This window comes from Alkalinema sp. FACHB-956, from assembly GCF_014697025.1.
In the GTDB taxonomy this organism is placed as follows: Bacteria; Cyanobacteriota; Cyanobacteriia; order Leptolyngbyales; family Leptolyngbyaceae; genus Alkalinema.
The window spans coordinates 1-56249 of sequence record NZ_JACJRC010000011.1 but is presented as its reverse complement, the minus strand read 5'-3'; the positions used below and the strand labels follow the sequence as shown (position 1 = coordinate 56249).

The following is a 56249-nucleotide window of genomic DNA, read 5'->3' as shown; positions in this document are numbered from 1 at the left end:
TTTTCCATTCTTCTGATCCATCTTAGCGGAAGTATATTCCCATTCTCCTAACTGTTTTTCTTTTGTATGGTTAAGTGTTTCTTGATGAATGTTCGATCGTATCTTAGGTAATGTGATCGTATTGACATAGCTATGGTTTTGAAGGTGATTTTTATTAGACCTTTCAGGATGCTGATTCTTATCTTGCTTCTCCTGTTGCTTCTCCTGTTGCTTCTCCCCGGAGTGTGGCTGCAAGCTAGGCGTCTCCCGGCCACTATAGGCCAAAATGCCCGTTTCTAGTGAGGCAATATTCAGTCTGATGGGCAGCGCAGCGCGGGTTGCTGTTGTTCCGGCTCCCGCATAGGCAATCTGGGCGGCATCCAAAGACTGCATGGTGTTTCCAAGCCGCTGGTGAGTCCAATCGAGTGTGTGATTATTCGCTAGACTGACGAATTGAATATTGGCTGCTTGTAACAGTTGGGTAGCGGGTGCGCTGAAATCGGTCTCTGATGGAAAGGAGTTTCCCGTTGCCAACGTCACTTCAGAGACAGTCGGCACCGTTGCCTCAATCTCCCCTTCTAAGTTGGCAAAGACCGCTTGCGCTTGTTGGAAAATGGGTAATGCACCGTCCCAAAACGAAACACTCGATCGCCAGCATAAATCTTGCTGAATACCTGCCCCGAGGCGAATATCCCCCACAAATGCCAATGTTACACAGCGATTCATCTGTTCCCTCTCCCCTCTGACAGCTGACGGTTCTTGGGATTTGCCAGCTCTTCCTGTGGCTTGTTAAGCCATAGCATAATGGGAAAGTTTGAGAAACTTGTGAGTGAAAAACGATCGGCTCGCTAGAATGAAGCTGAAAAATCAATCTAAAAGTAGACTTAATATTACATTAGAGCTAAGGATCACTGGGGGACGTAAATAGCATGAAAATTCTCATTGTTGAGGACGATCCGCTAGTATCCGAAACACTGACTTCCATCCTTAGCCAACAGAACTATGTCATGGAGGTTGCCCAGGATGGCCGACAGGGGTTAGAACTGGCAACGGCATTCACCTATGACTTGATTGTGCTAGACATTATGCTGCCCAAAATGGATGGCATTACCCTATGTCGCCAGTTGCGATCGCAGAACATTCAAACCCCCCTCATGCTTTTGACGGCGCGGGATAGTAGTCATGACAAAGCCGTGGGGCTCGATGCCGGGGCCGATGACTACATGGTGAAGCCCTTTGATAACGAAGAATTGGTCGCGCGGGTGCGGGCTTTGATGCGGCGATCGGGGGAGGCGAGTCAACCCATTCTCTGTTGGGGTGATTTACATTTGGATCCGGGTAGTTGTGAAGTGCGCTATGCCGATCGGCTAATTCCTGTAACGCCCAAGGAATATGCGTTATTAGAATTATTTTTACGCAATCCCAAACGGGTCTTTAGTTGCAGCTCCATTCTGGATCACCTGTGGTCCTATGAAGAAGCACCGGGTGAAGAAGCGGTGAGAACCCACATTAAAGGACTGCGCCAAAAGCTGAAAAAGAGCCAAATTCCCAGCGAGGTGATTGAAACCGTCTATGGCATTGGCTATCGGCTCAAGCCCTGGGAAGCAACCAATTTAACGAGTGCCGAGCCAACCCCGCCGTCTCCCTCGATGCTGCAAACCCAAGCGGCAGTCCAGAAAATTTGGGAACAATCGCAACCCCGCATTCGGGAACAAATGACCACGATTAAGCAGGCGATCGCGGCCCTAGAGAAAAACAAACTCACTGAAGAAGTTCTGAATCAAGCGATTCAGAATGCGCACACCTTGGCGGGATCCTTGGGAATGTTTGGCTTTTCTCAGGGATCGACCCTCGCCCAGCAACTGGAACGCTTGTTGAAACAATACCAGAGCGATCCCCACATGGTTTTGGCGAAATCCCTGCGTCCATTGTTCAAAGCCTTGCAACAGATTCTCCAGGGGCCGGTCGATCGCCCGCTTGCTTCCCCGACGGTAATGCCCGCCTGCCCAGATGCGGCGGACAAACTTGAGGAAGATGAATCCATGGTGATTTTGGTGATCAGTCAGGATACACAGTTACCCGAGGCCCTGGCTGCGGAAGCTACGCATTTACCTTCCCGCATCAAAATCCAGCGCTCCGGTCGGTTACAGACGGCTCGCAAGCACCTTTACCAACATGCGCCCCAGGCGATCGTCCTAGATTTGGAGCATGCTGCGGAATATGCCACCTGTCTGACCTTTTTAACGGAATTACACGAACAAGCCCCTTCCATTCCCGTTGTCGTCTTAGCTGCACACCATGATCTCCAGGAGCGGCTAGAAGTGATGCGATCGGGGGCACGGGCCTTTCTGCCCAAACCAACCTCGGCCCAGGATGTGATGAAAGCCATCACCCAGGTCTTGAATCATGTCGAAAAATTAAAGTCTCACGTTCTGGTGGTGGATGATGACCCCAGTGTTTTATCTGTTGTGCAAAATTTGTTGCAGCCCTGGGGATTTCGGGTGACTACGTTACAAAATCCTCAACAATTCTGGCAGATTCTGGAATCGGATACGCCGGATATTCTGATTCTGGATGTGATGATGCCGGGGGTTAATGGTATTGAATTGTGTCAAACCGTGCGCAATGACCCCCATTGGAGCGATTTACCGATCCTGTTTTTGACCGCTCACAAAGATGCGGAGACCATTAATCAGGTCTATAGTTCCGGTGGAGATGACTTTGTCAGCAAACCGATTATTGGCCCCGAGTTAGTCACGCGGGTGGTCAATCGCCTAGAACGCATTAAACTGCTGCAACGACGATATCCCAAAGGATCGCCAAATTAGTTCCCCATTCGTTCTACACGAGTTCCCCCTTCGTTCCCCACAAGTTCCCCACAAGTTCCCTAGGCGTTACCTGTTCGCTCCCCGCCATAGTATCCACAATTTTTTAGGCTGAGAGAATCAGAATTCTTTTCGGTGAGAGTGCTCCGCTGATCGCTTGCCTCCGCTAGACTCTTCACAAGTTTCTCAAAGTTACGCTCTAATCTGGAAAACGAGACTTCCTACACCTACACCCATCTTTCTAGGATAGTCACGGAGACTTCTATGATGGTGAATTACCGTGAAAAAATTACTGCTCTTTGGGTCGTTTTCCTGTTGGGATTACTGTTTCATACACAACTAGCTCTGATGCCACTCTTCCATGGGCTGGATGTTGCCCATTCCCATGCAGGTAGCGAGAGTGATGTTTCGATCGTATTCTGGCTCATGCTGGTATTTTTTCTGATTCCGATGGCTGCAATTGTTGCAATTGCCTTTACAGAATCCTATCGATATCGTGTGATTCATTTTGGTGTGACTGTGCTCTATAGCATCCTTAATTTTTTCCATGTTGTTGCAGATCTCATGGTTCAGCCCATTGTGTGGTCTCAGATTCTTCTCATGGTTGTGCTCTTTCTGGTGGGACTCTTATTAAATCTTGTGGCCTACCAATGGCTGCGATCGTCTCCGGCGGGCAAACTGCGGAAAGCCCGAGACGTCCTGCATCACTCCTAGGCTGCTTGAAACCATTGCCATGGAATCCAACGCTTGATTATGGCTCCCAAACCTTACCATAAACCGAAACTAGCTGTCTGGAAGTTTGCTTCCTGCGATGGCTGCCAACTGAGCCTATTGGATTGCGAAGATGAATTGCTGGCGTTGACCGACGAGGTGGAAGTTGCCTATTTTCCAGAAGCCTCGAGTGCAGAAATGAAAGGCCCCTACGATTTGTCCTTGGTGGAAGGTTCGATTACCACGTCCCACGATGCGGAACGCATTCACCAAGTACGGCGGGTATCAAAGCACCTGGTCACGATCGGAGCCTGTGCCACATCCGGCGGCATCCAAGCGCTGCGCAATTTTAAAGATGTGAAAGAATTTACCTCGATCGTCTATGCCCAACCGGAGTACATTAATACCCTGAGTAAATCCACTGCCATTGCCGATCACGTTTTTGTGGATTTTGAATTACGGGGTTGTCCCATTAATAAATACCAGTTATTAGAAGTGATTAACGCCTTTCTCCACGATCGTAAACCCAATATTCCCACCTATAGCGTGTGCGTGGAATGTAAGCGGCGGGGGAATCTGTGCGTCATGGTCGCCCACGGAACGCCTTGCCTTGGCCCGGTCACCCAGGCTGGATGTCAAGCCCTGTGTCCCACCTATCACCGGGGCTGCTACGGCTGCTATGGCCCCATGGAAAGTCCCAATACCCCATCCCTGAGCCAAGAATGGCAAAAATTGGGGGTCAGTGCTGTGGATTTGGTGCGAGCCTACCGCAGTTTCAATGCCTATGCTGAAGCCTTCCGCAAAGAGAGCGATCGCCATGAGCCGTAAAACCATCAAAGTGAATTATCTGGCCAGAGTGGAAGGGGAGGGGGCACTCTACGTCAAGGTACGGGACAATAAGGTTAAGGAAGTTCAATTCAAAATCTTTGAACCGCCCCGCTTTTTTGAAGCCTTTTTGCGGGGGCGCAAGTATAGCGAAGCTCCGGATATTACGGCTCGGATTTGTGGCATTTGCCCGATCGCCTATATGTTAGGGGCCATTCAGGCAATGGAAAATGCCTTTGGCCTGCAAGTTCCGTCCAGCATTCGTCTGCTCCGTCGCTTAATCTATTGTGGGGAGTGGATGGAGAGCCATAGTTTGCATATTTTTATGCTCCATGCGCCGGATTTTCTGGGCTATGATAGCGCGATCGCGATGGCTAAGGACTATCCTGAATTGGTGCAACGGGGATTGCGGTTGAAGAAAATTGGTAATCACATTCTGTCATTGATTGGGGGGCGGGAAGTTCATCCGATTAATTTGCGGGTGGGTGGATTTTATAAATTACCCACGGCATCGGAATTACGATCGCTGGTGGATGACTTGAATTGGGCCTGTGAGGCAGCGGAGGCAACGGTACAATGGTTAGCTACCTTGCCTTTCCCGGATTTTGAGCAGGACTATGAATTTGTGGCCCTACACCACCCAACGGACTATGCCATTACTGAAGGACAACTGGTGTCCAATCGGGGTTTAGAGATTCCAATTTCAGCCTTTTTGGATCATTTTGAAGAGCGTCAGGTGCCCCATTCCACGGCCCTTCAGGCGGTGCTTAAAGCAGGGGGGCATTATTTAGTGGGGCCTCTGGCTCGGTTTAATCTGAATTTTGAGCAACTGACGCCACGGGCCAAGGCGGCGGCTCAGGCTGCTGGATTACCGGGAACCTGTCGTAATCCCTTTAAAAGCATTATTGTCCGATCGATCGAGGTTCTCTTTGCAGCGGAGGAAGCCCTACGATTAATTGAAACCTATGATCAGCAGGGCGAGGGGCCGATCGCGCAACCTGTGGTGGATTACACTGTGCAGGCGGGGACGGGGCACGGCTGTACGGAAGCCCCGCGCGGCATTTGTTACCATCGCTATTGTGTTGATGCCCAAGGGGATATTTTAGACGCGCGGATTACGCCACCCACTTCCCAAAATCAGTCTATGATTGAAGCGGATCTGTGGCAGTTTGTCGATCGCTATTTAGATTTACCTGATGATCAATTGCGGCTACAGTGCGAACAGGTTATTCGCAATTACGATCCTTGCATTTCCTGTTCAACCCACTTTTTGAAATTAGAGGTCGATCGAGAAAATTAGAATATCCTCAGATGGATCAATCTTCACATAATCCTCATCTTTTTTGATTAGATTACAAACTAGATTGATTGAAGAATTTGATGGAATTAAAAAACAGAATGAACTGAATAATTCAGTATGTTAAGTCAGGGAGAGTCTACGTATGGAAGCTAGAAAGCTACCGTGGGTACCAGTTCTGAGTGCCTTAGGAGCAGCCGTTTTAACTGCAGTAGGAATTACCTATGGGGTCGGAATGTGGCAACTGGATTCAACTCTGTTGCATCGGTCAGAAGTCAAACTTTCTACTGAGGAAAGTACTAGACCTGACAAGCAATTTATCGAGATGATTTTGCCCTATGAAGAACAGTTATATCGGATTGCATCTCAAGCAAAAAATAATGCGACACAATCTGATGTTCAAACTTTAGCAACTCAAATTCTGGATCAAAGTCCTCAATTGTCACCTCACAAAAAAGGTAGTTTAGAGGAGGTCATCAAAAACATCAAAGCGAAATATCGTGAATGGTATAAAATCGAATATAAAGCTGAACGTCTTGGCCTAATCGATCAATTGCCTGAGAGTAAGTCTAATTTTACGGACGATCGAGCTTACCTCTTACAAATGCGTCATAATTTGCAAGTTTCAGTTAAATTAGCTTATCTTGCTCGGGATAATGCACGTAATCTAGAGATTAGACATTGGGCCAAGGGTGTGATTGATGAGCAGGCACCCAAGATTTCTGAAATCCAGGAACTGCTCAGCAACATGTCACCTGCAAGTTCTACAACCCCTACTGTGATCCATAAAGCAACTCCTGTTACATCTGCACCAAAACCGACTCCACAACCTTCACCTTCTTCAAGCTAGGATGTTAGAGCAATTTCTGGATACAGTTCTTTTAATCGGTGTGGGGAATGAGTTTCGGCAAGATGATGGGGTGGGATTGGCCATTGTACGATCGCTGCGATCACGGTTGCCGGTTCAGATTGCAGCGATGACCACGATGATCGAAGCCTCTGGGGAAGGGGCTGCACTGCTGGAGGCTTGGCAGGGGTTCGATCGGGTCTATCTGTTTGATGCGGTGGCTTCGGGGGCAACCGTAGGCACCATCCATCGCATTGCAGCCCATCAAGAAACCGTCCCCACGGCCTTTTTCCATTACTCCACCCATGCCTTTAGTGTGGCGGAGGCGGTGGAACTGGCCCGATCGCTCCAGCAACTCCCGCCGGAACTGATTCTCTGGGGAGTTGAAGGAAAACACTTTGCGATGGGCCTGGGCTTATCTCCGGACGTGGAACAAGCGGTTGAAACGATCGTCCAAGCCATGCTCATCGAATTAGAACAGTTCTCTTTAGAACCTTGCCATCCCGAGCCATCCCAGCAGGCATCCAATCATGCATGAAGCCAGTTTGCTCAAAAATTTGCTTGAAACCATTCAGACCATTGTTATGGAACAACAGGGCATTCGGGCCACCCGCATCACAGTTCAGATCGGTGCACTTTCCCATTTGACTCCGGAACATTTCCGATCGCACTTTCAACAAGCGGCCCAGGGCACAGTTGCAGAAAATGCACAGCTAGAAATTACTGTCCTCGATAACATTCAGGATCCCCTGGCCCAGGAGATCCTCTTAGAAAGTGTAGAAGTGGAGATGGCAACCGAACTCCAGGAGCGTTAGTCAGTTTTTGAAAAGCCAGCGAGGAATGCAAGCTGGGAAAACTGGCTATGTGCAGAAATGGGCTGAAAAGTTACCGGGCTAGCGTTTGGAGAATTTCAATGTAGGCTCCGATCGCGTGATCCTTAAAGCGTTGGCTGATAAATTTCCAACTCCATCGTTGACCAATTCTCACTTCTTGATCGACCGATCGATAGTTCTGCCACCAACGGGGCACTTCTGGCACAATATCCATGCCATGTACGATCCGATAGCTGTTGGGCACGCGGCGCTTAAAGGATTCGCAAAACTTATCATTCCCGACCTTCGGAGCCCCAAAGGTATAGGTTTCGATCGTCAAATACTTGAAATTGTATTGCAAATCTACTGCACAGAGGGTTGCCAATGCGCCACCTAGGCTATGGCCTGTTGTTGTGACAGCGTCTACATCGTGGGTTTTGAGATAGTCATGGATTTGATCGCGCACAGACAGGTAAGCTTCTGCAAATCCACAGTGCATCAATGCCCCAGAGTCCCCTCCACTTTCGTAGGGATAGATTTGTTTGCGTTCCCCAGCAATTTGTTCCCGAATCACGACTTGATCAAACTCAATGCGTTCTTGCTTGGTCTCAAAGTTGGTTTCCCAATCTATATCCGACTCACTGCCCCGGAACACGATCGTTAAACTGGATTGCTCGAGCAGTAGAGCGCACTGGGTATCGGTATCCGATTGGTTAATCAGAAAGGGATGCGTTGCGGTGCCGCTCAACTGAATACCGTTAAAGTTTTGATAAACTTCTTGGCTCCAAGTCGCGTATTTTACAGCTTTAGAATAATCGATCGCCATGATTTAAGCATTCCTGAAAATTCTTCAAATAGAGCACAGTCAGATGAGAATCCTTTACCCGCTGATGCAGGCAACCTAACCCGATTAAAAAATGGGATGAGATGCCTGCTTACAACAGGGTTCAGTACATTTGATCGAACTTAGATCTGGAGTAAATCTAGATCTGGAGTACTAGATCTGGAATATTGGTATATTAATGGGGAGTCAACGTATTTGAATTATATCGTCTGTCTCGAAGGGCGATAAATAAAAAGTAGGGGGCTGCTATTTTGGGTGTGCATTGGTGTGCATTGCCCCGCATTTACTCGTCAGTGCTGAGGATTTCAGCCAAGGAATCACTCACTCATGGGCCATGCTCAGCGCCCATGCTCAGCGTCCATGCTCAGCAGCGTCCATAGCAACAGTTCACCCGCCTGTCCCCCTGCGGCTAATCGTTCCCCAGTGGGTTGCCATGCAAGCTGGGTAAAGCCTTGGGGTGCGCCAGTCAAGGGCTCGATCGCGGGACTGAAGAGGTGCCAAATCTGTACGGTTCCATCCTGCCCTGTCGAGGCCAGCATCGGTTGATGGGGATGGAAAGCAAGATCGATCGCTGTCCCGTCATGTAAGCTCACCACTTGCCCAGCCCAACCCATTTCTTCCTCTTCTTCCTTCGCCCAAATCACGACACCCTCTGCGCTAATGGAGGCGAGGACGGGTGACTCTCCAGTGATTGGTGGCATTGACCAAGCCAGTTTACGGATTTTTCCTGGAAAGCCCCGCATGAGCCAAGGATCGCTTTCTCCCCAGGGCAGTACCGTAATTGTGCGATCGAAGTTGCCTGCGGCTAAGTACTGGCCATCGGGTGACCAGCGGACGCTGAGAGTAGCGGATGGAATGTCCAGCGTTTGCGGCTCCTGCGGCCAATCTTGGGCTGACCAAATTCTGGCTCCCCGATAGCCTGCAATGGCTAAATAATCCCCTGTCGGATGCCAATGCAAATCTAGAACGGAGGAGCGATCGAAGGCTAGGGTTGCGGCTAAAACTGCACGATCGCTATCCCAAACCTGAACGGATTTCCCTACACTAAAGGCAAATAAATTTGCAGTGGGACTCCAAGCCAGGTGCTCGATCCATTGGCCGGGGTGGTCTAGGGTGAGGATGGGTTGGGTGATATGGCTTACATTGGGGAGATGCCATAAATAGACGGTTCCTGCCTGTCCAGCAGCGGCCAAGTATTGCCCATCGGGGGAAAAGGCTAACCCCTCGATCGAGCGTCCTTGGGGGGATAATAGTACAATCGGTGTCGGATCTTGGCAATCCGGCCAAAATACCAGGTCTCCTGCGGCTGAAGCGGCTGCTAAGCTAGGCTGGAGGGGCGACCAAGCGATCGCCGTAATGTAGTCCGTTAGTGTTGTCTGCCATTGCAGGTTAAACTCAGTCATTGGATTCGTCTTGCACTTGCAATGGTGTTGCTTGAATCGTTGTCTATTACGACATGCAGGTAGGATATGTCGGTAGGATCGAAGCTATAACACTAAGCAAGCTTGAAAGCTTTGACGGAGTTGTTTCTCATCTAGGTTGCGCCCGATAAATACCAGTTCATTTTTGCGCACTTCTTTAGACTTCCATGGCCGATCGGGTCTGCCGTCAAATAACATATGGACGCCTTGAAAGACAAAACGCCGATCGGCTCCGGCAATGTTCAAAATCCCTTTCATCCGGAAAATGTCAGTTCCTTGGGTTTGCAGCAAGTGACCGAGCCAGGTATTTAATCGTTCTGCATCGACGGCTCCCGGTTCGACTAAGGCTACAGAACCGACGGATTCATCGTGTTCGTGCTCATGTTCCTCAGTGAGAAATCCCGGTTCAATTTCCAGGGTTCGATCGAGATCAAAGGCTCCAACCCCCAAAATGGCATCCATGTCTACAGCTGCATCCTGGGTGCGATAGACTTTCGCGATCGCGTTCATGGCCTTAATCCGCTGCTCTAAATCTGCCAATGCTTCCGGTGAGACCAAATCGGTTTTATTAATCAAGACCACATCGGCAAAGGCGATTTGTTCCTGGGCTTCGTCGGCATCCCAATGTTGGTGAATGTGCTTGGCGTCCACCACCGTCACCACTGCATCCAAAGTGGTTTGCGCCTGCACATCTTCATCGACAAAAAAGGTTTGAATCACGGGGCCGGGATCGGCTAACCCTGTTGTTTCAATCACCAAGTGGTCAAATTTATCCCGCCGCTTCATCAAATTGCCGATAATCCGAATCAGATCCCCCCGGACCGTGCAGCAGATGCAACCGTTGTTCATTTCAAAAATTTCTTCGTCAGCATCGATCACCAGTTGGTTGTCAATTCCAACTTCACCAAATTCATTGACAATCACCGCCACTTTTTTACCGTGCTCATGGGTCAAAATGCGGTTCAGCAAAGTAGTTTTACCTGCTCCAAGATAGCCCGTGAGAACCGTGACTGGAACCGAAGGGAGCGTTGCGCCAAAGGCCGTTGTACCAGATACCATAGGACACCACCGGGAAAATTTGAGTCAAGAGTTGCAGAATGATTATCATTCCCATATTATCAGGATGGTTTCATTCCAGCCACTATTTTGCCGATTTTTGAGTGATTTGGGGGATGGATTAACAAATGATAAGAAAAGCAACAAGGGACGATCGAAGAATTCATTCTATGAATTTGCGTTCTGATTGCTTCTGATTATCCAGTAAGTTATCAGTTGAATTGCCAATCTTGTTTTAAGGGGTGTATAGCGTATGGATTGTCAAACTGCCAGACAGGTGTATTTAACCCAGAGTCACCTTGAAAACATTCGCCAGCGTTTTCCATTGGCCTATGAATTTCTGGCGCAGCAGGCTCAAGCATTTCTCGATCGCCGACCCGATGACTTTGACCAAGCCGTGAAGCAGATTGTGGGCGAGACACCCTTTCCCTACCGAGTCACCCACCAAGATGAAAAAACACCTCTGTCTAAGGATATTTCAGAGTTACTGGGTGATATCACTTCACGTCTACTCTTAGAGCGGCATTTTTCTGATCAGTTAGGCCAGCCCATTTTCTTTAGCACGGTTTGCTGTGACGGGCATATTACGACCGATCGGGCTTTGACGCTGGAGGAAGTCCTACCTATCCAATGTGCAGCGGTAACGTTGCAGTAGGAGAAATTGCAGTAGGAGGCATTGCAGTAGGAGACATTGCAGTAAGGAACATCCAATTGCGCCTTGCTCGTCGTCATCTGGGGATCTGGTAAAGCTGGGGGCTTGGTAAAGCTGGGGATCTGGCCATTTGGGTGCCTGAATCAAGGATCACGCTTTACGGGCGACTGGGAGGTTCGACGGGACGCACGATCGTGGGTTGGGATGGCTTCTGGGTTTGGAACAGGGCTGCGAGGGCTTGATCCAGCGTTGGAGCCATCACAATCTGGTTTTCGTAGGCAACAATGACCCGCACGAGGGTCGGCAAACTATTTTGGGTTGCTTCTAAATATAAGGGTTCGACGTAGAGTAGGGACTGCTCGATCGGAATCACGAGCAAATTCCCTTGAATGGCGCGGGAGCCTTGGCGGTTCCAGAGGGAAATTTGTTGAGAAATCACGGGATCTTGGTTAATCCGTGCTTCAATTTGTTCGGGGCCATAGATGAGTCGCTCCTTCGGGAAAATGTAGAGCAGCAATTTACCATAGTGGGTTCCATCCGATCGCGCGGCTAACCAAGCCACTAAATTGGTTCGTTGGCGGGGAGTAAAAGGGCGCAGTAGGAGAAATTCCTCAAAGGGCTCTGTGGGCAAGCTGGTAATTAGATAGTAGGGTTTGACGGGCTGGAGTTGATCGCCGTAGATTTCCGTGGGAATTTGCCATTCATCCTCGCGATTGTAAAAGACCTGGGGATCGGTCATGTGATAGGTCATTAAGCGTTGAGATTGAATGTTAAAGAAGTCGATCGGGTAACGGAGATGCTGTTGTAATGGTTGAGGCATCGCAGTTAGCGGTTTCAGTAAAGTTGGAAAAATCTTGGCCCAGGTTTGAATGACTGGATCAGTGGAATCAGCAATGTAAAAATTAACCGATCCGTTATAGGCATCGATGACAACTTTAACGGAATTGCGAATGTAATTAATCTGATCTTCACCGGGATCAGAGTAAGGTGCATGATCGCTAATCGTATAGGCATCAATCACCCAATAGAGATAGTTCGGTGATGGTGCAGATTTCCCGCCTGGATTGATAGCATTGGTCTTGCCAGCGTTAACATCAGTAACGACTAGGTAGGGATCGCGGTCATAGCGCAGAAAGGGCGCGATCGCTTGGATGCGATCGTAAATATTCCGGCGCATCAATAATCGGGTTTGGGGTAAGAACTCTGGTGTAATGGCCATCCGCCAATCATTCAGGTATTTGGCAAACAGCCAGCGTTTCCAGCCGGTGCCAATTTGAATGCCCCCTTGACCATCGTAGGTGTTGTAAACGTTGTCACTACCGCTGGGATAATCCAATTCCTGCACCCGTGTTCCGGTCATGACATAGCTATTGGTCAGTTCACCGTAGTAAATCCGGGGTTGACCGATCGGGATACTGTTCCGAATCGCTTCGCTGGATGTGGAAAGGGACCCACCGGGGCCAACGCCGAGATCTTTGACGAAGTATTCTGGCAGCCCACCCACCCCAACGGTATTAACCGGGCTGAGGGTGAATCCATAGCCATGGGTGTAAATTAAATGGCGATTGACCCAAGTTTGTGCCTGTTTGGGGACTCCTGCATAGTCCAGTTCCCGCGCTGCGATTAGAATTTGCCGTTGTTCGCGACTGCTGGCAGCATTGCTGGGGGCTGGAGTGGGTTGGCGCGATTGGGCTGAAGGTTGGGTTCCGGTTTCTGGGAGCACGTAGCGATCGATATCAGCACCCGGAAAACGGTAGTACGATCGAATTTGCTGAAGTTGGCGATTGGTTTCTAATAAAGGTCGCTCATCCCACAGGCGAATATTGCGAATCGTCAAATCATTGGTTTGTAGATCGGCTTCTGTCAGCTTACCTTGGGGATTAAAGGGCTGTACATCAATGTTGTCTAAGTTAAATGCTTTGCGCGTCAGGGCGATCGTTCGTTCAATATAGGGACGTTCCCGCGCGAGCTCGTTGGGTTGCACAATGGCCGATTGTACTAGAGTCGGCAGTCCCGCGCCTAACAAGCCTGCTAACGCGAGATAAATTCCCACCAAGTACACCACCCGTCGCCGACTGGAAGGTTCCTGGGGCCAGAAGCGGTTGCGCCAGAGGAAATAAAGCCCGATCGCGCCTGCTAGTAAACTGAGCAAAGTATCCGCAGGCAGTTGGACAGTCAAGTCAGTATAGCTCGCGCCAAAGGTGACGCCCCGTGAGGAATACAGCAACTCATAGCGACTGAGCCAATAGCCCAAGGCCACAACGCCCATGAGAACGCTACCGAGGCCGTATAAATGTCGTTTTTGTGACCAGGAAAACCCCGGAAATTTACCTTCACTCAAACTATTGGCGGAGAGCAGATAAACCAAAGCAACGGAGACAAAACCAAAGAAAGCTAAGCCGGTTAACCAAAATTCAAATAACTGCGCAATAGGCAACTGTAAAATATAAAATGAAAAATCAGATTGGAAAACGGGATCTTTAACGTTAAAGGAATTCGCATACAAAGCTTGCAGAAATTTATCCCAATGCTGGGAGAGGATGGCTGAAACAATCGCGGAAAACCCGATCGCCAATCCATTTAGAATGCGTTGAGGTTTCCATAGCACGGCCAAGACACTCACAAGCCCGAGCCAAATAGCCCAGTCGTGGGCAAGCATCTGGGACAGAAGGGTTCCTAAAATTTCTGGTTGAAAGCGAATAGGAACAGCTAGAAATTGTTGGGAGGCAGACAGTTGCAAACTCTGGACTGCAATACTGCCGTAATACCACAGGAGCGCAATCGTGCCTAAACTGGCTCCTCCTGCGAGGGGAAAGAGGATCGGCCATCCTAGGGGGGTGGGACGGGGCGATCGATCGGGGGTGGCCGGTGGGAGATTAGCAGCCGTTGAGAAGCGAGGCGGGGTGGGTGTCGGTGCTGGATATTTCCAGCGGCGGGCTAGGCGCAGGTTGGCCAGAAGGTAGCTAGCGGTCACACCAAAGACCATCAAGCCAATGCCGCCCTGGGTCAGGGTACGCTGCAACCAGAGGGTGGAATAGCCCACTTCTTGGAACCAGAGAAATTCACCGCCAATGCGGGTCAAAAGTTCAAGGCTGGCTCCGATCAGTAGAAGCACTCCGAAGGACTGAACTGCTTTGGGATGGGGTTTCCAGTTCATCATGGTTGAGCGGGGGCGAGGCATAGAAGCACGTACTGCAACAGCAAGATACTGCAAAACGTTCTTCTACGATACTCGCCACACTGAGGATTGAAAATTCTCTTTGCAGCGCTTAGCGAGCTGAACCCTGGACTGGGTCACAGTCGATCGATCGTGAAGTTGCTGTAACGCTTATAGCACAGGACTTTTCAGCGATCGCGCTACAAAATCCGGTTTATCGATCGGAAAATCGGATTTTAATAGTTGACGCCATCTATTGCCTCGCGTAGTATGGGAAACATCAAGTACGGTATTCCGATCGATTTACTGTAGATTAAATCCTTCCTCTCGGCAAGGCTGGCAAACCCTGCTTTTGATTTAGGTATTTGATTTGGGCAGATGATTCGGTTAACTGACTTAAGGACTTCTCTGGAGGCAACAATTATGAAGCACAGAATTCGGATGCAAATTCCCCAAGCACTTCATCAGGTGCCTATCATTTACCAGCTCATTACGGACTATCACTTGGTGGTGAATATTAAGGCGGCTATTTTAGATCAAAAAGCTAGTGGGGGTGGGTGGTTTGATTTGACATTGGATGGGGAGCAGTCCCAAATTCGTTCGGCGTTGGAATATCTCGATCGTGTTGGTGTGGAGATTTGGAATGGTAGCTTATCTCAGTAGGTTAGATCGTTCAGCTAACGTGCGTTCCCAGAACCCCTCCCCATTGCTGAATGTTTCTTCTCTCATGCCTATTTCATCGCTGGGTCGTTCTGGACGGGTTTCCCAGAAGTTTTCCCTACGATCGACGCTGCCAACAGATGCGAATACGCTGTGGCAAATTGATCAAGGGGTCGTGCGATCGCTGACGTTTGGTGAAGATGGTACATTGGTTGTCTTGGGGTTGTGGGGGCCGGGAGATTGCGTAGGACAGCCTATTTCCTGCAGAACGCCCTATGAGTTAGAGTGCATTCCCCTGTACAGGCTACGGCGCTGCGATCGCCCGATTGGCAGGGGGAAGCTGATCTGCTGCGGTATCACCTTCAGCAGTTGGAAGAATTAACCATGATTCGGAGTTACCGTCGGATGGAGGAACGGTTAGTTCGGTTACTGGTTTGGTTGAGTGATCGATTTGGAGAGGAATCTTCTCTGGGTGCGGTGATTAATTTCCGCCTGACTCATCAAGATATTGCAGATTTATTGGGAACGACTCGGGTAACGGTTACACGATTACTGAATCAGTTGGAAAAACAAGGTACGATCGAACGACCCTCGATTCGGAAAATTATTCTCAAAGAAATTGATTGTTGGTACTATCAGATTTGATTGGGAACCCTTGCAGTCAAACTCTGTCGATCGCTAGTAGAATTGGATGGGTTAGCATCCGAGCTGCAATGTTCCCACTTCGAACCGATGCTAAAATAATGGCATTGCAGCCTAGGAGCCGTTCAACCATGAACCAACCGATGACCTCTGGTCCGTCGGAGACCATCGCCACCACGCCGCTGCCCAGCATGGATGCTTTACCGACCATGCATGACCTCCCTAGCGATGACCCTCTGGAGCCCGGTTTGCCCGACGAATTTCATGGAATTCAACCCCAATTACTGGCTGAGACATTGCGTCTCACGGACTATGCGGCTAGCGAAATCTTCTGCGCCTTTGACCTCAATCTCTACTACGATCCCAACAACACAAGCTGGTATAAGCGGCCCGATTGGTTTTTAGTTGTCGGTGTCCCCCGTCTGTATCGAGGCAAAACCACCCGATCGAGCTACGTCACCTGGGATGAGAAAGTGAACCCTGTGATGGTGATTGAATTCCTGTCTCCAGGGACTGAAGCGGAAGATTTAGGGCCCTTTGCCAACAAGCCTTTACCGGCTTCTCCACCCGGCAAGCCCCCCAATAAGTTCACCGTCTACGAACAAATTCTGCAAATTCCCAATTATTTGGTGTTTAATGAAGCCGATCGCCGCCTACGGTATTTCCGATTAGTTGATGGACAGTACGAAGAACAAGCGATCGCGCCCAATCATCCATTGATCTGGATTCCTGAAATCAAGCTGGCACTAGGATTGTGGAATGGTACTTTTCGCGGGATTCCCCAGCATTGGCTGCGCTGGTGTGATGCGGAGGGAAACTGGTTGCTGACGGACACCGAAGTGGAACGACAGGCCAAAGAGCGGGAACGCTTAGCCAAAGAACGGGAACGCTTAGCCAAAGAGCGGGAACGATTTGCAAAGGAACGGGAACGTCTCGCTAAGGAACAAGCGGAACTGCGTGAACAGCAGGAACGACTGGCCAAAGAGCAGGCACAGCAAGCACGAGCACGCCTCGAAGCCTATCTACGATCGCAGGGCATTGACCCCGATAATCTACCGTAATGGTCAACGCTTGCAAGGGGAAAGGGGAGAGATTTGGATGCTGGTGGTTTATGCGTTACGATCGCAGATGGGAATTCATCATCCAAATGAAGGCCAGTCCTGTAATCCCGCCAACAACGGCTCCCATGGCGGCACCAATTTTATGTGGATGGTGTGGCGATTGTGGTTGCAGGGCTAGATTTGGTTTTTGCTTGGGTGGCTGGGGCGTCTGGTGGAATTGGGGTGAAACAATGCTGTATGGTGAGTACGGAGCAAGGGGCATGGTGCAACACATAATTACTCGTACTGCCTAAAAAGAGTTCATTGAGTCCAGAGTAGCCTCGACGCCCAAGGACAATTAAGTCCACTTGGAGTTCTTGGGCCGTTGCACAAATGGTTCGCCCTGCATTACCAGGAATTTGCAAAAACTCTGCTTCAATGCCTGCGTGTTTTGCTTCTTCCACTAACTGGGTTAAAAATTCTTCGCCTTTTTTGGTATAAATTTCCCATAGTTCTTCGTAGACTTCCGTTACCGTTCGATCGAAGCCCAGGGGATAGAGATTGGTATTTAACGTGGGTAAATGGGGACAAGCTGGATCGTCGGATGATGGAACCGCTAGCAGAATCAGCTTCCCAGATAGCGCTTTTGCCAACGTTAGAGCAGCTTCAAAGACGGAATGATGGGATGGAGATCGATCGATCGCGACTAATATCTTTTCAAACATACTGTGAGCCTCCTCTCTCAGCCTAGGTTACGGCGATGGGTCTACGAGTGGATAGGTTTAGATATAACCCAACACCATGAGGAACTTGTGAGGGATTGATCCCCAAGATTGGAGTTTGGGTTGTCCTGGATATCACGATCGATCAAGCTGTGAAGGCTCAGGATAGGGACAGTCGAGTCAGGGCTGGTGATGATTGCTTGCAGGATAAATGACAAAGCGATATTGGGGTAAGCGTTGAATTTGCTGAGTTTGCTCTAACTGGTTAATCAATCGGGTCGCAGTTACTCGCGTTGTACCTGCCAGATCGGCGAGATGTTGATGGGTCAGCCGAAGGTTAATGATTCTGGCTCCATTGCTCCAGTCCTGTCCAAAGCGATCGGCTAGCCACAAAAAGACTTTGACAAGACGCTGCTGGATTTGTCGCGTGAGGATGATGTTGAGTAATGCTTCGGTCTGTTGCTGTTGCTGGATCAAAACTTCTGCAAAATCATGCAAGTGGCGGATGGGTTCTACCTTGACGGTGGACAAACATTCCATCTGATAGGGTTCCAAGACACTTAAGCCTGGGCCAATAATGTTACCCGCTCCCCAAATGCCAACGGTTTTGAAGATGCCTTCGGAATCCCAGGTATTGGTTCGCACGATCCCGCTATGGATTTTCCAATACAGTTGTAGCTGTCCTGGAAGGATATTTCCCCGCTGAAAGTATTCATAACTCAGATCGGATGGGGGCGATGGAGGGGGGGAAACGGATGGATAGGCCGATACGATCGTGGATGCAGAAACTCGGTTTGTGGCGCTGAATTGCTGGGATTGAAGGGTGGGTGGCAAAATCAGGGTTGCAACACGCATGGTAATACCCTAGCTAATGTGGATGAGCGGCGAATGAAATGGATTAATGTTTAAAAAATAGATTAATGAGTTCTCAAACAGAGATTTTTCAATTTTCTAGGCACAGACAAGATGGTGATGACGTGTTTCACGCTGGTGTACCTGGTTCCAAAATTTGTGTAGTTGCTGATTGACTAATTCGGGTGCACTGTAATGGAAAAAATGATGTCCGGTTGGACAAGTCCAGAACGTATCTCCCGGTTTAAACCATTTAAGCCAGCGCTGCATGAGGGGCTGGGAAATGACGCTATCGGTTTGGCTATGGCAAATCATGAGAGGAACGTCTACGCCGCCTTCGGGTAAGGTTGTTACTTTGTAGAGGGAGTGGGGCGAGGGCGCGCAGTCTATATCTTTGGCGAGGGCGTGGATGAGGGGTGTGATGGGATAGGGCGCAGCAGGGCCGAAGAGAGTGCGGGCAACTTGCGCTAGAACTTGAACTTGGCTACAGGGCAGTAAGTGTCGTTGGACGTAATAATGGCTGTGCCAAGTAATGGCGGGTTGGGGAGCCACGGCCAAGAGACTCAGCGATCGCACCCGATCGGGAAATTGACGGGCATAGGTCAAAGCAACTACACCTCCTAAACCATGGCCAATCAAGTGAATCGGTTTAGAACAGTGTTTTAAATAATCCTGGAGTAAGACGATCGCAGTCTCGATGGAAGAAGCTGCGTCATACTGCACTTGATATTCCCAATAGGCAATTTTGGAATGCTGGGCTAAATGCTGAATGAGTGGTCGATCGAATCGTTTTAAGCTAGGGCTAACGTTTACCCAAAGAACTTCTGGATACTCTTTAGACATCACTGTGTTAGCGGTTATGCACTGATTGATCAGCATGGTATTTACTCAAAAAGTCGGAATGATTTAGGAAAATGGAAAACTGGTGAATCAGTCTGGTGAATCAGTCTGGTCGTATCACGTAAGAAAGAAATCTACTAAGAAAGAAATCTACTAAGAAAGAAATCTACTAAGAAAGAAAGTCTACGGCGAACAGCTGCCGACTTGCCGTAGACCCCGTCCATCTAGAGAGAAGAGCGTTCTCTAAAGATTGAGTAACGACTCTCGACTGTAGTTGAGCTTAATTGAAAATTTATTGAGAGTCAATATCAATAAAAAGAAGTTGTTGCTACCCAGTTCTTTGTCTGGGGTTGCATAGATTATCTTTCTAAGTGCCGATAATTGCCTATTCAAGCCACTTTTAAAGGGTTTTGCTGGGGGATCTTTCTCGATCGTTTACGAAACTTAACTTGATCTTTTTGAGAATTACTGTAATTTAGGAATCACGGTCTTATTGAATAAGACTTGCAATAGATAGATTTTGCTTTTGAATGATTATTTCGATCGCCCAAAGAAGGAGGGCTGGATGCAAAGTTATGGAAACGCCACAGTCAAGTATGACTGGTGGGCAGGTAACGCACGATTCGCGGAGAAATCGGGATTATTTGTGGCGGCCCATGTGGGGCAGGCTGCATTGACGACTCTGTGGGCTGGGGCGTTTACTCTGTATGAGCTGTCTTGGTTCGATCCCAAGCTTCCCCTTGGCGAACAGGGATTCATTCTGCTGCCCCACTTGGCTAGCTTGGGCTTGGGGGTTGGCGATGGCGGAAAAATTGTGGATCTCTATCCCTACTTTGTGGTGGGGGTGGTTCACTTAATTGCTTCGGCGGTGCTGGGTGCGGGTGCGCTGTTCCACACGTTTAAAGCTCCGGCTAGTTTGAAAGATGCGGAAGGGCGTGCGAAAAAGTTCCACTTCGATTGGGAAGATCCCAAACAGTTGGGCTTAATTTTGGGCCACCATTTGTTGTTCCTGGGAGCTGGGGCGTTGCTGTTTGCCTGGTATGCCATGAATGGGGGGCTGTATGATGCTGCAACCCAAACGGTGCGGGCTGTGACGGCTCCTACGCTAGATCCCCTGACTATTTTTGGCTATCAAACCCACTTTGCGACGGTGGATAACTTGGAAGATATCGTCGGTGGCCATATTTTTGTGGGCTTGATGCTGGTCGGTGGCGGGATTTGGCATATTCTGGTGCCACCGCTGGCTTGGGCGAAAAAAGTGCTGCTCTTTTCTGGTGAGGCGATTTTGTCCTATTCCCTAGGGGGGATTGCCCTGGCTGGATTTGTCGCTGCTTATTTCTGTGCAGTCAATACCACGGCCTATCCGGTGGAATTTTATGGCCCAGTCCTGAATGTGAAATTTGGGGTTGCTCCCTATTTTGCGGATTCGATCGTGCTGCCGATGGGTCAACATACTGCCCGGGCTTGGTTGGCGAATACTCATTTCTTCTTGGCGTTCTTCTTCCTGCAAGGTCATCTGTGGCACGCATTGCGCGCGATGGGGTTTGACTTCCGTCGGGTGGAGCGGGCTCTCAGTGCGGTAGAAGGTTAAGGGGTTGCTGTCAGTTGATAGGAGCCATATTAGGGTTCGATCGCGGGAAGATTTCGATTAATTACCATTGCTTGTGAGCAGGCAAAGTTTCTGAAAAGCTAGGTTCAGGGCGGGAGATAGCATTCGATCGTGTATGACCTCAGAATTCATCGATAGAATCTATCTTCTGCTCTGTTTTGTATTTTTCTGTAGATTGACTGTATGAGACCTGTTTGGAGTGACGTTTGGGAAATAGGGTGTCTTTGGACTGACCGATTTCCCTTTTTCTTGTATTGAAAGGAGCGCATACATAGAAATCGATGCCTTGGAAAAGAGGAAGGCTTTGGAGTTGAGTCATGGAAAAATTCTTTTGCGCAGAGGCTTCGCGCTGTGCCCAGGAAGACCCGATCGGAACGGTATCGCCAGTACAGACCTATGTTTTAGTAGAATGTCCCCAACCTTGGGCTGCCAATGCGATCGATAGTCGGGTGGTACCTGAAGGATTGCGTCAGGTGATGCAAGATATTCAAACTCGGAATTCTACGGGGCAATCGATTTCCCAATGGGAGAGTCAGCCTTTTGGAAAATTTAACCATCAACTTAACCAGCAACGGTTTGGTCAACAGCACGATTTTGCATCGGTTAGATTTTTACTGATCCATCGCAATACCACTCAAGCAACGGGATGCCAAACGGTTTTAATCTATCGCCAAAAGACTGAGGGGTTTTGTCAGGGTTACGATCGTTATGAATTTTCAGTTCAAGGGCTGGAGCAAGCGGCACAGGTGATCCGGCAGTTTTTTTCCCAACCGCCATTGCCTGCCAGAATGTGCGATCGGGGGCAGGATCTGTTAATTTGTACCCATGGCAGCCATGACCAATGCTGTGCTCGCTATGGCAATCCTTTTTATGCCCAGGCGTGTAAAGTCGTCAGTTCTCTGGTTGAATCCGATCGGACAATTCAAGTTTGGCGTAGTAGTCATTTTGGGGGGCATCGGTTTGCGCCGACGGCGATTACTTTTCCGGATGGTCGTTACTATGCACGTCTTAATCCCTTTTCGCTGAAGTCGGTTTTGACGCGATCGGGGAATCTTCAACTGCTGTCGCAGATCTATCGGGGGTGGGGGATTTTGCCGCCGGAGTTGCAGGTGATGGAACGGAGTCTGTGGATGCAGCTAGGTTGGGGTTGGGCTGGGGTTGCGATCGCCCACCAGGTTTTGGAGCGCCAACCAGAGCAGCAACGTTTGAAGGCGGTTCTGCACTATCTGGAAGGGGGGAGCCTGCGCCATTGCTATGGTCAATTAGTGGTGGATCCCGATCGTAGTCTTGATCTCAAACCGTCCTGTCATGGAGCTCAGGTGTCTTCCTTCCTCAAATACAAATTGGAAAAACTTCATTTCCAGTCTGATCCTTGTGTGTCTGTTAGCAAAGTTGTGAACCATTGGCTTTAGTGCATTTTTTCGACTCATTTTTTATTGATTCAGGTGTGTATCTATGCAGTTTCAATTTGGAATTGAACATGAAGTTGCTTTCGTTCGATCGAATGGTGAGTTTGCTGACTTTACCAATACAACCTATGGTGAGTTTGCAACCATCATTGAACGGCTTCCGGAATATCAATCGGATGCTGAACAGTTGCGGATGGGAGATGCGGGGATTCGCCGTAAGCGCTGGTATATTGAGGGGATTGAACGATTTGATCCGCTGGGCAATTTGGTGAACTGTGTACCCAAGGGCATTGAAATTCGGACAACAATTCATGCTTCGATCGCGGATACGATCGCGGAATTAACGATGAGTTTCCAGCATTTGCAACGGGTGGCTCAGACGTTTGGCTTTATGCCGACTTTAACGAGCTTTAATCCTAACCAAACGCAGTTTATTCCTGACCCGCCGCTGAATGAGTATGAACAACAACGTTTGAACAGTTCACCGGAGGATCGCACGGAGCATTTACCGATGGTGACCTACGGGCCGGATTTGAATCTGTCGGTGGTGGGTGCGAGTATGGCGGATCTGGTGGATTGGGGGCGGAAGTTAACCTACTACAGTCCTTATATTTTGCCGTTTAGCTATGGTCGATCGATCTACCAAGGCCAACCCTGGTCGGGGCAGTCTGTGCGTACGTTCTACCGTACGGGGGCGAGACCAGCGGCGTTGGTGTTTGTGGCAACTCCGCAGGATGTGATTCTATCCGATCCGTCGCTGACGAAGCTGGCTCAAATTCCGGCGGAGGTGGGACGGATTGAGTTTAAGGCGTTTGACAGTTGTGAGTTGCCTCGCTATGGGAGTTTGTTGGCGTTGTTAAAGGGGCTGATTCTCGATCGGACGTTACCGGGACGGGCCACGGTTCCCGATCGAACGCTCCATCAGCGATCGGCCCAGTATGGATTTGATGATCCTGACATTGCAACGATGGCCCAAACGGTTTTAACAACGGTGAATCAAGTGTTGGAAAAAGATGGCGATCGGGCTTATTTAGAACCTCTGTCAGTCGATCGTCATTCCCCTGAGCCGATCGGATAATCAAGGCTGTATCCACAGACTGTCTAGGTTTTTTGTTGCAATCACTACAGTTCTCTTGGAGCGTGACTCTATTTAATGGTTGATTTAATGATGAAATGAGTGAACTCTGACATACTTTGTATTGCTGATTGGGAGGTTCCATTGCTGATTCCAGTGATTCTCTGTATGCTGGAGCTGGTGTAACTGACCAATTTCTGCAAACGACTGTGACTCAATTGCCACCTTTGCCGATCGATTCTCTGACCATCGATGCCGATCGCTTAATTCAACGATTAAATGAACTGGCGACGATCGGTCAATTGGAGACAGGCGGTGTCTGCCGCATTGCCTTTAGTGATACTGACGTTCAAGCCCGACAATGGGTTTGGCAACGGATGGTGGATGCGGGCATGACTGTGCGGGTGGATGCAGCGGGTAACCTGATTGGACGGTATGCAGGCACCCAGAACGAGTTACCCGCTTTAGCGACGGGGTCCCACATTGATACGGTGCCTGTGGCGGGGAAGTTCGATGGCTGTCTAGGGGTGCTGGCGGGCCTTGAAGTGGTGCAAACGTTGTGTGATAACCAATTGCGCCTCCGCCACCCGATCGAGGTGATTGTGTTCACGGATGAGGAGAGATCGGTGATTGGCTCCAAGGCGATGGCGGGGGAACTGGTGGATGATCCGACGCTCTATGCAAGGCTGGATGGGACGTCGATCGAAAGCTGTTTGGAAAAAATCGGGGGGAATTGGGCTGAAATTGCCACGGCAAAGCGATTTCAACTGACGGGCGCTGGGGCAAAACGGTCAGACATTGCAGCGTTTGTGGAGTTGCATGTGGAGCAAGGCGGTGTTCTAGAAGCGGCTGGGGTGGAAATTGGCGTTGTCACAGGTGTCGTGGGGCAGTATCGCTTTGCGGTCACCGTGATGGGACGGGCCAACCATGCGGGAACCACACCGATGAATGCTCGCCAGGATGCTTTGCTGGCGGCGGCTCAGTTAGTAGTCGCTGTGAATCAGCTTGCGACGGCTACTCCCGGCGATCAGGTGGCGACGGTGGGCTATCTGACGGTTTCTCCCAATGCGACGAATACGATCGCGGGACAGGTGGATTTACGCATTGATCTGCGGGATTTGTCCCAGGCTCATTTAGATGGTTTGGTTGCGCAAATTCGATCGACTTGTGAGCACATCGCTCGGTCTACCGGAACGGAAATTACGATCCAACCAACGCTCCAGATTCGGCCTACGTTAGCGGCACCACAAATTATGGCGGTGATTGCAACCGTGGCTCAGCAATTACAGCTCCCAACGCTGGAGTTGCCGAGTCGGGCTGGACATGATGCGCAGGAAATGGGTCGAATCACAGATATGGGAATGATTTTTGTCCCTAGTCGATCGGGGATTAGCCATTCTGTAGATGAATACACGGCGGATCAGCAATGTGTTCAGGGCACCATGGTACTTCTGAACACGCTAATTCAGTTAGATGATTGCTATGACTAAACTTGCAGCAATGCTTGGAACCTAAATTAGTTAATCTTGACCGAAATGGGAAAGGTAACTGGAGAGATGCTGGAAAAAGGGTTTGATTTGACTATAATCGCTAGGCTCTAGGTAAGGACGGGACGCTTCCGCGAGGGCGTCAATTCCAGCGGTCATGGCATCTAAGGGCACTGCCAGTTCTAAATACAGGGCTTCCATAAAATGGAGTCCCTGCTGGCTGAGGTAGTCGGGAACATTGCCGGCGATCGCGTAGGAAATGGAGCGCAGAAAGTGCTGAAAATCTCGCCAACAGGCTTCTGCCCGCATCTCTGGGTATAAGCCGCCGCCGGGTTCCGTAATCCCTGGAAACTTTTGTAGGACGGAGGCTCGGGCTTGATCGACGATGTCTGCTGCATGATCCCGAAATATTTTTGCAACGGGAATGAATTGGGCTTTCTTAGGGGCGGCGGTGGCAATGGATTCTAGTTCTTCGTCGGATAGCCAACGATCGTTTTGATCGGCTGTCTGGAATAGGGCAATGGAGGCTGCGGGATGGGCTGGAAACCAAGCCTGAAAGTTCATAATTTTGGCTTTTAAGATCAGTTCTTTGACGATCGGGCTTAGGGTTTCAGCCATGTGAGTGTGCCTCTAACTTGAAAATTTGGGTGGGGGAGGATGGTTAAGGACGATCGGACTGTTCTATGGTTCAAGGGCGGCGATTGATTGAATTGCCCATTGGGCTCTGGCTCGGACGGTGAGTGAAGGGTCGTTATGAACGAGGGTCTGGAGTTGTTCGAGGAGTCCAGGATTGTGCTGAAGGGTGGCGAGGTTGTGCAGTGCAGTGGTTGCAGCAAACCGAACAACCCATTCGGGGTCTTGCAGTACTTGCAGAAGAACTTGGATGGTCTCTTGAATATCGTTCTGTGAGGCGGATAGGCTGGGCCAATCAATGAATCCTAGGCCGCGAGCTGCGGCCCGACGAACACTGAGGGCAAAGTCATTTAGGGCTGCTTCCTGCAAGACTGGGAGGGCGCGTGGGTCTCCAATGAGGGAGAGGGCGCGAATCGCCCAAGCGCGCGCACCGTAGTTGTAATCATCGAGTAGGTTCAATAAGGGCTCAACGGCGGGTTGTCCAATTTTGACGAGCCCGTCAATGGCTGCCAGGGCTGCTCCCGGATTATTGTACCCCAGTGCTTTGATTAAGTGGGGCACGGTTTCCGGCATGGCCGCATCCGCTAGAAGCTGAACGGCGTCCGCTAACTTGGACGCAGAATCAGCCTGTTCAATGTTGTGGAGTAACGTTAAAGCAATTGCAGAAGACATGCGACCCAATCCCAACTACAGCAAAGAATCCATTAACTCTAAGACCTGCCCCACTTGTGGTGAAAGGTAATCCAGATGAGTGGGGTCAATCTGTGCTTCTAGGATGCCTTTTAGGGCGACTAACTTTAAACTATTTTCGGCTAAAGTCTGGGTGATGGGTTCAGCGGCTGGGAGAAATCCGATCGCGCCGAGGTCGGAGAGGGCAGTGCGTCGGAGTTGTAAGTTGTCACCTTCGAGGGCTTCAACGAGTAGGAAGCCAAACCGATCTTCTCCTGTCAAGAGATAGAGGGCGCGGGCGGCGGCATACTGAACACGTTCCAGCGGATGCTCTAAAAACGGCAGAATGAACGGGACTGCATGGGTGGCCCGAAGGGTCCCAAGGGCCTCAATCAATGCATCAAAGGGCTGGGAATTGGCCATCAGTGGTGAGACTTGTCCATTCTCTAACCCGGATTGCACTAATGTCAGTAGCGGCGGTATGGCGGCTGGATCACCCAATAGCTCTAAGGAATTGGCTGCGGCTTCACGGACATACCCATCAGAACAATCCAACGATCGAATTAAAGGCTGAACGGCTCGCTGGTCTCCGAGTTTTCCGAGGGCGCGCGCTGCATTCCGTCGCAGGGGAAACCCACCTTCAGGGGTCTGGTCGTCAGTATCCTCTAGGGCGAGAATGAGGAGATCGATCGCCTCGGGATGATTCACCTGAAACTTGCCAAACCACCAAGCGGCATAAAAGCGTAACCCTAGGTCATCGCCCTTCAGATTGGCTAATGCCTGGTCTAGGGTCAGGGGCTCAGCAAATTGAAAATCGGAGTCGTCTAGCATAGCTTAAGGAGCAGGAACATCAAAACCCGAAGGTTTTGTACCTTCGGGTTTAAATAATCAAGAAAGATTAATTAGGAGAGAGCATTGATAGCGTAATCGAGGTAGGAATTAGCTTCCACAGCGGAGTCACCGGAGAGGCCATGATTCGCCTTAATGTACTTCAGGGCTTCAACGTACCAGCTAGGGGAGAGGTCAAAGGTCTTATTAATTTCAGCGATACCAGCAACGAGGTAATCATCCATGGGGCCAGTGCCACCGACGACCAAGCAATAGGTGACCATGCGGAGGTAGTAACCGATATCGCGGACACACTTAGCCTTACCGGTAGCGGTAGAAGCGAAGTTGTTGCCGGACATGGTGGTGGTGTAAGGGAACTTCTGGTAGACAGCATTGGCAGCGCCTTCAGCGAGAGAGGATGCCTTTTCGCTCAGAGCCTTAGCGGCAGCGAGCCCAGAAGCAGCTTGACGGTAGCGACCGAAGGCGACTTGCAGTTCAGTGCTGCTCAGAAAACGACCTTGAGAATCAGCAGCTGCAACTGCTTCAGTGATAGGGGTCTTCATTAGTATCTCCCAGAAATTACAAAAGCCATTGGTTGAAAAACAAAGAGATTAGAGGGAAAACCATCCAGCCCAGAAGGGAAGGGTAAGAGGGAACCCTCCGAGAAAAAACTAGGCAACAGCAGCAGCAGCCTTATCAAAATAAGCAGCAACTTCAGCCATGAGTGCCGAGCAATCACCTTGAGTGATGCCATTGCGGTCGCCAGCGATAGCGAGAGCAGCATCCTTCATTTTGCCAACGCCAACAGCCACGGAAGCACCGGGGGTACCGAGGGCCAGGTAGGTTTCGCGCAGACCATTGAGGCAACGGTCATCGAGGACAGAAGCATCACCTGCGAAGATTGCATAGGTGACATAGCGGAGAATGATTTCCATATCGCGCAAGCAAGCAGCCATGCGACGGCTGGTGTAAGCATTGCCACCAGGAGCGATCAATTGAGGCTGTTCAGCAAACAGAGAGCGAGCAGCATCCGCAACGATGGAAGAGGCATTACCGGTGATGCGGTTAACCACATCCATGCGCTTGCTACCATCAGCAACCATCGCGCTAAGAGCATCGATCTGAGCAGCGCTCAGGTACTCGCCCCGCGCATCGGCTTGGGAAACAACCTTTGCAAATGCGTCTAGCATTTTTGAAATCTCCTAAATTTACTTGGATGAGTAAATGTTTTTTTTGCTTAACAACAGGCGCGAGCCCATTGAATGTCAGCCTGCTCGAGCAGCCTGGAAGGCGAGCAGCCTTAGCCCGTGACGCCCGACTCCAGCATCAAACCAGAGCCCCTTACCTCAACGCAAAACCAGAACTTCATCGGTACCGCAACAACGCTTCAAAATGAGAAAGCATGGCAGTGAAATGAGAAAAGGCGCATCTTCGGTCAAGGAAGAATGAGCTAGTCAACAAATGCTTGCTGCAAATCCCCTTCAGGATCTCTTTATACACCGCCATTGGAGCCACATTTGTTACAAGTTCTCAGAACTTGGCATTTCTTAACAAAAGTTCAACTTAGGAAGGAAATTCTCCTAGAGATGAAGATAGTCAGCCAAAGGACTCCCCCTAGATCGTAGAGTGCCGAGGAGCGCAAAAAAACTACAAAATGTTAAGTCCCCAACCGTTGAAGCCCCCGTCCTGAAAACGACTCCCCCCATCCCCCCGCCCAGGAGCCACCTCCGCCCAGGAGTCACCTCCGCCCGGATAGTCTGTTCTGTCCCTTGTTCTGCCCCTGCATAGGGATTGGCCCTAGAACCACCCTCAAGGCATCAAAAAACGCCCTCCCAGGCCCAGAGAGCCCGCACTTCATCCCGCATCCCGCAAAGGAAGCACCAGACTGAAAAAGCCGTAGAGAGAGCCCGCAATGATTTGTCAGGGTTCCTGTCATGTAGACAGACCTGAGCAGACTCTATAGAGCCTTCCAATTTTTTTTCAATAAAGAAACGAACGTGGGATAGCCCTCAGAGAAATTGGGAGAATCGGGCTGAGCAAATTCCGGACAGTCCTTGTAATGCCGCCAGGGTTCAGAGGGACTAGTGCGCAAATGGAGCGCAATTTCATCGGAACCCGGCAGTCTCCAAATCATTTCCCCAGGAATTTGATGGTTTTCCATAGATGACCTTTCCGCAACAATTGAACAGTGGTCGTCAGAACAGTGGTCGTCAACCAGACACCGAAGCAAGGCATGCCATCGCCCCAGATCCTTCTACCCCAAACCGGACTAAAATTGGGTTCTATAGTAACAAATTTTTTAGAAACTGACTTTTGAGCACCCATTTATGATAGATGGAGTGTCCACAATGGGCGATCGACCCCTGTCCCCTGGATTGCCTCAGCCGGATGCCAAGGCAACAAAAACGGTTGGCTGAATCCAGCCAACCGTGGTCATCAAACTCGTTATTCAGCCCAATCCTTGGGACAGATCCGGTGACCCAATCGAAGTCTTGGGATTAACGGCGGGGAACGCCATTAATAAAGTCAACATTCATGGCCGAGACAACCGGCTGACCGATCGGGGGCGTGGACAAGCCGCGAGCCATATCCAAGAAATTGGCGGGATTGCCAGCCTTGGCCTGCTGTTCTTGGGGCGTAAAGCGCTTGACAGTAGACTGCCAAACAATTTGAGGGAAGCCCAACTTGGCGCGATAGTACTCGTCGTAGCGAGGATTTTGGATATTGAAGGGAACCTCAGCGGCACCAGAGGGCAAGGTGCGACGACGCTGATAGGGCACCGTATTATCGCCAAAATTGGTGAGGTACTCTTCGCTATCGAGCAACGCATTAATGAAACCCGCCCGACCCTTCGTTGCTACCACGATCGACCAAGCGATCTTTTCCTGTTCGTTGTAGGGAGCGCGACCGAGAACGCGGTTAATGCAATGCTCAACGAAGCGATAATTGCTGTTGAGGTTGTAGAAGCTTTTCGTGAAGGTACTGGCTAAGCAGAGCCCCCGAATGAATTCACGAACAGTAATTTGGCCATTGCGCAATTGGGACTCTAAGAAACGCTCCCGATCGACGGCAAAGGCGTGGAAGAAAATTTGACGATAGGCCGCTTCAATCAGCGTATCCATGTCGCTGGAAGAGAGCAAATTGTCAGTGGAAAACAGACGGGGTTGGTCACTACTCCCGACCTCATAGCCAGCGACCCGCTGGTTCTGAGTGGTAGGAGCGTAGGACAGCAGGGGAAGAGCCACGCTAGAGCCTCCGTGATCTTAATCAAAGTTCATCAAGCTTTAAGGTACATCTTACGGGAACAGGGAAACGGCGATCGCAGATTCTTTGAGACAATTCATGAAACTTAATGAGTTCGTTAATGTCTGTAGGGAATCTTGCTTTAAGAGACTAGCAGCGCACTTTCGAATTTCCGGTGTAGGGCGTCAACTTTGATCAACTTTCGTTTTAGTCAACAATCGTGTCAACGATCGAGGGCACCGGAGCCGGTCGCTAGATGTGGCTGAGTGTGGCTGGGTGTGACTGAGTGTGGCTGAGTGTGGCTGAGTGTGGCTGAGTGTGTCCGATCGCCCTTACTGTCCTGGGAGTCTAGATGCAGGGGTTCCTCGCCAAAAGGCTAAGGCATCAACGACTGGGAGGCCACCGGGATAGCATTTGAGTTGGGCCTCGGTGTTGCCGGGACAGGGTAACCCTAACCCGAGACAGAGGTGATTCAGGACCTCCGCAAAGGCCCGATCGTGACCTGGTTTCCCCACTTGAGCATGGGCATACTCATGGGCCACCAACCCGAGCCAATAGTGAGGCTCCACCCGTCCGACATCGATCAAAATCGTCATGGGTTGACTCGAGAAATTGCAAAACGCATCTACCCCAAAGTAGGGACTTAAAGGGACGGCAAAAATTTGTAAGGGGGGTTGTTCGGTGGGTGGAAAGCAGGCGTGACAGTCTTGGAGATATTGCTGTAGTAAGTGGTTAATTTTGGGGATGTGGTGCTGTATCCAATCGAAGATGAGGGGTCGATCGGGATCTAGCTCGAATAAATTAACCATGCCTGGGGCTAAAGCGTACCCTTGCATTTGTTGTAGATAATCAATCGTGACCATGCGGGTCGCTATTGAGCGGTATGTGGGCTAATCCAGTGGTGATTGAGCAGTGTGTTGGGGAATCCAGGTGTGTTGGTGAATCCAATCGTGGGGTTGGGATGCAATTGGATAAGAATAAGCTCAATATTGTGTGTGGATGGCTTTGATGGTTTTTTAGGTTGTTTTTTAGGGACGGGTGAGAGGCCCCCCGGCGATCGCTGGGGGGCTGGGCGTTGACTTTTACCAACCGAAGCAGGAGGGAATCACATCAGGCTTAAAGGCTTCGGGGGTTGGATCAGGATCCCCTGCGGCCATCCGAGTTTCGGTACAGAAGGTGGCTGTACTAAAGCCACCGAAGCGCTTGACGGTGCTAGTGCGGACACGGGTGTTGTCGTCTGCGAACCAGAACCGTTCGGAGGAGCTCATCGTTTCATATTCTGTGAGGAGCGTTAACCCATTTTCCGCATCCATTTCATAGCGACCGACAACGGGCACAATTTCGGCATAGCCGCGTTCTCGGAGGAGTCGGCCTTGGCGACCTGTGGCATCATCGGGCACAAGTGCGAACACGGTTTCCCCTTCGTGTTGTTCGCCATCTTCGCGGTCCCATTGCATCGTGCCCTGCCAATTGACGTAGGCCCCACCGATCGCGAGGGCTGGGTCAATATCATGCATTTTGCAGACTTCAATGATGCGGGGATGGGTCGGGTCTAGGGCGTCCACGCGGATTTGGGAGCCGCCCCGTTCTGCCCGTTTAAAGGCGAGATGATGGGTGGTGCGCTGCGATCGCCAGAGGCCAGCACTTTTCTGAAAAAACTCTAGTGCGTTCATCAAAGCCCTCAAACAAGTCTAAGAAACATCGAAGGGTTGAAAAGAAGGGTTGAAAATCCTGTCTATCTTTTCAGGGAGTTTCCCCTAGGTCAATCATAGGACGAACGACCCCGCCTATCTTTCTGATTGGGGTGTTACTGGGGAGGGCAAATTTGGGTTTTCTGAGGTATGCAGTGTTCCCGACCCTGGGCCATGCCTGAATCGAGTCCATTGTCGGGGTTATCTGTCTTCAGATTTTAGGTCTTTTTCGCACGTTGTTAACTGCTTTTGCCTGCTTTCGCCCACCGTTGCCTGCTTTTGCCCAATTTTGCCCAATAATGGCCTGTTCCCCATTTCCGTCTGATTTGGTAACTAAAGCTACGGAAATGTATAGACTGGACATTTTGTCAATCAGGTGTTACCATAATTTACAAATCAACGATTCGCTGATTGAATGAAATCCATAAAAGCCTGCTGATCAAGTCTGCTGCTGGAACCTGTGTTCTGCTTTCGGGGCTGCCCGGTTTCCCAACGGCTTGGTTTCTGAGTATCAAAATCCGTATATTGCCCCAGCAAACTGTTGCGTGTGAGGAGTATAGCGATGGATCTGCCTCTCGATCTAAGTCTTGAACAACAATTCAACCTGACGGTCTATCAAGATCAGGTGAAAGCGCTTTCCCAGGAGCAAGCCCAGGAAGTGTTATTAGAAGTGATGCGGCAATTGATGATTAAGGACAATGTCATCCGCCACTTAATTAAGCAAACTATCTAAATTAAGCAAACCATCTAAATTGCGCAACCTCTCTCCGATCGGTGAACCCTCTGGGTGTTGGCATGGGGTATGGAGTTATCGAATTCGCGGAATACCCCATCCGCCATGCGGTGGAGAGTGTCAAGCTGCCTGTACCAGTTCACGATCGTCACGGGCCTAGGTTGACGAGGTCTGCAATGGTGCCTAGGTTGGGGTGTCGTCGGTTGTGCCTAGAGCCAATACGATGCTGGTGGTGATGGTGGTCTAATTCGTCTTGTAGTTCTGCGAATACGGCTGCTACATTTTTTTGGTTGGCTGGGAACCCGTGGGCTCGGAGTAGGGTTTGGACGACGGGAAAAGAGATATACCACTTGTCGTTAAAGGTGCGCCCCTCCTGGTTATTGAGCGCCATGATCGCTTGCACGGCTTGTCTAATCTGTTCTAGCGCATCGTCTGTGGTGATCCTGCGAGTAGTCGAGGCGGCTGGGCTCTCTGGGGGCTCTGGTGACGAGGCCGGTTCTAGCGTGGGAGAGTGCGCTGCGATCGGGGTGGCTTCTTGGTCTATCCCGGATCCCAAGAGGAGCTGCCTAAAGGCTTGGAGTTTGTGGTGGGCTTCATCCCGTTCTTGCTGGAGTCTGTGATTTTCGGCTTGGAGTTGCTCCCATTGGGGGGGATTTCCGGCCTGTTGGACTTGCGCGAGGGCTGCATCCCGTTCTTGCTGAAGTGTCGTCACCTGTTGCTCTAGGGCTTCTATACGACGGGTCAGCCAAGCCAGGGTTTTGGCTTGATCTTGAATGGCGGAGATGGCGGAGATAGCGGAGATAGTCCCTGCATCGGGGGCGGGTGGAGTGGGTGCAGTGGGTGCGGCGGTCGGCGGCGATTGGCAGACGTGCTCTAGGACTTGGGTGAGGGCTGCCTCATCGCTAAGGCCATCGGTTGTTTCCGGGCTACGAATGGGAATTCCGTAGGTAGCAGCAGCGGTTTTGAGCAGAGTGGAGTCTACGGATAACTGGGTGGATGTGGACATGGTCGTTGGGGCGGCGGGTTGGGGCGGCGAGGGCTCGGTGTCGGCGGCGATCGTGGGGGGCTGGTGAGTCTGAGCGGTTTCTTGTAGCAAGGCTGTCAGTTCCGGCATGGGAGATTGCCTGAGTTTCACGCCGCGATCGCGCCTGATGGTTTCAAACCCTGCGGGATCCCTGGCTCCGATGGTCTGTAGGAAGCGGGTTTCATCAACGGTGGGTGGACAGAACCAGTGGAGGGCGATGGCGGTGTAAATGGCTTGGAGATCTGGGAGCGATCGCAGGCGAACTAAATCTCCAAAGTTGAGCTGGCAGATGGTCTGGATGGCTGGGTCAATTTGAACTGCGGGTAAAGGGTCTAAGGCTCGCCACTGGGTCCAAGCGGAGAGAATTTGTTGTGCGCTGGTGAGGGTGGGAACTGCTTGTCCGGCGATGATGAGGGAGAAGTCCGATTGGGGGTGGAGGGTGGCTTCCAGGAGGGTGGGGAGGCTGCGACCTGTCAGCAAAACCAGTCCTGTGGCTGCTTCGGCCCAGGTTTTCGAGAACAACAGCCGATCGACGGTGCGATAAATTAGGGCGTTGAGGGTGCCGGTTTCGAGTTTGCGTTTGCTGACTGCGGGGGCGTTGACGCTGGGGTCTGCTTGAAACACTTCGAGGATTTCGACGCCGGGGGTTCCGAGTTTGATACCGGGTTGTCCTGGGACGCGATCGCGGATGAGGTAGTCATCGTAGTTTTGCCGTGCGGAGTAGTTGGGGATTTTTTCTCCGGTATCTGTGAGTTTGAAATGTCCCTGAATTTCTGCTTTAAAGCGATGATCGGGGATCCAGGCTGGTTTGTAGTAGTAGGTGGCAATTTCGGCATATACGGCTCGAAACAGATGGGTGTAGAGGCGTTCGCCGTCATCATTTTCGGCTTCGCGTCCGGGGATGAGGTCTGCAAAGTGTTGACGACAGGTTGGGGAGACGCCAGCGTAGCGGTTATTAATGCGTCGCTTGAGGTGGTTGTCGGATAGGTTCAGGGCCTGGAGGTCGGCAATATTCCATCGGTCTTTTAACTGTTCGATCGCGTGGAGTATTCGGTGGGCGGGGGCTAGGGTGGGGATTTCGAATTCCATGCCAACTTTGCCACGGCGTTTGACGGCCTGGGAAAAGAGCAAGCTGTAGGAGGTTTTGGGCTGGAATTCTGAGATGAGGATTTCGCTAATGCGCCGACCGACTAGGACGGCGAGTCCTGCGGCGATTTCGTTGGGGTTTTCACGATCCAAGAGTGTGATCGATCGCTGGACAAGTTCGTCCGCTTGTTGGGCGGAGAAGAATTTATTGGTTCGGGTGTTGAGGCGGTGTGCTTGTTCGTTGTTTAACTGGGTATAGATTTCGGAGGACAGTAATACAAAGGGGATGACGGGATGATTGGGGGCGATGATTCTGAGGGCATTGGCGATGTCGGTGCGTCGATTTTTCTGTTGGTTGGGGGTCCAGAGTTGCTTGTGTTTTAACAGGTGATCAATTTGTGCGGCCCATGCTGTTGCGGTGTCTTGCCAGTTGGGTTGGTCTGTTGTCAGATCCCAAATTTGGGGCAACAGGTCAGCGAGGGCTTGTTCGAGCCACTGGGTTTTGGCTTGGGCGGTGGCTTTGTGAAGGAGGGCGGTATCCATATACCTGGGTGGGTGTTAGTTGATGGGGGTTGGGTTGTTTTGGGGATGTTTTTATTATATTGATATTCTGATAAGAATTTAATAAGAATAAGTTTTTGAGTGTGCGAATAAGGTGTTGTGTTTGATTGGGCTAGTCGATCGGGTGTGTTCGATCGGGCTATTCGACTCTGTTGTGTTCGATCGGGGGATTCGATCGGGGGTTGGTTGGGGGTGTTCGGCGTTGAGTTTGAGGGTGTGTGTTTGGTGCTGGGGGGCGTTGCATAGGGATTTGTCTCTTTCTGTGTTGGTTGTAACGGTTTGTTACTTTGTCTCTCATCCTGGGGACTAGTGCTGAGGTTGGCGTCTATGGTTTTAATGGCTCCTCAAGGCTTGGGGAATCCATCCAAAAAAGTGATGTTCTAGAAAGGGTTAGCAGATCAGCGTGTAACATCCTCTGCTGCAAGGCTTGTCATTGATAAGGCTATTTCTAGAGCATTCCTAAAAACAATGATCTGAACGTCTCTATAAAAATCTAAGGAGAGCTCAATGCTTGACGCATTTTCCAGAGCCGTTGTTACGGCTGATGCCAGCACTTCTTGTGTTTCTGACCTCTCTAGCCTGAAGGCATATATTGCTTCTGGTAACCGTCGGTTGGATGCAGTGAATGCGATCGCATCGAATGCAAGCTGCATGGTATCTGATGCGGTTGCTGGGATGATCTGCGAAAACCAAGGTCTGATCCAAGCTGGTGGAAACTGCTACCCTAACCGTCGCATGGCTGCTTGCTTGCGTGATGCCGAAATCGTTCTGCGCTACGTCACCTATGCATTGCTGGCTGGAGATGCCTCTGTATTGGATGATCGTTGCTTGAATGGTTTGAAGGAAACCTACGCTGCGTTGGGCGTGCCCACGACTTCTACGGTGCGTGCTGTGCAAATCATGAAGGCTCAAGCAGCTGCTCACATTGCTGATAACCCCAGCGAAGCTCGTGCTGGTGCTAGATTGCGCAAAATGGGAACTCCCGTGGTTGAAGATCGTTGCGCTAGCTTGGTGGCTGAAGCCAGCAGCTACTTCGATCGCGTGATTGCTGCTCTCAGCTAATTGCTGAAGGATTCGCAATCTCTTCGATTTTTCCCAAAAAGAGGGGTTCTGAGTCCCATTTAATTGCAATTCATTGTGATCTGAACGGTACAAGTTAGGTGTTGCAATTGAGGGGGTGTGGCTTTGCAGTTGAGTGATTGCAATGTGCGGAATCACCTCGTTTGTTGAAATCTACATCTAATCAAGTCAAATCTGGAGATAGTAAGAAATGAAATCAGTTGTGACAACGGTGATTGCATCGGCTGATGCAGCAGGTCGTTTTCCTAGCACCTCTGACCTGGAATCTGTACAGGGTTCGATTCAGCGGGCTGCTGCTCGGTTGGAAGCGGCTGAAAAGCTGGCTAACAACATTGATGCAGTGGCGCGGGAAGCCTATGATGCTTGCATCAAGAAGTACCCTTACTTGAACAATGCAGGTGAAGCAAACTCCACCGATACGTTCAAGGCTAAGTGCCACCGTGACATCAAGCACTACATGCGCCTGATCCAATACTGCCTAGTTGTGGGTGGTACCGGGCCTCTGGATGAGTGGGGGATTGCAGGGGGACGTGAAGTGTATCGTGCCCTGAACCTGCCGACGGCTCCCTATGTTGAAGCGCTGAGCTTTGCTCGGAACCGGGGTTGTGCCCCTCGCGATATGTCGCCTCAAGCGCTGACTGAGTACAATGCACTGCTAGACTACGTCATCAATTCTCTGTCCTAATTGGGTCAGGGTTGCAGTTGATTAGAATTTGCGGAAACTTGTGATTCAGCTCTAACTTATTATTCGAAGTCTTTGTAAAGCTCTTAGTGATTTCTAAGGATATGGGGAAATCAATCGATTTTTCTGTTCCCTTAGAAGTTACTAAGACTTTTGCGTTTCATTTTTTATGAATGGAATGTTGGATTAATGCGGTGTTTGTTGTATTAATCTAGATTAAGGACGAGTTACTCTAATCCGATCGTTTGCTGGCGTTCCGGTTTCTGCCTGCTATGGATAAGCGTTTTTTAAATTTATTTAATCTGTCTGAAGAGGCTGCGATCGCGTTGTTGGATACGCCGCCGGATCAGGTGAGTGAAGAGGATTCTCGCTATATTGCGGCGTCCCATTTGGTGAATTTTCCGAGTGATCGATCGATTGCGGCGCTGATGCGTGCGATTCAGACTACGGATGATCGGTTGGAGAATCGTATTGTCCGTCGCAAGTCGGTTGAGACTCTGGGCAAACTGAAAGCAAAACAAGCGTTGCCGGTCATTCGTCAATGTCTGGATGCTGCTGATTGTTACACGGTTGAAAATGCGGTTTGGTCGATCGGTGAAATCGGGACGGATGACTGCGAGATTTTGGAAGCGATGGCGCAGTTGTTGGCTAAGCCGAATCAACTCTACCGGGTCATTATTCATACGCTGGCGAAGTTGAACTATGTTCCGGCACTGGATCGGATTCGTCCCTTCATGACGGCGGCGGATGAAACGGTTGCCAGTGCTGCGATCGCGACGGTCTGCCGCTTTACGGGGGACTATGGGCCGATGGCTGCGGTGGTTGCGTTTCTGCAAAGTGGGAATGTCTATACGCGGCGGTTGGCGATTCAAGATTTAATTGATGCACGACACTATGGGGCGATTCCGGCGATCGCTCGTTGTCCGGTGTCGTTGGTATTTCGGTTGCGGGGAATTCGGCTGCTGGCGGAAGCAGGATGCCAAGCGGTGGGTGCGCAACCTGGGGCCAGTCAACCGTTCAGTTTTGCGGAGATTCAACCCTATTTGGATCAAGTCCTGTGGGATCGTCCCCAGGATTTGGAACTGGTTCATGTCTACGATCGCTTGCCGACGCTGGATTTTGCGATTCGGGAGTTGTATGAAACGGATTTCGGACGGTGTTATTTAGCGACGCAGACGCTGTTGGAGCATTATGCGGCGGAAGCACCTGCGGCGTTGCGGAAAACCTATGAAGATGAGGCCTATACGGACTATGGTGCCCACTACCATGTGGTCAAGCTGTGGGGCTGGCTGAAGGATGCGTCGGTCTATGACCGCTTAATTCAGGCGTTGCATAACCGTGAACCGCAGTTCCAAAAGTCTCGGGCGGCGGCGGCGCTGGCGTTGGCGGAATTGGGGGATGCCCGTGCGATTCCTGAACTGAAGGGGTGTTTAGAGACACCGATTTGGGATTTGAAATATGCGGTGCTGATGGCGCTGGAACAATTGGGCGATCGCAGTGCCCATGGCCTCGCCGCAAATGATGCGGACTGGATGGTGCGTGCCCGTGCGACCTGTGTACCGGCGGCGGTGGCGCTGGTGTAGCGATCTCAGTCTCTAACCTGATCATCCTGCTTCCAACCTGATAATCCTTTGAGAGAACGTTATGGCTGCTAATGCGTTATTTGAACAACTGAAGCACCCGAATCCTCATTTGCGGAATCGGGCGATGGTGGAAATTGCGGAGACGCGCAATGAAACGACGATCGCGGAGTTGATGGCGGTTTTGGATGAGGAGGATGTGGTCTATCGTCGGGCGGCGGTGAAGACGCTGGGGGTGATTGGGGTGGATGCGGTGCCCTTGTTGGTGGATGGGTTGCTAAATAGTCCGAATGTGACGGTGCGGGGCAGTTGTGCGAAGGCGTTGGCCCAGGTCGCAGTCAATTATCCGGATGAACCGTTCCCTGAACGGGGTTTGCAGGGCCTCAAAATCGCGATCGGGGATGCGAATCCGGTGGTTCACATTGCTTCGGTGATGGCGTTGGGTGAAATTGGGGTGCCAGCGTTTGATATTTTGGTGCATGCTCTGAAAACGACGGACAATATTGCGGTTCAGGTGGCGATCGTCAATGCGCTGGCGTCGATCGATGATGCCCGTGGGGAGGACATTCTGACGCAGTTTGCCCAGGATGAAGCGGTGGATACCTATGTGCGGGAATCGGCGACGAGTTCTCTGGCGCGGTTGGATTTAGTTCGCAAATATAAGCGATCGGATGGTTAATACCCCATCAACTTGTAATTGCAACCCATAGAGATCCCTAAATCCCCCTTAATAAGGGGGACTTTGAAAGAATTTGGCTGAATTCCCCCCTGATTAAGGGGGGCTAGGGGAGATCGAATCTATCGCATCCACGAATCAATTTGATATCACGATCCTCAGCTTGCTGGCTAGCGCCATACGTCTTTTTAAGGTGGGGCGGGGGAAATCGTCGGCTGCCCACAAAACACCTCAATCCCAGTCGTCTTCCGGCTGCTGCATCCGGTTGGCAATTTGCGAGATGGCAAGTTTCAGTACGGTCTGCACGGCTGCTTCGGTTTCCTCGGGTAGGGCGGCTTCTAGGGGCTCTAGGGCCTGGTGGCGATCGGCGGTGGTATGAACCCCCATGCCAATTTTCATAAGGGCCAGAGCGGCGGATTTGCGGCTTTCCCAGGATGCATGGTGCAGGAGGTCAACCATCGGCGGGATGGCGGGTGGGTAGCTGAGATTGCCGAGGGCGGAGGCGGCTTCGGAACGCACAATTTCTGACTCGTCCTCCAACGCGGCCAGCAAGACCTGAAAGGCTTTATCTTCCTGGGGCTGCTCCTGGGCGACTTTGGCGATCGCGCCGACAATGGCATAACGAATATCGACAGACTCTGAATCAATGTGGCGATACAGCAATTCCTTGGCCTCTGCGCCAATAAAAGCCAGTGCCCAAGCCGCATGACCTTTGGTGCTTTCTGGCAGATCGGGGGAGGCCAGAATGTCTAGCAAGACCGGGACGGCGGCTTCTCCCATGCGGGCTAAGGCTCCGACGGATGATCCTTTAACGACGGTGTCATCGTCGTGGAGGAGGGCCTGCACCAAGGGGGGAATGGAAGTGGGATCGGCAATAATCGTTAGGGTTTTGGCGGCGGCACGGCGCACGACGACGTTGCTGTGATGGGCCAGGGCTTCGATCAAAAAGGGAGTGGCTGGTTCGCCAATTTCGCCTAAACTTTCTGCAAACCCGAGCCGCACGACGCCCCTGGTGTCTCCCAGGCATTCCACCATGCGTTTTAACATGTCGCGATCGGTGGTATCGAAGGTTTCGAGGGTGATTTGTTGCCGAACGACGTGCAGCAGTGCATCGCTTTCTGCTGGATCGATGACGGGAATGGTCTGGGTCATGGCTGAGCTAAGGCGATAGGTTGGGGCGAGTCAGGATCGGTGCACCCTAGGCGGTGAGGTTGGCTTGTTGTTGGCGGAGTTGGGCCAGGGTGGCGTCGATGTGGGCCAATTCCGGCTCTAATTGGGCCATGACGGCGGCTTTCATCAATTTGGCTCGTTTGGCGGTTTCGATCGTGTCGTTTAATAACCGTTCCCGATATTGTTCTAATTCGGTAATGACTTCTGAAAGTTCTTCGGCGGTGGCTTGTAGGGTGGGGTTTTCTGATGCTTGAGTCATTGTCCAGGATTTCCGTTAATGTTTTTAAAATTTTTCAAAGACAGGGGGTCTCTTCCAAAACGGGGGCTCGATCGCGGTTACCAAGCGTCTTCTTTGGCTAATGGGTCATTCACCGCAGCTTGAAGAGATTGTCTGTTTGGATCTTCTCAGATTCTGGTGTCCCTTGGCTAGCCTGCGGCGATCGAAGCGGTGAAATCTGCGGTGAAATCTTTAAGACAATAGGTCCCCTAATTCCTGGGCAAAGCATTGTTTTTTTTCAAAGCGGAGTGGCCCGGATTCTGATCCCCACACCTGTTGATGGGTGTTGACATCTAAGCCCCGATCGAGGCTGGCCCAGGTGGTGGCGGTGACTTCGACTTCGCTGACCAGATAGGTCTGACAGCCGGTGCGTTCAATTAAGCAGCGGTTGCCGGGTTCGACTTGCCCCAGAAACCGATCGCCGTCGCGCCGAAAGACCATGGAACAGTGGTAGCGCCGCTCTAAACAGTCGGGGGTGATGGTATGCAGGATGGATAATTCGCGGGCGGCCCCTGCATAGCGAATGGAATCCTTGAGGCCGTAGTTTTCAATGTAAATCTGATCGCCTTGGGGGATGACTCGATGGACGCCTTGACGATAGGGGGTCCAGAGGTCGTGGTCGTAAACTTGTTCGGAATAAAATCCAATGCCTGAAAAAAAGTCGAAGGGGAGGGGCCGAAAAAAGATATGAATGTGGGCAAATTGCACTGGATTTTCTGCGGCCTGTTTTTGGTTGCTGAAATCTCCTGCCATCCACTGCGATAGGGTGATTAAATCCTGCATAGACTAAGGGGCTGATAGGTCTCGAATTTCGGAGGAAAAGGAGGCGGTGACAATGCCGGAGCCATCACTGGTTTTAATAAAAGAGACGCGGCAACGGACGTTAGGATTGGCAAACCAAATTTTTTCTTCGGCGGCGGCGCGATCGTATTCAGTTAACAAGACAAAGGTGCCGTCTTCGGTCAGGTGATAGTGACCTACGGCGGGAATGGTTTCTGCGTAACCCTGTTCTCGCAGGAGTTGCCCATGGTTGCTGCGATCGGGGTCTGGTACGGGCACGAGGACTGTGCTGCCTTCGAGGGGATCTCCGTCTTCATCCCAGTCGGATTCGCCCTGCCAACTCATGCGAAAGGGTTGGGCGATCTGGGCTGGGTCAACGTTGTAGGCTTTACATAAGCCAATGACTGCTGGATCATCAACGGCTAATTTTTCAATCGAAATTTCCGATCGCACTGCCTCAAAATGAGCAAAAATCAAATGATGAGCGCTCCGTTGGGATTTCCAACGACCAATGGATTGCTCGACAAACTGGATAATGTCCATTTAAATCGTTTCTTGCAAAGAGAGTTGAGAAATTCTGTAGATGTGAGGCAATGGGGCTGGAATAATGTAGCTGGAATTAAGATACCAAACGATCGGCCCCCAAATTGCTTGTGGTGGAGATGCGATTTACAAAACGACATCTTAGAACTGAATTTTACTGAAATTTAAGATTTGAAATTTTTGAGTTTTTCTATGAACTGAGTTTTTCTATGAACATTGATGAAATTCAAACTGCTTTGCAACAAGAAGATTTTCAATATCGCCTCAAGGCAATTTCTGCCCTAAAAACCTATGCCTCTGAGGTGGCGGTGCCGATTTTGCTGCGATCGGTGGAGGATCGAGAATTTCTGGTGCGCACGTTTGTGGCGATGGGTCTGGGCCAAAAAAATACGGCGGAATCGTTTGCGGCGCTGTTGCAAATGATGAAGCTGGATGATACGCCGAGTGTGCGGGCGGAGGCGGCGAATTCGTTATCGCTGTTTGGCCGGGTGGCGGTGTCCCATTTGGTGCAGGCGTTTGTCCAGGATGATCACTGGTTGGTTCGTCGCAGTATTTTGGCGGCGATCGCGGAGTTGGATTGTCCGGAGGATTTTTATGAGGTGTGTCTCCAGGGCTTGGCGGGGCAGGATGCGACGGTCTATGAGTCGTCGATCGATGGTTTGGGGCTGTTAGCCCAAACGTCTAAGCGCTCTGAGGCTCTGGAGCAGTTGCTGGGGCTGGGTCGATCGCAGGCTGTTCGCACCAGGCAACGGGTGGCCTATGCGTTGAAACGCTTTGATGACTGCCAAGCGAAAAGGGCTCTCATCGAGTTACGCCAAGATCCAGATTATCGGGTGGTGGCAGCGGCTCTGGAGGAGTTGCTAGACGTGTCTGTGCCTGGGGTGGAAGGGATGGACTAACGATCGTTCCTAGGGCAGAAGCGATCGTTCCTAGGGCAGAACGAGGCTGTTGCGGGTGGTGGTGCGGGTGTAGGCGTTCCAAACATCCAGTTCGCGACTGGGGCGGCTGAGTAATTGCGATCGGGCTTGCTCCGATAGGTTTTGCACTTGGGAAAAGTCTGCTCCGGCGATGCTTTGCAGGTTTTCGAGTTCGACTTCGCCGAGGTCGGCTCCTCGACAGTCACAGTCTTGGAGGTCGGCTCCATTGAGTCGTGCGCCGCGCAGGTAGGCTCCGGTCAAGAAGGCACGGCGGAGGTCGGCTCCACTGAGGCGGGCGTTGTGTAAGTTGGCTCCGGTGAAGTCGGTGCCGCTGAGGTATGCGCCTAGGAAGTTGACGTGGCTCAGATCGAGGCCGCGCAGGTTGGCGGTGTTGAGAAAGGCTCCGTTGAGTTGGGCGTGGGGGCCGATCGCGCCGCTGGTTTTGTAGGCAAAGCCTTCGGGCCATTGGGTGTGGGCACTATAGCGTGCTCCTTTTAAGTTGGCTCCGGCTAGATTGGCTTCTCGTAGATCGGTATCCCGGAGATCGGCTCGGCTGAGGCAGGCGTTTTGTAAGTTGGCGTTTTGTAAGTTGGCGGCTGAAAAGTTGCTGCCGCGCAGGTCGGCTCCTTGAAGATTAACGGCTTGTAAATGGGTGTGACCTAGGTTGCTACCTAGCATGCGGATGCCGCTCCAGTTCTGGTTGGCAAAGTCTTTTTCCGCTAGGTCAAGGTATGAAAAATCTTGGCGATCGCAGGATTCCCCCGATCGCAGTTGTTTCCAAATGTCTGAAGAGGGTGTTAATAAAACCATGGTGCTGATTGTGGGGATGCTGTGGGGATGATTGTTGGGATGATTGTGTGGATGGCGGAATTCTTTTTTGTTATTTTACGGTGCGATTGGGTTTCGAATAAGCTGGATGAGAAAATCTAAATACGTGAAATTTGACAAGGATGTTTAATCGATGAGTTTTATACCTCCGATGACGTTGATGGCGTTTTTCCGAAAGAGTGAAGGGATGTGGTTTACGAATCGTGCGGTGCATCACTTCGATCGTGGGGCGGATGAATCGGGGGAATCGAATTTGCATATTCAGGTGCTGGATGCGAGTGATTCTCGGGTTCACAAAATTTGTTTGGCTCAGGGGATTGATCCCAGTTTTGCGATGGGGGGCGCTAGTTTTGCATGGCAGCAAAATCTAGATGATGAGGCTCCGAATCCCAACTATGCTGCGATTTTGGTCGATATTCCGGACGATGCGACGGGCCGATCGGGCCGAATTTTACGCAATGAAGGCTATGTGGAAAAAATTCCGGTAATTAGCCGATATTGGTTTGGGCAGGATGGGCTGTTGACGATCGAAACTGAGTACGAAAATAATCAGGGCCAAGAACGGTGCTGGTTCATTACGGATGATTTTCGGGTACGGGTCAGTACGGTGCGGATGATGGGTGGAATTAACCTGATGGCCTATTGCTCGGAACGGCGCTGTGTGGCTCCTGGCCAGTTGCAGGAACTCATTGCGCAGCATCCCTCTCGCACATCTCCATAGTAATAGTCGTCCTCTAAAAACACTGTCCGTGATAGCATCATCGCCTATAGCACAGATAGTGTTGATTAAAGTAATCGTTACAGATTATTGCTTTGTTGTGCATATCGAGGATTTTGCGAGAGGGACTCCTCTATTCTCAGGGGAGTTTATGAGATGCTGGGTTCTATGTATAAGCCGTTTGTCGAGCATTTAGAACAGGAGCTTTTTCAACGGTTTGATCTTAAGCAGCGCCCCATTCCTTCTGGTTTAGAGTTCAACGTGAGTCAACGTGGCAAAAATCCAGCGACGATTCAAAGCTGGTGCTATGAATGCTCGGAACTGCGGAAGATTCGCTATACCTATATTGATGCTGGGGCGAGTGCGCAGATTTTTAATTGTGTAATCTATCCTAGCCATCATTACGAATTGCCGCTTCTTGGGGTAGATTTTCTCTCTTTTGGTCAGGTGAAAAATCTGATTGTGATGGATTTTCAGCCGCTCTTTCAGGATGAAGTCTATCTCGATCGCTACATCCGTCCGTTACAACTGTTGCACGATCGCTATCCGGATCTGGAACAGGATTTGGAAATGAAGTTCTACGATGCAAATCAGTACTTCTCGAAGTATCTGCTGTTTGCTAAGACGAATCCGGAAACTGTTGCAACGCGAGTCTTTGCGGCTTTTAAGGATTATTTAAGCCTCTACTGGAAGCTATTGGATCAGGCGGTTCCATCGGTGTATTTTGAATCGGTGCAACGGGTGGTGAAGGCGCAAAAGGACTATGATCAGTACAGTGCCGATCGCGATCCGGCTTCTGGTTTATTTAGTAGCTATTTTGGCCACGAATGGTCTGAGCGCTTTTTGTACGAATTTTTGTTTGAAGATGCCGTTCCGTTGGCTGTAGCAGCATGACTCTTTACGAACCGTTTCTCCATTACGCGATCGATGGTCTAAAATCCCGCTGGGATTTGGAGGATTATCCGATTCCTGCGGGGTTTGAGTCGAAGTTGGCGATCGTGGGTAAGGGGAAACACCAAGATGAGGTGTTGACGACGAGTTATGGTTTTCACACGCCAAAACTGCGGCAAATTCGAGCGGCTCATGTGCAAGGTGGCCAGTCTCTACAGGTTTTAAATTTTGTAATTTTCCCGCAATTAAATTATGATCTGCCGTTTTTTGGGGCGGATTTGGTGACGCTGCCGGGTGGCCATTTAATTGCGTTGGATATGCAACCCTTGTTCCATGATGAATGCTATCGATCGCGCTATAGTGATCCGATTTTGCCGATTTTCCGCCAACACCAGCAGCATCTGCCTTGGGGGGGCGATTTTCCCGATGAAGCAAAGCCGTTTTTCTCCCCGGTTTTTCTCTGGACGCGCCCCCAATTGACTGAGGTTGTCGAAAACCAGGTATTTCAGGCCTTTCAAGATTATCTGAATGCCTATTTGGATTTTGTGGATCGGGCGGAACCGGTGACTGATCCGCAGGCATTACAGGCGATCGAACAATCCCACCGGCGCTATTTACGCTACCGTGCTGAAAAAGATCCCGCGCGCGGGATGTTCCGTCGCTTCTATGGTGAAGCTTGGACTGAAGAATATATCCATGGTTTTTTGTTTGATCTGGAACGTAAGTTGGCGATCGCTTAGTTGATGAGTCTGGGCCGATCAGTCTGTCTTGTTGAATGGTTTTGCTGGATGGTCTCGTTTCTCTCCTACATTGCTTTTGAAACCCCTCCCAAACGCCCCATGTCTATGAGGCGTTTTTTGTTGGGTGGGTGATCTGGAATGGGGGTTAAGTTTGTAATTCAAATCGGGTTCGAAAGCTGCCGTATTTGATCCAATACTGTTTTAAGCTATGGCAGGGGGTGTGCAAACTGGCTTTGGCTTGATATAAAACGACTTGACGGTGATCGCCCATCCAAATTTTGTCGATCGGGTCTACGGAAATAATGGTGCCGCCGAGGGTGGTGACACAGGTGGAGAAGCGATCGAGGGCGGCATAATCGACGGTTTGAAAGATAAAAAAGTTACCTGAGCAAATTAAGTGACGGCTACGAATCCAACATTTCAGCTTTTTTTCGGCTTCTGGCGGCAGCATTGTTACGGCCACCTCGGTTTCAAGACAATCGCGTAATCCCTTCATTACGATCGCGGTACAACTAAATGGTCAAAATCCCAAGGGTAAGGGGTGGGAAATCGTGGATGCGATAGCAGTCTATGGTTGAGGGCGTGGAAAAAGGGTGATGCAAACAAGGTCGCACGACTCTAGAAGCAGGAGGAGAGGTCTCCTCCAAAGCTGCTTCAAAGGGGTCTGAAATGGCGGTCTACGATCGATGGAATGGTTAAAATCATTGCAATCTCCCAGGACTGAGAAATTGCAATGAGTCGATCTCGATTAGGCAATTTCGGTGATGCTGACAATTTTGCCGCCGGAACGGTTAATCCGTTGGATCTGCGGTGTCATTTTGCTGGCCGCAACGATGTATTCGCTGGTGCTGACCCGACGGGGGCTATCGAATTTGGCACCTTGCACCACAATTTTGAAGCGGCGCTCGGTTCCTGATCCGATGACCGTTGCCTTGGCGGGTTTGATGGCATTGGCGGCATTGGCGGCGACGGCATACACCAATTGCGGTGCTTTGACGGCACTGCTGACTTGGGCGGGGCCTCGATCGATGGCAAACAGCCGGTTGTAGCTCACCTGTTTGAGTCCGGCTTCGCTACCCCGTCGATAGGTGGGGACGTTGTGCTCGCCAAAGGCATTTTGATATTCCTCACTATCCATGTAGGAATCAATCTCCGCTGCATAGCCTTCGGTGACGCAACGGACAACATGCTCTGATAGCTCTTCCTGGGATTGGGGAGCCCGACCTAGGAAATGCATGAAGTTGAGTTCTACAAATCGATAGGGGGAGCAGGTTTCAAAATAACGAGAGCGGTAGAAGTCCGATTGGCCGACGGCTCGCACGAATTCCCGTACGGTGATGCTGCCTTCGGCTAACTTGGACTCGGCGGTGACTAAGCGCTCGCTGTCCATGACGTGGGGATTGCCCAGGACGTGTTTGTAAACTGCGCGAATGACCGCTTGTACTTCTTCGGGCGATCGAACCGATCGCAATTCAAGGGTTTCCATAGGATTGATGTCACTTGAGAATTACAAAAGCTTGAATCGGTCTTTAGACAGGGGTAATGCTGGCAATGACGCCACCCTGCCGATGAATTCGCTGGTAAGCCGAAGATAATTGCTCAAACGGAACAAAGAGTACTTGGTTGCTGCGACGGTAGGGGGAAACGGATTTCACGGCTTTGGCGCGATACCCGGTGACTTCGATCCGGTAAATTTTGCCGGAATCTGCTCCGTTGAACCGTTGGCAGGTACGGGCGGTATTGGCTGGAGTGCGGAAGGTGGCTCCAGAACTGGCTGGAGACACAACTGCCGTCGGCGTAGACTGAATCACGAGGGAATTTAAGCGGGGGCTCTTACCGGCTAGATTGCCTTTGAGGCTGCTGCTGGATGCGCCCCGTACCATTTCAAACAGGTGGGTAAATTGCACCATGTTTTGGGTGGCTTCGGTTTTGTAACCCCGAATATAGGGAACGATGTGTTCGCCAAATGTCGTTTGATATTCGTCGCTGTCTAGGTAGGAATCGATTTCAGCTTCAAAGCCTGCGCTGTCCAGAATGGTGCTGTGGGTGCGCATTTCTTCCAGGTCTGCGGGGGTGCGCCCCAAGAGATGGCGGAAGTTGAGTTCGATCGATCGATAGCGGGGCACATTGCTAAAAAAACGGGAGCGATAGAGTTCGGACTTAGCCACCTGCCGAATGAATTCACGTACACTCAGTTCGCCCCGCTTAAATTGTGATTCGGGGACGGTGAGGCGTTCGCTCTCCATGACGTAGGCATTTCCCAGAATCTGCCGATAAATGGCGCGAATGGTGGTTTCTTTATCTTCGTTAGAGCTGCCCGGTGCGGACTCGATCGGGGGAGTACTGTCAAATAGGGCAACGCCTAAACGGGAAGCGGGTCCAAATACCATGAACAAAGTTCTCCTATTACAACCAACAGAAGTCCGAGATTGCCAGGAACAAATCAGTCAATCGAACACCGATCGGTCAAACATTGACCGATCAAAATGCAATATGAACTGAATCACTGAATCAGAATGCACTGATTGACTGGCGTTGGGCGTGCAACCTAAGACTTCGAAATACCCCAGAACATTGGGGGCGATCAGTCATTTGTTGCAGTTGATGCTCTAACTTAGGACGAAGTCATAAACACAGATACTTTAGAAAAGAGTTTTAAAGAAAATTTGAAGACGGGTCAAAAAATTAATGAATTGATTTTGCTCGGTGGCGTGATTCCGCGTTCGCGTCCCAGATTGCGTCCTAGTTACTCGATCGTCTCTAGGTCCCACCCTAATGTTTCAGCGATCTGTTCTGCTAAGGTCATTGGGTCAAAGGGTTTGGCTATGACGCCAACGATGCCTAATTCTGCAAATCGAGCTTGATCGGCGGGTTGAATTTTTGCGGTTAATAAAATGACGGGTATTGTGCAGGTGGTGGCGTTGTCCATTAAGTGGTGGAAGGTTTCTACGCCGTCCATATCTGGCATGGATACGTCTAATAAGATCACATCGGGATGTTCTGCGGCTGCACTCTGTAAGCCCTCGCGTCCGGAACTGGCCAAGAGGGTTTCCCATCCTGCTACGTCTTCTAGGCAGCCTTGAATGACTTCTTGAACGACTTCTTCGTCGTCGATTACTAAGACTCGTTTGCTAGACATTGCCGTATCCTAAATTTTTTATTTTTAAAAGACGATTGCTGTCCGCTGAGGATCGAGCTTGAGCGTTGATGCTGGCTTGAGCGTTGATGCTTAGGGGCGGGGGGGCAATAGGAGGGTGAAATAGAATGTGCTCCCTTTGCCTAAAACACTGTCAGCCCAGATGCGGCCTCCGTGTTGTTGGATAATACTGCGGCAGATGGCTAGTCCTAAGCCGGTGCCGCCTTTTTTGCGGGAATCGGATGCATCAACTTGTTGGAATTGTCCAAAGATACTTTCTAGCTTATCAGCCGGAATTCCTCGTCCTTGGTCTTTTACCTGAAATAGGACATAGGGGGGCTTGAGTTGGGGGGGGAAGGCTGTGCTGCTGGTGAGAGGGTGGGCTTCTGTGGCTCTTAGGGCTTTGTTGGGGTTGGGTTGGGTTGGGGCTGTCTGAGAATTGCGATCGCGGGGAGGGGTTAGGGTGTTCCGTTGTTGAGGGTGATGCTTGTCTTCAATTAATTCTGCGGTAATCCAAACTGTGCTGCTGGGTTTAGAAAATTTAATTGCATTGCTAATTAAATTGGTGAGGGTCTGAATAATGGAGTCTGGGTCGGCCCATACGTCGATGTTGAGGGGAAGGAAGGAGAGTGTGATGCCGTTTTGTTCGGCTTCTACGCGCATGGCGTCTACGGATTGCAGCATTAAGGTCAGGACGGAGCAAGGCTGTTTGGCGAGGGTCACGCGCCCTGATTCTAGGCGGCCTAGGTCTAAAATGTCGTTGACTAAGCGGACGAGGCGATCGGTTTGGGTGGAGGCAATTTGCAGCATTCGTTTGCCTCGCTGGGGTTTTTGGTCGTAGACGCCGTTGGCTAAGAGTCCGAGGGAGCCGCGAATGGCGGTCAGGGGGGTTCGGAGTTCGTGGCTGACGATCGAGATAAATTCGTTTTTCATCTGGGCGATCGCGCGGCTTTCGGTGATGTCTTCTACGGTGCCGACGTGCCCTGTTAATTCGTCTTGGGCTGAAAAGACGGGTGCTGTTTGAATGCGGCAGAAGCGAATGATGCCATCTCTGCGCACAAAGCGGACCTCGGCTGAAAATTCTTGGTTCTCGGCTGCGGCTATTTCCCACTGTTGCCAAAATTCGTCGCGATCGTCGTTGTGAATAAATCGCTTCCAGCCATCCTGTAGGGCTGCTTCAAAGCTGAAGCCTCCAATCATCTGACAGCGGGGGTTGGTGTATATCCATTGTCCTGTGGTATCCATGCGAAAGATGCCGATGGGTGAGGATTCACTGAGCGATCGAAATAGGGCTTCGCTTTGCCGTAGGGCGTTTTCAATGCGTTTGCGTTCGCTGAGTTCTTCTTGCAGTTGTTGGTATAGTTCTGATTGCTGAATGGCGATCGCCATTTGGGTGGCGATTTGTTGCAGTAAATTAATTTCCCATTCTAGCCACTGGCGCGGCTGGCTGCATTGGTGGGCGATTAAGAGTCCCCACAGTTCATCCTGTTGAATGATGGGAATGACGAGTTTGGCTCGGACTTGGATCTGAACTAGGAATTCTGCGAGACAGGGAATGACGTCTTCGCGATCGCGATCGGTGAGGGTATAAATTCGGCCTTGCAGGTAGTTCAGTCGGGCTTCTTCGGGGAAGACTTCTTCGGGAAAGATTAAGTCTAGGACTTTGATCCAGCCGGGGGCGGTGGCTTCGGCGATGGCGCTGCCTGTGCCGTTATCCCAAACTCGATACACTAATACGCGATCGGCTTGGAGGAGTGCTTGTACTTCTGTGACTGCGGCGGCCAAGATGGTTTGCAAGTCTAAGGACTCGCGGATATTTTGGGCGATCGCGGCCAAGATGCGTTCCTGTTCTACCTGTTGGCGTAATCCACTGTCTGTTTGGGGAATGGGGCTTAATTCCAAAATCCGGGATTTTCCAAGGTGATGTAAACGGCCTTGGAGTATCCGGGGTGGGGTGGTTTTCCCTTTGCGCCATTGCAGGGCTAGGATGGTGGGCTGTGGTGGGTGGGTGGCTTGTAGTGCTTGGCGCAATTGCTTGATTTGAGCGGGGGGTAAAAAATCTGCTAGGGGTTGTTTGCGCAGGGATTGGGCGGATTGCCCCAATAGTTCGATCGCGGTTCCACTGACTTGCTGAATCCTTAACTCTGCTGGCTTGAGTCTCAGCAGTACTGTGGCTCCTGATGGGAGGGTTGGGGAGCTTGGGGATGTGTTCGATCTATTGGGGGGGGATGGCATGGGTTGGGGGGATGGCTATCAAGAGGTTGTAATCAAAATAAATAAGATAAGATAAATAAGTTATGAGCGGGTGGTACGCATTCCTTCGAGTCGGCTGATGATGCGTGTCACTAGATCGGCTTCCACCATGGGTTTTGGGATAAAGTCGTTGGCTCCTGCTGCAAACACTTGCTGGATGGAATTTCGATCGGTGTGTTCTGTGACGACTAAAATAGGCAGTGTTTGCCATTGCGGATCATGGCGTACTACTTGACAGAGTTCTACACCGCTGAAGGTGGGTAAATCCCAGTCTAGGATCAATAAATCGGGGCTGACTGTTGTCAAGACTTCCCAAAATTGTTGGGTTGTTTCGAGGGGGGTGACTTCTATATTGCGTGATTGTAACCATTGAGTCATATTGGATAAGCTACTGCGATCATGATTGACTGCCATCACGCGATTGGGGTGTAACCGATGGGTCTGATTCAGTACGTCGGCGATTGTTTGCAGAATTTTGGGAATCGCAATAGGTTTGTGTAAAAAGGCGCAGGCTCCCAAGCGGACTACTTCGATGCGATCGGGTAAGCTTTCACGGGCAGTAAAGACCAAAACGGGGATTTGGGGAAGTTTGATGGTTAACTCCCGCAGCAGTGCTAATCCATCTTCTTGGGATGCTGGAAAATTTAGGTCTAAGACGATCGCATTGGGTGGGCTTTTACGGATCATGGCTCGTGCCACTGTCAGGTCAATGGCAACTTCTACCCGCCAACCTAAGATGGTGGCCTCCATGCGAATTTGCTCTGACAACAGCAAATCATCATCTACAATCAAAATCAATGGTGGCTCTTGGAGGGAGTATGCTGGCAAGTCCGGCACGGAGAGTGGCAATGGGTTGGGAGACTGTGGGTGGTAGTGTTCCTGGAATGGCTGCAATTGTTCCAGGGTTTGGCTCGTGAGCATTTTTTGATGCAGTTGCTGAATTTGCTGAATTGCCGTTTCTAGTTGGCTGGGGGGGAGGTTATCTGTCTGTAACTGGTTTTCAAGTTGGCGTAAAAAGTCTGCTCCAGTCTGCCACCCAAATAACCCTACGGCCCCAACTAACTTATGGGCTATTTGTTCAGCGATTTTCTGGTTTTCTGTCGATTGGTTTTCCGCTAATATCGCTTGCAAATGGGCTTCTAGTTGCATCATCTGATCAGCGAGTTTGGGCTTAAACTTTTCCCAGCTTCGGGTTAGTCGTTCTTGGGCCTGTTGTTGTCGGGGCGATTTTGGTTCTGGAAGGGGAGAGATTGCAGGTGGAGGAGAGGCTTCCTGGATGGGTTCGCTAGGTTCGCTGGCTAATGCTCGCAGGCGGTAGCCAAGGCCATGGACGGTTTCAATTGGGTCGATCGACCCTGCTGCTTTTAACTTTTGCCGAAGGCTGTAGATATGGCTGCTAACGGTTTCTTCTCCGGGTGATTCAGCGAAATCCCACAGGCGATCTAAGATTGCACTGCGGCTGAAAATCCGTTTAGGATTACAGAGAAATAATTCCAGGACACAAAATTCCTTCGGTGTCAAATGTAATGTCTTGCCGTTGTGGGTGACTTTGCTAGTCGTGGAGTCAAACCGCAGATTTTCCCAAGTAATCACCGAGGCAGTTGATTCTTGACTACGTCTTAACAAAGCTCGGATGCGTGCTAGTAGTTCTGGTAGGTCAAAGGGTTTAACGACGTAGTCATCGGCTCCTGCATCCAACCCTAGCACGCGATCGTTCATTCCATCTTTGGCTGTCAGAAGCAAAATTGACCCGTTATATCCCTGCTCACGCAACTGCTGACAGACGGTGATGCCATCTAATTTCGGCAGCATTACATCGAGTAAAATTAAGTTATAGTCTGATGCTTGTGCAACAGTGAGTCCTGTTTCCCCATCCCTGGCTAAATTGACGATATATTGATGAGCTCTCAGAGTTTCGACTAGAGACAAAGCCGTGATTTCGTCATCTTCAACTAGTAGAATTCTCATAAAATCTCTGGGAAACTGCATTCTCGTATTCCATTTTAGATATCCCGCTATCCTATACGTTCCAAGTATGCAATACAGGACTTGGTATGTACCGTGGGAGTCCCCCAGCAGATCGGGGGACTCCCAACGTTTGACAGTTGCGGGAGTCTAAGGAAAAGTCTAGGGCAAACGCATGAAAATCATTGAGCGAGGATTTTGACGAGATAAGCATCGTCCCAACCAGCCTTTTTGCGCTTTGTCTTGATGCCTATCTGGGTAGATCTATCCTGCCCCAATAGATTCACAGCAAGCTATTGACTGGAGTTTAGACTAAGGGACAGCGAGAAGCCCCCAAATCCATTCAGGAGTTGAGTGACAGGGCAATTGCCAAAACAATTAGCCATTAAGCAGTCTAATTGAGTTCAGGTTTGGGTTTGCGAAAGCGTTTTCTGACAGTTGGATAGCGAATGCGAGGAGAGCGAGGCATTCCTGGAGTCCAACCGGGAGACTTTCCCCGAGGTTTGGGGGGTGGAGCCGGTGTCCCAATCACCGCCAAAACTTGAGCAAAGGCATTGGCAACGCGACCGGGGGAGAGGGTTTGAGCCGGTTTCTGCCAAGGCAGAGGTGAATCTAGCACTTCCGCTTGCGCTAACCACAACTGCCAACTGAGCAGGGGTATTAAATCACTCCAGCATTATTGTCAAATAACGTCAGTTCGGGTTAAAAGCCGCAGGCTGTAAAGCCCAGTCAATCTGGAGAGCAGGCTTTTGGGGCTGGTGAGAATAGGCGATCAACCCACAAATCACGTTGACGAAACAATTGACCGGACTGCGATGGCGAGAATGCTCAATTTGAGAGATATTCTTGAGTTGGTCAATGATGGTCTCGATGATTGATCGCTTGCGAGACAATAACTTGTCATTGAGCCGCATCAAGCGATTTTTCATATTCCGGCGAGGTTTGGCAAAGAATTCAATGCCACAGCTCGCGAGTCAGTCTGCCGCCAGCTTCTGAGAGACATACCCCCGGTCAGCAAAGACTTTACCAAAGAGTCCTTGCAACAAAGCCCGCACAGGTTTGCGGTCATCCGTATTGCCAGGGGTCAGTTGAATATTGAGCAACTCGCCCAATTCATTGACCACTAAATGCAGTTTGAAGCCAAAGAACCAATCCACCGATGTCTTACCCCGAGCGGCCAAGTCGGCAAAGACCCGATGCTGGCCAATCCGACGATTGTGGCAGACTTTGAGGCCGGTGGCATCGACAAAGCTGATGCCTGTGCAAGTGCCAAAACAGTGTTTCAGGTAGGCACACAGGGGGAGCAAAGCCAAGGGCATCCATTCGACAAAGCGTCCATAACTGACTAGGCCAGGAAAGGCCTTGCCCCAATCCGCCTGAACTTTATCGGTGTAGTAGGCTTTAAAGTTACGGTAGCTCGACTGATGGAAGGCAATCAGTATCGTCATGATTTCGCTGAGCACCAAGCTGCGATCACGTTGACGGCAACCCAGCCCATGGCTCAGCAGTTGCTGGTGCCACTGGGGCTCAAAGCTTGGGCAAAAGTCATCGACGTGGCAAAACAATTCTTCTAAACTCAACATAGGACGAGTCAAGCTATGTATGACAACACTTTTAGCTTATCAACTCGTCCTTTTCTTATCCCGAACTGACGTTATAGCTACTATTTTCGCGGAGAGCAGAAACGCCAATAGCAGAAAGCACCGCGCGGCAGACGGTTGAATATTTTGGGGGTATGGGAGCCGTGCGTGAGTTTTGAGTACGGTTTGGCAGTGGGAAGTTTCAAAGCTCCTGCCTACATTCGCCTGATGGACTGGCAAGCTGAGAAAGCCCAACAGCGATTACAACAGAAAGGTCAAATTACGGTAATTGTGCAAGACAATGGTTCACTATACACAAGTGGATCTGTGCAAGAGAATTGGGAGCGATGGCAACAACAAGGAATTTATCCCTTCTGGCTGCCGCCTTATTGTTCTGAGATGAATCGAATTGAGAACCAATGGGATCAAATTAAAGATCACGAGTTGGCAGGACGCATGTTTGACGATGAGCTAGACCTGGCTTCTGCCGTCATGGATGGCATTGAAAACCAAGCACAGAAAGGGCATTACACAGTTGAGCGCTTTCGATTCTGACTCCTAACTTTAGTTCTCTTTACATACTTTGGCTTTTCTGCCGCCACTTACTTAACGCGACGGAATTGTATAAGGCAGCACTTTAGGCAAGGGGGCATTATGTTTCGACGATGGGGCCAGATGAAGCAATGGTGCGGTGGTACATTCAGCAGTAGCAGGTAGAGACAATCGAATTGACCAACTCGTTGATCCGATGAATAGTAGGGAATAAGCTGCTTTGAGCAGCGCCCATTTTCAAGATCCAGGTAAATCAGGAGGTTGATAACTTATCATTTAATTGCTGCTAGATAGGATAGGTACTGAATCTCTAATTTCAAAAGCTGAATAAGAAAAGACTGAAAAACAGAATAGCTGTAATTCTTGATATCTAGGTGTAGCTAAGTTGAGTAGGAAGGAGCTTGTATTGAGAACAGCTTTTATGGCCTCGTGCAAAGTCGGATATTGCTCCAACTGTCGACAAATCTGACTTATCAACTAAGCCCAGCACTTTTCAATGCTATTCAAGTCTAGAGATCGAGCAGTAAATAGACTACTCGTGCCCTCAATACTGCGCCATCTCAATCCGTTCTTATTATTTTTATTGTATCTTCTAATGAGTTTTTAGGATGTACGATCAAATATTATGAAATAATATTTGATCGTACATCC

55 protein-coding genes and 4 pseudogenes (1 of these 59 running past the window's edge) are annotated in these 56249 nt (G+C 50.4%); 27 read left to right on the top strand and 32 right to left on the bottom strand.

Annotated elements, in window-relative coordinates; all coding sequences use genetic code 11:
• Positions 1-705: the 5' portion of a CapA family protein gene (locus H6G21_RS13605; protein ID WP_190573965.1), read on the bottom strand. Its footprint begins 612 nt before the window's first position; the window shows 705 of its 1317 coding nt (coding positions 1-705); the start codon lies at positions 703-705; its stop codon lies off the left edge, out of view.
• Between the two features lie 203 nt (positions 706-908).
• Between H6G21_RS13605 and H6G21_RS13600 the strand changes: the two genes are divergently transcribed.
• The 7 genes from H6G21_RS13600 to H6G21_RS13570 all read left to right on the top strand — a co-directional run bounded on the left by H6G21_RS13600 (position 909) and on the right by H6G21_RS13570 (position 7299).
• On the top strand, positions 909-2807 hold the full coding sequence (locus H6G21_RS13600; RefSeq protein WP_190573964.1) for a response regulator: 1899 nt from the start codon (positions 909-911) through the stop codon (positions 2805-2807).
• A 261-nt stretch (positions 2808-3068) separates the two neighbouring features.
• The gene (locus H6G21_RS13595) at positions 3069-3518 is read left to right on the top strand and encodes a hypothetical protein (RefSeq protein ID WP_190573963.1); all 450 of its coding nucleotides are present in this window, start codon (positions 3069-3071) and stop codon (positions 3516-3518) included.
• 39 nt (positions 3519-3557) lie between these two features.
• Complete coding sequence (locus H6G21_RS13590) at positions 3558-4343, top strand: oxidoreductase (protein ID WP_190573962.1); 786 nt, start codon at positions 3558-3560, stop codon at positions 4341-4343.
• Entirely contained in the window at positions 4333-5640 is a 1308-nt protein-coding gene (locus H6G21_RS13585; RefSeq protein ID WP_190574046.1) for a Ni/Fe hydrogenase subunit alpha, read from the top strand. The genes H6G21_RS13590 and H6G21_RS13585 overlap by 11 nt, the downstream gene beginning before the upstream one ends.
• Positions 5641-5782: 142 nt before the next feature.
• Entirely contained in the window at positions 5783-6487 is a 705-nt protein-coding gene (locus H6G21_RS13580) for a DUF305 domain-containing protein (protein ID WP_190573961.1), read from the top strand.
• A 1-nt stretch (position 6488) separates the two neighbouring features.
• Positions 6489-7022 carry a hydrogenase maturation protease gene (locus tag H6G21_RS13575; RefSeq protein WP_190573960.1) on the top strand — a complete coding sequence of 178 codons (534 nt, stop codon included), beginning with the start codon at positions 6489-6491 and terminating at the stop codon, positions 7020-7022.
• The gene (locus H6G21_RS13570) at positions 7015-7299 is read left to right on the top strand and encodes a hydrogenase maturation nickel metallochaperone HypA (RefSeq protein WP_190573959.1); all 285 of its coding nucleotides are present in this window, start codon (positions 7015-7017) and stop codon (positions 7297-7299) included. Before H6G21_RS13575 ends, H6G21_RS13570 begins: the two co-directional genes overlap by 8 nt.
• Positions 7300-7369: 70 nt before the next feature.
• Here the strand turns inward: H6G21_RS13570 and H6G21_RS13565 are convergent, their stop codons facing one another.
• The 3 genes from H6G21_RS13565 to H6G21_RS13555 form a co-directional block, all read right to left on the bottom strand.
• A complete protein-coding gene (locus H6G21_RS13565) occupies positions 7370-8122 on the bottom strand; it encodes a lipase family protein (protein ID WP_190573958.1) in 753 nt (250 codons plus the stop codon).
• Positions 8123-8478: 356 nt separating this feature from the next.
• Complete coding sequence (locus tag H6G21_RS13560; RefSeq protein ID WP_190573957.1) at positions 8479-9543, bottom strand: WD40 repeat domain-containing protein; 1065 nt, start codon at positions 9541-9543, stop codon at positions 8479-8481.
• A gap of 84 nt (positions 9544-9627) precedes the next feature.
• Positions 9628-10620 carry a GTP-binding protein gene (locus H6G21_RS13555; RefSeq protein ID WP_190573956.1) on the bottom strand — a complete coding sequence of 331 codons (993 nt, stop codon included), beginning with the start codon at positions 10618-10620 and terminating at the stop codon, positions 9628-9630.
• Positions 10621-10870: 250 nt separating this feature from the next.
• Here H6G21_RS13555 and H6G21_RS13550 point away from each other — a divergent pair, with 250 nt between their 5' ends.
• Positions 10871-11272 (top strand): hypothetical protein, encoded by a 402-nt coding sequence (locus tag H6G21_RS13550; protein WP_190573955.1) that lies wholly within the window; start codon positions 10871-10873, stop codon positions 11270-11272.
• A 154-nt stretch (positions 11273-11426) separates the two neighbouring features.
• On the opposite strand, the gene H6G21_RS13545 is transcribed toward H6G21_RS13550, so the two are convergent.
• Entirely contained in the window at positions 11427-14450 is a 3024-nt protein-coding gene (locus H6G21_RS13545) for a UPF0182 family protein (protein ID WP_242041814.1), read from the bottom strand.
• Positions 14451-14849: 399 nt separating this feature from the next.
• On the opposite strand from H6G21_RS13545, the gene H6G21_RS13540 reads away from it, so the two are divergent.
• From H6G21_RS13540 to H6G21_RS13525, 4 genes are all read left to right on the top strand, one after another.
• Positions 14850-15089, top strand: coding sequence for an NIL domain-containing protein (locus tag H6G21_RS13540; RefSeq protein WP_190573954.1), 240 nt, complete (start codon positions 14850-14852; stop codon positions 15087-15089).
• 282 nt (positions 15090-15371) lie between these two features.
• Complete coding sequence (locus tag H6G21_RS13535; RefSeq protein ID WP_190573953.1) at positions 15372-15731, top strand: Crp/Fnr family transcriptional regulator; 360 nt, start codon at positions 15372-15374, stop codon at positions 15729-15731.
• Between the two features lie 140 nt (positions 15732-15871).
• Entirely contained in the window at positions 15872-16789 is a 918-nt protein-coding gene (locus H6G21_RS13530; protein ID WP_190573952.1) for a Uma2 family endonuclease, read from the top strand.
• A 37-nt stretch (positions 16790-16826) separates the two neighbouring features.
• A complete protein-coding gene (locus tag H6G21_RS13525) occupies positions 16827-16967 on the top strand; it encodes a hypothetical protein (protein ID WP_190573951.1) in 141 nt (46 codons plus the stop codon).
• Here the strand turns inward: H6G21_RS13525 and H6G21_RS13520 are convergent.
• The 3 genes from H6G21_RS13520 to H6G21_RS13510 form a co-directional block, all read right to left on the bottom strand.
• Positions 16930-17493, bottom strand: a complete 564-nt coding sequence (locus H6G21_RS13520) for a universal stress protein (protein WP_190573950.1) — start codon at positions 17491-17493, stop codon at positions 16930-16932. The two genes, H6G21_RS13525 and H6G21_RS13520, sit on opposite strands and share 38 nt — an antisense overlap.
• A 177-nt stretch (positions 17494-17670) precedes the next feature.
• Positions 17671-18345 carry a Crp/Fnr family transcriptional regulator gene (locus H6G21_RS13515; protein ID WP_190573949.1) on the bottom strand — a complete coding sequence of 225 codons (675 nt, stop codon included), beginning with the start codon at positions 18343-18345 and terminating at the stop codon, positions 17671-17673.
• Positions 18346-18441: 96 nt separating this feature from the next.
• Positions 18442-19185, bottom strand: a complete 744-nt coding sequence (locus tag H6G21_RS13510; protein ID WP_190573948.1) for an alpha/beta hydrolase — start codon at positions 19183-19185, stop codon at positions 18442-18444.
• 562 nt (positions 19186-19747) lie between these two features.
• On the opposite strand from H6G21_RS13510, the gene H6G21_RS13505 reads away from it, so the two are divergent.
• The 4 genes from H6G21_RS13505 to H6G21_RS13490 all read left to right on the top strand — a co-directional run bounded on the left by H6G21_RS13505 (position 19748) and on the right by H6G21_RS13490 (position 24765).
• Positions 19748-20773: a chlorophyll a/b binding light-harvesting protein gene (locus H6G21_RS13505; RefSeq protein ID WP_190573947.1), complete on the top strand. Its 1026-nt coding sequence runs from the start codon at positions 19748-19750 to the stop codon at positions 20771-20773.
• 335 nt (positions 20774-21108) lie between these two features.
• Positions 21109-22203: a sucrase ferredoxin gene (locus H6G21_RS13500; RefSeq protein WP_190573946.1), complete on the top strand. Its 1095-nt coding sequence runs from the start codon at positions 21109-21111 to the stop codon at positions 22201-22203.
• Positions 22204-22246: 43 nt separating this feature from the next.
• Complete coding sequence (locus tag H6G21_RS13495) at positions 22247-23278, top strand: glutamate--cysteine ligase (protein WP_190573945.1); 1032 nt, start codon at positions 22247-22249, stop codon at positions 23276-23278.
• 206 nt (positions 23279-23484) lie between these two features.
• On the top strand, positions 23485-24765 hold the full coding sequence (locus H6G21_RS13490; protein WP_347278018.1) for a M20 family metallo-hydrolase: 1281 nt from the start codon (positions 23485-23487) through the stop codon (positions 24763-24765).
• A gap of 30 nt (positions 24766-24795) precedes the next feature.
• On the opposite strand, the gene H6G21_RS13485 is transcribed toward H6G21_RS13490, so the two are convergent.
• From H6G21_RS13485 to H6G21_RS13445, 9 genes are all read right to left on the bottom strand, one after another.
• Positions 24796-25380 carry a phycobilisome protein gene (locus H6G21_RS13485; RefSeq protein ID WP_190573944.1) on the bottom strand — a complete coding sequence of 195 codons (585 nt, stop codon included), beginning with the start codon at positions 25378-25380 and terminating at the stop codon, positions 24796-24798.
• A gap of 63 nt (positions 25381-25443) precedes the next feature.
• Positions 25444-26067, bottom strand: a complete 624-nt coding sequence (locus tag H6G21_RS13480; protein ID WP_190573943.1) for a HEAT repeat domain-containing protein — start codon at positions 26065-26067, stop codon at positions 25444-25446.
• Between the two features lie 15 nt (positions 26068-26082).
• Entirely contained in the window at positions 26083-26895 is an 813-nt protein-coding gene (locus tag H6G21_RS13475; RefSeq protein ID WP_190573942.1) for a HEAT repeat domain-containing protein, read from the bottom strand.
• A 71-nt stretch (positions 26896-26966) separates the two neighbouring features.
• Complete coding sequence (cpcA, locus tag H6G21_RS13470; RefSeq protein WP_190573941.1) at positions 26967-27455, bottom strand: phycocyanin subunit alpha; 489 nt, start codon at positions 27453-27455, stop codon at positions 26967-26969.
• A gap of 108 nt (positions 27456-27563) precedes the next feature.
• Complete coding sequence (locus H6G21_RS13465) at positions 27564-28082, bottom strand: phycocyanin subunit beta (RefSeq protein WP_190573940.1); 519 nt, start codon at positions 28080-28082, stop codon at positions 27564-27566.
• 767 nt (positions 28083-28849) lie between these two features.
• Positions 28850-29053 carry a hypothetical protein gene (locus H6G21_RS13460; protein ID WP_190574060.1) on the bottom strand — a complete coding sequence of 68 codons (204 nt, stop codon included), beginning with the start codon at positions 29051-29053 and terminating at the stop codon, positions 28850-28852.
• Positions 29054-29390: 337 nt separating this feature from the next.
• Positions 29391-30137, bottom strand: coding sequence for a phycobilisome rod-core linker polypeptide (locus H6G21_RS13455; protein ID WP_190573939.1), 747 nt, complete (start codon positions 30135-30137; stop codon positions 29391-29393).
• Between the two features lie 330 nt (positions 30138-30467).
• Entirely contained in the window at positions 30468-30998 is a 531-nt protein-coding gene (locus tag H6G21_RS13450; RefSeq protein WP_190573938.1) for a hypothetical protein, read from the bottom strand.
• 219 nt (positions 30999-31217) lie between these two features.
• Positions 31218-31808 (bottom strand): phycobiliprotein lyase, encoded by a 591-nt coding sequence (locus H6G21_RS13445; protein WP_190573937.1) that lies wholly within the window; start codon positions 31806-31808, stop codon positions 31218-31220.
• Between the two features lie 580 nt (positions 31809-32388).
• On the opposite strand from H6G21_RS13445, the gene H6G21_RS13440 reads away from it, so the two are divergent.
• Positions 32389-32559 (top strand): NblA/ycf18 family protein, encoded by a 171-nt coding sequence (locus tag H6G21_RS13440; RefSeq protein WP_190573936.1) that lies wholly within the window; start codon positions 32389-32391, stop codon positions 32557-32559.
• A 148-nt stretch (positions 32560-32707) separates the two neighbouring features.
• On the opposite strand, the gene H6G21_RS13435 is transcribed toward H6G21_RS13440, so the two are convergent.
• Positions 32708-35212: a protelomerase family protein gene (locus H6G21_RS13435; protein ID WP_190573935.1), complete on the bottom strand. Its 2505-nt coding sequence runs from the start codon at positions 35210-35212 to the stop codon at positions 32708-32710.
• A gap of 117 nt (positions 35213-35329) precedes the next feature.
• On the opposite strand from H6G21_RS13435, the gene H6G21_RS13430 reads away from it, so the two are divergent.
• The 5 genes from H6G21_RS13430 to H6G21_RS13410 all read left to right on the top strand — a co-directional run bounded on the left by H6G21_RS13430 (position 35330) and on the right by H6G21_RS13410 (position 39251).
• Positions 35330-35476: a hypothetical protein gene (locus H6G21_RS13430; RefSeq protein ID WP_190573934.1), complete on the top strand. Its 147-nt coding sequence runs from the start codon at positions 35330-35332 to the stop codon at positions 35474-35476.
• A 261-nt stretch (positions 35477-35737) separates the two neighbouring features.
• On the top strand, positions 35738-36292 hold the full coding sequence (gene cpeB, locus H6G21_RS13425; protein WP_190573933.1) for a C-phycoerythrin subunit beta: 555 nt from the start codon (positions 35738-35740) through the stop codon (positions 36290-36292).
• Positions 36293-36500: 208 nt separating this feature from the next.
• The gene (locus H6G21_RS13420) at positions 36501-36995 is read left to right on the top strand and encodes a bleomycin hydrolase (RefSeq protein WP_190573932.1); all 495 of its coding nucleotides are present in this window, start codon (positions 36501-36503) and stop codon (positions 36993-36995) included.
• 269 nt (positions 36996-37264) lie between these two features.
• Positions 37265-38575, top strand: coding sequence for a HEAT repeat domain-containing protein (locus H6G21_RS13415; protein WP_190573931.1), 1311 nt, complete (start codon positions 37265-37267; stop codon positions 38573-38575).
• A 61-nt stretch (positions 38576-38636) separates the two neighbouring features.
• Positions 38637-39251, top strand: coding sequence for a HEAT repeat domain-containing protein (locus H6G21_RS13410; RefSeq protein ID WP_190573930.1), 615 nt, complete (start codon positions 38637-38639; stop codon positions 39249-39251).
• A gap of 228 nt (positions 39252-39479) precedes the next feature.
• Here the strand turns inward: H6G21_RS13410 and H6G21_RS13405 are convergent, their stop codons facing one another.
• The 4 genes from H6G21_RS13405 to H6G21_RS13390 all read right to left on the bottom strand — a co-directional run bounded on the left by H6G21_RS13405 (position 39480) and on the right by H6G21_RS13390 (position 42018).
• On the bottom strand, positions 39480-40400 hold the full coding sequence (locus H6G21_RS13405) for a HEAT repeat domain-containing protein (protein WP_190573929.1): 921 nt from the start codon (positions 40398-40400) through the stop codon (positions 39480-39482).
• Between the two features lie 46 nt (positions 40401-40446).
• The gene (locus H6G21_RS13400) at positions 40447-40677 is read right to left on the bottom strand and encodes a hypothetical protein (protein ID WP_190573928.1); all 231 of its coding nucleotides are present in this window, start codon (positions 40675-40677) and stop codon (positions 40447-40449) included.
• A gap of 210 nt (positions 40678-40887) precedes the next feature.
• Entirely contained in the window at positions 40888-41478 is a 591-nt protein-coding gene (locus H6G21_RS13395; protein WP_190573927.1) for a chromophore lyase CpcT/CpeT, read from the bottom strand.
• Positions 41479-41481: 3 nt separating this feature from the next.
• The gene (locus H6G21_RS13390; protein WP_190573926.1) at positions 41482-42018 is read right to left on the bottom strand and encodes a phycobiliprotein lyase; all 537 of its coding nucleotides are present in this window, start codon (positions 42016-42018) and stop codon (positions 41482-41484) included.
• Positions 42019-42227: 209 nt separating this feature from the next.
• Between H6G21_RS13390 and H6G21_RS13385 the strand changes: the two genes are divergently transcribed.
• The gene (locus tag H6G21_RS13385; RefSeq protein WP_190573925.1) at positions 42228-42917 is read left to right on the top strand and encodes a HEAT repeat domain-containing protein; all 690 of its coding nucleotides are present in this window, start codon (positions 42228-42230) and stop codon (positions 42915-42917) included.
• Between the two features lie 30 nt (positions 42918-42947).
• Here the strand turns inward: H6G21_RS13385 and H6G21_RS13380 are convergent, their stop codons facing one another.
• On the bottom strand, positions 42948-43745 hold the full coding sequence (locus H6G21_RS13380) for a pentapeptide repeat-containing protein (protein ID WP_190573924.1): 798 nt from the start codon (positions 43743-43745) through the stop codon (positions 42948-42950).
• A gap of 151 nt (positions 43746-43896) precedes the next feature.
• On the opposite strand from H6G21_RS13380, the gene H6G21_RS13375 reads away from it, so the two are divergent.
• From H6G21_RS13375 to H6G21_RS13365, 3 genes are all read left to right on the top strand, one after another.
• Positions 43897-44484, top strand: a complete 588-nt coding sequence (locus H6G21_RS13375; protein ID WP_190573923.1) for a phycobiliprotein lyase — start codon at positions 43897-43899, stop codon at positions 44482-44484.
• 165 nt (positions 44485-44649) lie between these two features.
• Complete coding sequence (locus H6G21_RS13370) at positions 44650-45375, top strand: 15,16-dihydrobiliverdin:ferredoxin oxidoreductase (RefSeq protein ID WP_190574043.1); 726 nt, start codon at positions 44650-44652, stop codon at positions 45373-45375.
• Positions 45372-46112: a phycoerythrobilin:ferredoxin oxidoreductase gene (locus H6G21_RS13365; RefSeq protein ID WP_190573922.1), complete on the top strand. Its 741-nt coding sequence runs from the start codon at positions 45372-45374 to the stop codon at positions 46110-46112. Before H6G21_RS13370 ends, H6G21_RS13365 begins: the two co-directional genes overlap by 4 nt.
• A 145-nt stretch (positions 46113-46257) precedes the next feature.
• Here H6G21_RS13365 and H6G21_RS13360 read toward each other — a convergent pair whose 3' ends face one another.
• The 9 genes and pseudogenes from H6G21_RS13360 to H6G21_RS13325 form a co-directional block, all read right to left on the bottom strand.
• Complete coding sequence (locus tag H6G21_RS13360) at positions 46258-46608, bottom strand: CpeR family transcriptional regulator (protein WP_242041812.1); 351 nt, start codon at positions 46606-46608, stop codon at positions 46258-46260.
• A gap of 252 nt (positions 46609-46860) precedes the next feature.
• Positions 46861-47598 carry a phycobilisome rod-core linker polypeptide gene (locus H6G21_RS13355; protein ID WP_190573921.1) on the bottom strand — a complete coding sequence of 246 codons (738 nt, stop codon included), beginning with the start codon at positions 47596-47598 and terminating at the stop codon, positions 46861-46863.
• A gap of 43 nt (positions 47599-47641) precedes the next feature.
• A complete protein-coding gene (locus H6G21_RS13350; RefSeq protein ID WP_190573920.1) occupies positions 47642-48502 on the bottom strand; it encodes a phycobilisome linker polypeptide in 861 nt (286 codons plus the stop codon).
• Between the two features lie 356 nt (positions 48503-48858).
• The gene (locus H6G21_RS13345) at positions 48859-49251 is read right to left on the bottom strand and encodes a response regulator (RefSeq protein ID WP_190573919.1); all 393 of its coding nucleotides are present in this window, start codon (positions 49249-49251) and stop codon (positions 48859-48861) included.
• Positions 49252-49341: 90 nt separating this feature from the next.
• Complete coding sequence (locus H6G21_RS13340; protein WP_190573918.1) at positions 49342-51483, bottom strand: ATP-binding protein; 2142 nt, start codon at positions 51481-51483, stop codon at positions 49342-49344.
• Between the two features lie 60 nt (positions 51484-51543).
• Positions 51544-53469, bottom strand: coding sequence for a response regulator (locus H6G21_RS13335; RefSeq protein WP_190573917.1), 1926 nt, complete (start codon positions 53467-53469; stop codon positions 51544-51546).
• A gap of 179 nt (positions 53470-53648) precedes the next feature.
• Positions 53649-53759 (bottom strand): annotated as a pseudogene (locus tag H6G21_RS25685) (ISAs1 family transposase); the annotation flags it as partial.
• A gap of 101 nt (positions 53760-53860) precedes the next feature.
• Positions 53861-54139 (bottom strand): annotated as a pseudogene (locus H6G21_RS13330) (transposase); the annotation flags it as partial.
• Between the two features lie 19 nt (positions 54140-54158).
• Positions 54159-55049: pseudogene (locus H6G21_RS13325) on the bottom strand (IS982 family transposase).
• A gap of 132 nt (positions 55050-55181) precedes the next feature.
• Here H6G21_RS13325 and H6G21_RS13320 point away from each other — a divergent pair.
• A pseudogene (locus H6G21_RS13320) lies at positions 55182-55601 on the top strand (transposase); the annotation flags it as partial.
• Between the last annotated feature and the right edge of the window lie 648 nt (positions 55602-56249).

Coding starts and splice junctions, on each gene's coding strand:
- H6G21_RS13600 (WP_190573964.1), top strand. CDS start 909: ATGAAAATTCTCATTGTTGAGGACGATCCGCTAGTATCCGAAACACTG.
- H6G21_RS13595 (WP_190573963.1), top strand. CDS start 3,069: ATGATGGTGAATTACCGTGAAAAAATTACTGCTCTTTGGGTCGTTTTC.
- H6G21_RS13590 (WP_190573962.1), top strand. CDS start 3,558: ATGGCTCCCAAACCTTACCATAAACCGAAACTAGCTGTCTGGAAGTTT.
- H6G21_RS13585 (WP_190574046.1), top strand. CDS start 4,333: ATGAGCCGTAAAACCATCAAAGTGAATTATCTGGCCAGAGTGGAAGGG.
- H6G21_RS13580 (WP_190573961.1), top strand. CDS start 5,783: ATGGAAGCTAGAAAGCTACCGTGGGTACCAGTTCTGAGTGCCTTAGGA.
- H6G21_RS13575 (WP_190573960.1), top strand. CDS start 6,489: ATGTTAGAGCAATTTCTGGATACAGTTCTTTTAATCGGTGTGGGGAAT.
- H6G21_RS13570 (WP_190573959.1), top strand. CDS start 7,015: ATGCATGAAGCCAGTTTGCTCAAAAATTTGCTTGAAACCATTCAGACC.
- H6G21_RS13565 (WP_190573958.1), bottom strand. CDS start 8,122: ATGGCGATCGATTATTCTAAAGCTGTAAAATACGCGACTTGGAGCCAA.
- H6G21_RS13560 (WP_190573957.1), bottom strand. CDS start 9,543: ATGACTGAGTTTAACCTGCAATGGCAGACAACACTAACGGACTACATT.
- H6G21_RS13555 (WP_190573956.1), bottom strand. CDS start 10,620: ATGGTATCTGGTACAACGGCCTTTGGCGCAACGCTCCCTTCGGTTCCA.
- H6G21_RS13550 (WP_190573955.1), top strand. CDS start 10,871: ATGGATTGTCAAACTGCCAGACAGGTGTATTTAACCCAGAGTCACCTT.
- H6G21_RS13545 (WP_242041814.1), bottom strand. CDS start 14,450: ATGCCTCGCCCCCGCTCAACCATGATGAACTGGAAACCCCATCCCAAA.
- H6G21_RS13540 (WP_190573954.1), top strand. CDS start 14,850: ATGAAGCACAGAATTCGGATGCAAATTCCCCAAGCACTTCATCAGGTG.
- H6G21_RS13530 (WP_190573952.1), top strand. CDS start 15,872: ATGACCTCTGGTCCGTCGGAGACCATCGCCACCACGCCGCTGCCCAGC.
- H6G21_RS13525 (WP_190573951.1), top strand. CDS start 16,827: ATGCTGGTGGTTTATGCGTTACGATCGCAGATGGGAATTCATCATCCA.
- H6G21_RS13520 (WP_190573950.1), bottom strand. CDS start 17,493: ATGTTTGAAAAGATATTAGTCGCGATCGATCGATCTCCATCCCATCAT.
- H6G21_RS13515 (WP_190573949.1), bottom strand. CDS start 18,345: ATGCGTGTTGCAACCCTGATTTTGCCACCCACCCTTCAATCCCAGCAA.
- H6G21_RS13510 (WP_190573948.1), bottom strand. CDS start 19,185: ATGTCTAAAGAGTATCCAGAAGTTCTTTGGGTAAACGTTAGCCCTAGC.
- H6G21_RS13505 (WP_190573947.1), top strand. CDS start 19,748: ATGCAAAGTTATGGAAACGCCACAGTCAAGTATGACTGGTGGGCAGGT.
- H6G21_RS13500 (WP_190573946.1), top strand. CDS start 21,109: ATGGAAAAATTCTTTTGCGCAGAGGCTTCGCGCTGTGCCCAGGAAGAC.
- H6G21_RS13495 (WP_190573945.1), top strand. CDS start 22,247: ATGCAGTTTCAATTTGGAATTGAACATGAAGTTGCTTTCGTTCGATCG.
- H6G21_RS13485 (WP_190573944.1), bottom strand. CDS start 25,380: ATGGCTGAAACCCTAAGCCCGATCGTCAAAGAACTGATCTTAAAAGCC.
- H6G21_RS13480 (WP_190573943.1), bottom strand. CDS start 26,067: ATGTCTTCTGCAATTGCTTTAACGTTACTCCACAACATTGAACAGGCT.
- H6G21_RS13475 (WP_190573942.1), bottom strand. CDS start 26,895: ATGCTAGACGACTCCGATTTTCAATTTGCTGAGCCCCTGACCCTAGAC.
- cpcA (WP_190573941.1), bottom strand. CDS start 27,455: ATGAAGACCCCTATCACTGAAGCAGTTGCAGCTGCTGATTCTCAAGGT.
- H6G21_RS13465 (WP_190573940.1), bottom strand. CDS start 28,082: ATGCTAGACGCATTTGCAAAGGTTGTTTCCCAAGCCGATGCGCGGGGC.
- H6G21_RS13460 (WP_190574060.1), bottom strand. CDS start 29,053: ATGGAAAACCATCAAATTCCTGGGGAAATGATTTGGAGACTGCCGGGT.
- H6G21_RS13450 (WP_190573938.1), bottom strand. CDS start 30,998: ATGGTCACGATTGATTATCTACAACAAATGCAAGGGTACGCTTTAGCC.
- H6G21_RS13445 (WP_190573937.1), bottom strand. CDS start 31,808: ATGAACGCACTAGAGTTTTTTCAGAAAAGTGCTGGCCTCTGGCGATCG.
- H6G21_RS13440 (WP_190573936.1), top strand. CDS start 32,389: ATGGATCTGCCTCTCGATCTAAGTCTTGAACAACAATTCAACCTGACG.
- H6G21_RS13435 (WP_190573935.1), bottom strand. CDS start 35,212: ATGGATACCGCCCTCCTTCACAAAGCCACCGCCCAAGCCAAAACCCAG.
- cpeB (WP_190573933.1), top strand. CDS start 35,738: ATGCTTGACGCATTTTCCAGAGCCGTTGTTACGGCTGATGCCAGCACT.
- H6G21_RS13420 (WP_190573932.1), top strand. CDS start 36,501: ATGAAATCAGTTGTGACAACGGTGATTGCATCGGCTGATGCAGCAGGT.
- H6G21_RS13415 (WP_190573931.1), top strand. CDS start 37,265: ATGGATAAGCGTTTTTTAAATTTATTTAATCTGTCTGAAGAGGCTGCG.
- H6G21_RS13410 (WP_190573930.1), top strand. CDS start 38,637: ATGGCTGCTAATGCGTTATTTGAACAACTGAAGCACCCGAATCCTCAT.
- H6G21_RS13405 (WP_190573929.1), bottom strand. CDS start 40,400: ATGACCCAGACCATTCCCGTCATCGATCCAGCAGAAAGCGATGCACTG.
- H6G21_RS13400 (WP_190573928.1), bottom strand. CDS start 40,677: ATGACTCAAGCATCAGAAAACCCCACCCTACAAGCCACCGCCGAAGAA.
- H6G21_RS13395 (WP_190573927.1), bottom strand. CDS start 41,478: ATGCAGGATTTAATCACCCTATCGCAGTGGATGGCAGGAGATTTCAGC.
- H6G21_RS13390 (WP_190573926.1), bottom strand. CDS start 42,018: ATGGACATTATCCAGTTTGTCGAGCAATCCATTGGTCGTTGGAAATCC.
- H6G21_RS13385 (WP_190573925.1), top strand. CDS start 42,228: ATGAACATTGATGAAATTCAAACTGCTTTGCAACAAGAAGATTTTCAA.
- H6G21_RS13380 (WP_190573924.1), bottom strand. CDS start 43,745: ATGGTTTTATTAACACCCTCTTCAGACATTTGGAAACAACTGCGATCG.
- H6G21_RS13375 (WP_190573923.1), top strand. CDS start 43,897: ATGAGTTTTATACCTCCGATGACGTTGATGGCGTTTTTCCGAAAGAGT.
- H6G21_RS13370 (WP_190574043.1), top strand. CDS start 44,650: ATGTATAAGCCGTTTGTCGAGCATTTAGAACAGGAGCTTTTTCAACGG.
- H6G21_RS13365 (WP_190573922.1), top strand. CDS start 45,372: ATGACTCTTTACGAACCGTTTCTCCATTACGCGATCGATGGTCTAAAA.
- H6G21_RS13360 (WP_242041812.1), bottom strand. CDS start 46,608: ATGAAGGGATTACGCGATTGTCTTGAAACCGAGGTGGCCGTAACAATG.
- H6G21_RS13355 (WP_190573921.1), bottom strand. CDS start 47,598: ATGGAAACCCTTGAATTGCGATCGGTTCGATCGCCCGAAGAAGTACAA.
- H6G21_RS13350 (WP_190573920.1), bottom strand. CDS start 48,502: ATGGTATTTGGACCCGCTTCCCGTTTAGGCGTTGCCCTATTTGACAGT.
- H6G21_RS13345 (WP_190573919.1), bottom strand. CDS start 49,251: ATGTCTAGCAAACGAGTCTTAGTAATCGACGACGAAGAAGTCGTTCAA.
- H6G21_RS13340 (WP_190573918.1), bottom strand. CDS start 51,483: ATGCCATCCCCCCCCAATAGATCGAACACATCCCCAAGCTCCCCAACC.
- H6G21_RS13335 (WP_190573917.1), bottom strand. CDS start 53,469: ATGAGAATTCTACTAGTTGAAGATGACGAAATCACGGCTTTGTCTCTA.